Here is a 57,671-nt window from a genome sequence, read left to right as displayed (position 1 = left end):
GTATTTGCTCACAGTTTGGGGGTACGAATTAGAAATCGGCAATATGATTCTTAATCAACAAAATTTTCGGTTTAGCAGTATTGACGATAATGAGGTACTAACCAGTATCGTTGGAATTGCTGGTCTACTCTCGAAAGTGAAAACAAAACATGATTTTCACGATGTTGTTAGCATTGTTCCTGAGCCTGTTCAGTTTGTTTTAATCGACCAAATGCAGGATATGTTAGGGATTGATAATGAATAAAAATGGCCCTTAAAATGGGCCAATATCGTGGTTAGCAGTTATTTTTCTTGGCCTGTCCTGGTGGGCAGAAGGTTCCGTTAGATGAATGCCCTCCATCAGACACATTGACGTCAGTACCACCCACTTTTCCTTCAACTCGCGTTAGCTGGCAAGCTGATAGTACGATTGAGAAACTAAGAATTATCATCACTTTTAGCATTTTCTACTCACATTGTTTTTATAAAGTTCCCTTTTAGTTTAGTAAAAATTTTTACTCTCTATTTTAAGGTAATGTAAATTTATGTCAGTTTTGGCTCTTTTGGTTGACTGGTTCATTTTTGTTGTTATTATGAGCCTAATAACTAAATGAACCAAAAAGGTGTATTATGAGTAACGCTTATGCATATTTAAGAATGTCACCCAAAATTGAGGATGTAGACCGTCGCATCGAAGCCTTAAAACAGTCGTCTGATGACATTGAGCTTTTTGTTGAAAAGGGGATTAAAGGCCGAGTGCCATTGGACGAAAGGCCAGAATACGAAAAACTGAATGCTAAACTGGTCGCCGGAGATGAACTTTTCTTATGGTGGATTGATGAGCTAGGTATTGATTTTCTGACCAGCGTTAACAACGTGACTAGTCTTATCCAACGCGGTGTGACGATAAGAACAATTAATCAAAATCTCGAATTTAAACTCGATGATCAGATTACCGATGCGTTGATAAAAATGATGCATGGTTATGCTGAGTCAGATCGGCATAAACGCATGTTTGCGGCTGAGATGGGACGACGTGCTCTGAAATGTGATCCGGGTAAGTGGAAAGAAAAATTCCGTGGACGCCGTGGAAATGAGGAGATGCATCGTACGGTTGCGCAAAAGTTATTTGAAGGTAAGACACTACAGCAAGTCGCTGATGAAACCGAAGTGAGTCTTTCGACTGTAAAGCGCATCAAAGCGAAGCTCAAAGAGCACGACGAAATGGGACAGATGCGCGGTAGAGGACATCATCGTGAGCATCGAAAACATGGGCATATTAATGGCGAAAGGTCTGGAATGAGACACGGTAAGCGTCATGGGCGTTCTCAAGAATCCGAAGATCTGTAAATCCTGCAAAGGAATAAAATGAATACATCGCAAACACTGGAACAATCGTTTAACTGGCGTCCTGTATTGCTCGCCAGTTTAACCATAAGTGTCGGACAACTGAGTATTGGTCTAGTCTTTCCGTCACTTCCTTGGATAGCCCAAGACTTCAATATTTCAATAGACCAGACACAACTTCTTATCTCAGCATATTTACTTGGCTTTGGTCCGTCTCAGTTTTTTTATGGTCCTATATCAGACTCAATAGGTAGAAAAAAAGTGCTTCTTTTTGCTCTGGTATTAGCTTTTATTGGATTAACGACACTCGTACTGTTCAGTAGTAGTTTCACAGGCTTGGTGGCTGGTCGCTTTATCCAAGGATTGGGAACCGGATGCTGTGCAGTATTAGCTAGAGCGTCAACGAGAGACAGTTATTCTGGAGAACAGCTGCCTATTGCTCTTTCTTATGTCACTATGGTTGCATCGTTCACGCCCATTTTTGCTCCCGTTATCGGTGGTTTCATAAACCATTTATACGGATGGTTAGCTATATTTATAACACTTATGTGCTATGTCAGTTTCGTTTGGATACTGTTGTACTTCTTATTCGATGAAACGATGAACGATAAAAAGCCTCTACCGAAGGTGGGAGAGTCACTAAAACAATATAAGTCTCTACTCGACTCATCTTACTTTATTAGTTTTGGTACCATCGGTTGGTTGAATTTTACGCTTGTGACGACCTGTATTTCGTTGATGCCATTTCTTATGCAGGTTCAAATCGGGATGTCATCAGATGAGTATGCGCTATGGGCTCTTATCCCTGCAGTCGGTCTACTGTTAGGCAGTTTTTCTGTGACTCGGTTAAGACCAAAAATAGGGCTAAAACGTGTCTTTATAATAGCGCCATTGATGCAACTGTTATCAGCGATATGGTTTATCTCAACACCACTAAATCCGTTGATGCTCATGCTTGGTCAGTTTCTGATGGTCTTTGGTAATGGCATTGCTTTACCTTGCGCTCAAGCTCAGCTCATGATGCCTTATAAAAATAGGGCTGGGATGGTTGCCGCTTTGGCTGGTGGCGGGCAGATGATATTTGCGGCTGTGGTCAGTTTTATATTACTGCGATTAGGGATCAATCAGGCATGGCATTTAGGGATTGTGATTGGCTGTTTTGCTTTAATCACATTGGTCAACATTCACCGTGGTTTTAAAGCAAAAGTAGAGAGCGAGTGAATCGATCTCTACTCATTAGGTTATGGTCGATGAGAATCAATAAGTGTGTTCAAATCTGTTGCCGCTTTTTTCGGAGACTGGCTAGAACAGATAGCCGAGACAACTGCAATTCCATCTACACCGGTGTTCGCAATTAAAGGAATGGTATCCTCAGTAAGTCCACCAATCGCGACAATGGGAAATCTGGATTCTTGTAACGCCCAAGTTAGTCCTTCGACGCCCCATTCTGTAATCGTATTTGTTTTGGTGGCCGTCGAATAAATTGCACTTAACCCCACATAATCAATATCCATGGCTCTGGCTTCGTGAAGCTGTTCCTTGGTTTCAATTGAAAGCCCGATTATTTTTTCGGGGCCTAACAGCGCACGAGCAATATCGACTGGCATATCCGACTGGCCTAAATGAACACCATCCGCTTCAACCGCAAGCGCAATGTCTACCCGATCATTAATGATTAGTGGCACGCCGGTATAGGCCAATAGTTGCTTTAAGTGCTGAGCCTTTTCAAGGAAAAGGCGCGAGTTACTGCTTTTCTCCCGAAGTTGCACTAAAGTAACTCCGCCAGCGATGGCTTGTTTGACGATAGCTCCAAGTTTATCGACTGGTAAGCTATCGTCAGTAACGAGATAGAGTTTTAATATTGAACTGTCCATTCTTTTAGTCGTTCCAACCTTAATTAAGAAATTTGGCGGAGATTGAGACGTTTCTCTATATCGTCAACCGTGAGTGTATACAGTGTATCAAGTAAGTGCATCTGGAGACTTCCTGGGCCATGGCTGAGTTCTGCCGCTATTTCACCCGCGATACTCATTATAGCTGCGGCTGCTAATCCTGTTGTTTCTCCTGTTGCAGCGAACGCACCTGTTAACGCGCTCAGACTACAGCCTGTCCCCGTAACATACGGCATTAAGAACGAACCATTTGATAATGCGACGACGTGATTTTTGCTAACGACGTAGTCGGTTTCTCCAGAAATAACGACGTTCGCATCATATTTTTCAAGTAGCGCTTGAGCTGCGGATAGCGCGGCCTCGCTTGAATCTAAAGCATCAACGCCTTTTGTTTGTGAGTCTTGTCGTGCCATTGCAATGATTTCTGAAGCGTTACCGCGAATAATGAGTGAGTTGGCAAGAGATGCGATTTGTCGCGCAAGGTTGGTTCTGAGTTGAGTTGCGCCACATCCGACAGGGTCCAGAATCACCGGTTTATTAAAATGATTTGCTTGCTCGACAGCAAACAACATTCTAGGAATCCATACCGAGTCAAGCGTGCCGATATTAATCACCAAGGCTCCGGCAAAACTCATCATCTCTGTCATTTCTTCTTGAGAATGCGCCATGATTGGTGATGCGCCAATTGCCAGCAATGCGTTCGCCGTATTATTCATTACCACATAGTTAGTAATATTGACGATAAGTGGTCTTTGTTCGCGGACTTTGATTAGTGCTTCTTGTATGTAGTGTTTATCCATCATGATTATTTATCTCCATACGTCATCACGTACTCATTTTCTTTAGGTAAACGAGCGATGATTTTTTTCTCAAATAGAAAATGTCCATAGTCGTTATAGCGACCAAGGTCTGCTGCTTCAGGTCGCAGAGCAAAGCGAGGTAGGGTATCTTGCCACGCTAATTTATTGAGTTCGTTATCGAGTGTATCCGGAGCGTAGGCAACAAATGTTTTCCATGCCTGTTGGGGATGATTAACGATGTAGGTTGTTGCTTGTGCTAGCGCGTGGTTGAATGCTCTGATTTGTTTTAGCTTTTTTGTGTCTTTATTGGCAACAAATACGAGTTCATCATAAGAAGGAACGCCATTCTCTTCCGGATAAAAAGAACGAGCCTTGTAACCTTCAAGTGCCAATTGGTTGGTCTCAAAATTCCTTAGTCCACCCCAGATTGCATCTACTTTCCCAGAAGCAAGCGACGATGATAATGACCAACCCACATTGACGATATGTACGTCCGAGTATGCAACGCCCTCAGATGCCAACATAGTTCCCACATTTGCTTCTTCATTCCCCGCTAAAGCAATGCCAATTGTTTTTCCTTTTAGGTCTTTTAACGATTTAATTTTGCTTTTATCCAACACCATCAGAGTATTAAGTGGTGTTGCAATGAGTGTTGCGGTTCTTGTTAAAGGGAGCCCTTGAGCAACATCCATAGTTAAGTTTGGTTGATAGGTGATCGCTAAATCGACTTTGTTCGCCGCTGCGAGTTTTGGTGGTGTGGCCGGATCTGCAGGCTCTTGTATGTCAACCTCAATACCATTCTTTTCGAAGTAACCGAGTTGTTTCGCAACAATAATGGGTCCATGGTTGGGATTGACAAACCAATCCAGCATTAAAGTTAGCTTGTTATCTTCTGCATGCACCGCACACGCAATGAGTGATAAAAAACAGCCAATAAAAAATTTCATAATCGTCCTTATTATTACCAATAGATACATCGTTTAAGTAATTTGTCTGTAAGCTGATAGAGTAAAATTGACATACAAGACAAAAGAAAAAGGGCAGCAAACATATCGTCAACCATCATTCGAGCGTTTGCCTGTAACATGAGATAACCCAATCCCTCGCTAGAGCCGACCCATTCGCCTGCAATCGCACCTATGGGCGCGATGACTACAGAGATGCGAATGCCGGATGCGATCGCGGGTAGTGCCGCGGGCAATCGGATAAAGAGAAGTTGTTGCCATTTAGAGGCGCCGAGCGTTTTACTCAAATCCAGATAGTGGGTCGGTGTTGAGCTTATGCCGTCAAAACAGCATGATGTGATGGGAAAGAAAATAATAATTGCCGCCATCACCACCTTTGAGGCAATACCATACCCTAGCCAAAGCATCATGATAGGAGCGATGGCAAATACGGGGAGTGCCTGACTTATTATGATCAGAGGCAGTAACCAATTCCTTATCGATTTAAACCAAAGCATCTGAACAGAGAGTAGGAAACCTATGCCGAGTCCTAGACCAAGTCCAAGAAGCATTTCTTGTAACGTTACCCATGCGTGATAGATAAGAATGGGAAATCGCGAATACACTCTCGTAAAGACGTCAAAGGGCGAAGGTAAAATAAATTTTGGTAATGACAATACCTGTGTCGCTATTTGCCATAGGAAAATGCAGATAAGGAATCCGATGAGTCCCCGCATCAGACCTGACTGACGTTTTAAATAGGTCACTGTCGCTCTCCGGAAAGTAATTGCATAATTTGTTGGTGCAATAGAGCTGATTCAGTGTTTAGTTCGCGAATTGGCGAGGAAGTTGGTAAAGATAAACTTTGCATGAAGGCAGGTTTGCCCTTTAGCAGGAATAATTTCCTTGCTAGCTTTATCGCTTCTAATGGGTCATGAGTAATCAGTATGACGGCTTTGTTTGTCAGCAGCTCAAATGAGAGTTCTTGCAACCGGCTTCTCGTTACCGCATCTAATGCTGAGAATGGTTCATCCATTAATACCACGGGCTTGTCTTGAATTAATGTTCTGACTAAGGCGGCGCGTTGACGCATCCCGCCCGACAACGTTTTGGGGTGATCATACAAATGGTCTGCAAGTCCTACTTTGTCTAACAGCTCAATAGCTCGTTCTCTATTTTCTGATTTTGTCCCACAGGTTGAAAAACGAAATGGAAGCAGTACGTTATCCAAAATAGTAAGCCAAGGAAGCAGACTGTCGTGTTGTTCCATGTACGCGATGTTGTGATGAAGAGGTGAGGTAAACCCGTGGGTGATTTTGCCTGACATGCAAACGTGGTCGTGATTTAATCCTGCAAGAAAACGCAGTAGGGTAGTCTTGCCACATCCACTCGTACCAAGAATGCATGACCAACCTTCTGCGGGGAAAGTGACTGATACGCCATTAATAAGAGGCTTTTGACCTCTATACGCCAGCGAAAGATCATCTAGGGTTATATCTTGGGTTTGAATAGCCATCATAGACTTATTTATTCAACACATAGAAATGATGAACAGGCCCGTGACCACGACCAATATTGAGTTCATCCGCATGTCGAATGGCTTCGGTAATATAACGTTTTGCTTTATCAACTGCTTCAACTAGGGGATATCCCTGTGCCAGATATGAGGCAATTGCAGAAGACAACGTACATCCAGTCCCATGCGTATTATTTGTGTTGATTCGGGTTGATGAATACGGTTTTGCTGTGTGCTTTTGGACAAGTAGATCGACGCTATCCGTCGATTCATTTAGGTGACCACCTTTCAATAATGCAGCATTGATCGGAAGTTCTCGGATATCTTCGATCAAGTCATTCAAGTTACCATTAAATGCCTCTGGAGATTTATTTATCAGGGCTAATGCTTCTGGTACGTTAGGTGTAATTAGGGTTGCTAGAGGAAGTAAGTATTCAATCAAATCCTCGATCGCGTTGGATTTGAGGAGCAAATCACCGCTGGTAGCAACCATTACGGGATCAAGTACGATTTGTTTTGGTGAGTAATCGCGTAATTTTTCAGCAACGAGCTTTATAATGGCAGAATCGGCTAGCATACCGATTTTGACGACAGCAATATTGAGGTCAGTAAATACTGAGTCGAGCTGTGAAGCAATGTGCTCAAGAGGGATTGGACATATCGCTTGAACGCCTTGAGTATTCTGCGATGTTACTGCGGTAATCACCGAGCATGCATAAGACCCAGTTGCTGAAATTGCTTTAATATCGGCCTGGATTCCAGCACCACCACCACTATCGCTACCGGCAATAGTTAAGACAACGGGAATTACATTAGATTTGATCAGCGTCATAATCGTTCCTTGGATCGGTCGAAAGGAACAATTATGGAATCATCCGGCTAAGGTAGGAAAACTGAGCAGTTCAAGATGTCCAAATAGTTCCCTACGCCAGTACTAACTGTATCAGGTTCAACGGGTCTCGCTAGGCGATCTCAGCATTAAGCTCCCCGACTATTTGCAGCCAATATTACCAGTCGTAGCCTAAAACGAAAGTGATTTTAGGCAAGATTTCATACTTAAGTCAGATTGGTTTTTTATATTGCTCCTCACTGGCAATAGTTAGGTATCATTAACCTCATATTAACCATGGAGTTTTTACACTAAAATAAGATTGTATTTCACATTATTTATAGCGATTAAAGCCATGCGTAAAGTATTGATTGTTGAGGATGATATCGATTTAGCCACAGCGATTATTGATTATATGGAGTTAGAGGAAATCGATACTGACTACGCCGCTGATGGTCAGGTAGGACTCAATTTAATCGTGCAAAACGACTATGATGTTGTACTGCTTGACATTAATTTACCCAAGATTGAAGGGTTGGTTGTCTGTGAGCGTATTCGGGCTCAGGGTATTGAAACACCAGTATTGATGCTGACTGCAAGAGACACTTTGGATGATAAACTCATTGGTTTTTCCAAAGGTGCTGATGATTATTTAGTCAAACCTTTTGCCATGGAAGAGTTAATTGCTCGGGTCAAAGTATTATCCAAGCGTAAAAGCGGCGAAGCCACCAAGCTCAAAGTGAACGATCTAACATTTGATGTCCTCTCACGTGAAGTTAAGAGAGGGGAAAAGGTGTTAAAATTATCGCCAATAGCGACCAAAATATTAGAATTATTGATGAGAGAGTCGCCAAATGCGGTTTCGCGTGAGAAAATCATGCGTCACGTGTGGGGGGACGACATACCCGACAGTAACAGTCTAAAAGTACACATATTCAATTTGCGTAAGCAAATTGATGGTGAACAAACTCCCCACTTAGTTCACACCATCCCTAGTTACGGATTTGCAATAAAATAGCGCTGCTCATGAGAATACGTAAAAGCATGCATATATACCTGTCATGTACCATCATTTTGGTAGGTACACTGACCGTGGTGAGCTTTTCTACCATAGCGATGAACTACTTTATTAATGGTTTAGATATCGCGTTTCGCTACACAATGGAACTTATCGGTAAGGATGCGCAACCACCAGAGCATGGACATGCGACATTTCTCGATTTTGACGTGGCAGGCAGCTGGAATGGGGTTCCTTCCGTTATCAAAGAGACTCTCGATGAACCTAAGGGACACCTAGGATTTAGTAAGTATATTTTGCGCAAACATTGGTACGAGTCTCCAGAGATAGCTACTTTTGCAATGCGATATGTTCATTCAGATGGCACGGTTGTTTATGTGACAAGAGCATTCAGCCACATGGATGAAACTGATCCAAAGATCCCTTTTCTCACACGAATTATTGTTATCGGTTTTATTGGTGTTCTGATTTTTGGTTTTTGTATTCTCTTCTTGCTGTATCAGCTTAATAAGCCATTCGACCGGCTCATGGGGTGGACTCGGAAATTGAATACTGAAAATCTTACGCAGCCAGTACCAGATTTCCATTATCGTGAAATTAATGAGTTGGCGAATATTATCCAATCCAGTCTCTCGTCAGTTCAGCAGACGTTAGAGCGGGAAAGGAAATTTATTTCACACGCTAGCCACGAATTGCGTACGCCTATTTCGGTTGTTCGAAGTAATACCGAATTGTTGCTTAAACTGATGTCCAAGGAAGGTTCATCTGACAAGCAAAAACAGGTAGCTGAGCGAGTGTTGAGGGCCAGTATCTCGATGACTGAGCTTTGTGATACTTTACTATGGCTAAATCGTCGTGAGTATAAAAATCTATCTCGTAGTAGTGTTGATTTAGGAGCATTGATTGAGCAACTCACGTTTGAGCTTAATTATCTGATCAAAAATAAAGAGGTAACGCTGTCTATTAATGCCCAACACAGCAGCCATACTCTTTCCTGTATTCTGGCGAGAATAGTGTTAGGTAATCTTATCCGTAATGCGTTTCAGCATACCTATTCTGGAACGATACAAATAAATCATAAAAATGACTGGGTATTGATTCGCAACCAAAATAGCGAAGAATTTGAAGAAAAGGCCAGTTTAGGGTTCGGGCTGGGGCTTGAGCTAACGAAACAAATTATTAAACAATACGGTTGGCAATATAGGGTGAAAGAAATTCCTGGGGGACGCATTGTCTTCATTCGCTTCAGCTAACTTAATCTGACTCCTTCAAAATATTTGAACATCAGCGCCAATTCTCCTTAATTTTTTCAGGTCTTCTGTTTTCCTATAATAGTCTTGTCAGCAGTAAAGTGGAGGCAATTATGGGCAAATTAATAGAAGGTAAATGGCACGATATCTGGTACGACACCAAGTCAAGCGAAGGGCGTTTTGTGCGCGAAGACGCGGGATTTCGTGACTGGGTCTGTGCTAAACCCGGATCTAAATTTGCACCAGAGTCTGGCCGGTACCACTTATATGTGTCGTATGCTTGTCCCTGGGCGCATCGAGCTTTGATTTTCCGAGAGTTGAAACAACTACAAGATCATATTGATGTGACCGTTGTCTGCCCTGATATGATGTCTCATGGATGGCGTTTTGGTATTCCAGAGCCCTTGTACGGATTCACTAAAATGCATGAGATTTATACCAAGGCTAAACATGATTACACAGGCAGAGTAACGGTTCCCGTGCTCTGGGATAAGCAGTCTGAGACAATCGTGAGTAATGAATCTTCAGAAATTATTCGGATGTTTAATTCCGAGTTTAACGAGCTAACTGGCAACACTGATGACTATTATCCGCAGGAATTAAGAGCGACGATTGATCGCTGGAACGATTTTATTTATCCAAACATCAATAATGGCGTTTATCGATGTGGATTTGCGACATCACAGGAAGCTTATGAAGAGGCGTACGAATCTCTATTTTCTGCGCTTGATACCATTGAGGATCACTTAGCAACCAGTCGTTATCTAGCTGGTCATCGAATCACTGAAGCAGACTGGCGTTTATTCACGACCTTAGTGCGTTTTGATGCGGTTTACGTAGGGCATTTTAAATGCAATAAACGTAGAATCGCGGACTATCCGAATCTGCATGGATATCTTAAAGAGCTGTATCAAGTACCTGGTATTAAAGGTACGACTGAGTTTTATCACATCAAACGGCATTACTACTACAGTCATACAGGAATAAATCCAACACAGATTGTACCCGCTGGACCTGAACTTGATTTAGATTCTCCTCATGGGAGAGAATATATTGGGTTATAAAAAAATCCCCGGATTACTCCGGGGATTTTTATTTAAAACAGTAGGATGAAAATATTACTTTTCTTCCTGTGCTGCCTGAATTGCCGTTAAAGCGATTGTGTAAACAATGTCGTCTACTAGCGCGCCACGAGACAAATCGTTAACTGGTTTACGCATACCTTGGAGCATTGGACCGATAGATACTAGGTCAGCAGAACGTTGTACAGCTTTGTATGTTGTGTTACCAGTGTTTAGGTCTGGGAAGACAAATACAGTCGCTTTACCAGCAACAGGAGAGTTTGGCGCTTTTGAAGCGGCAACGTTTTCCATAATAGCTGCATCGTACTGAAGCGGACCATCGATAACGAGGTCTGGACGTTTTTCCTGAGCGATACGTGTTGCTTCGCGTACTTTGTCTACGTCAGCGCCTTTACCAGACGTACCTGTTGAGTACGAAATCATCGCAACGCGCGGGTCAATGCCGAATGCTGCTGCAGAATCTGCAGACTGGATAGCGATTTCAGCTAATTGTTCTGCAGTTGGATCTGGGTTAATCGCACAGTCACCGTATACTAATACTTGATCAGGCAATAGCATGAAGAAGATAGAAGATACGATAGACGCGTTAGGCGCTGTTTTGATGATTTGGAATGGTGGTACGATAGTGTTTGCTGTTGTATGAACTGCACCAGATACAAGACCGTCAACTTCACCCGCTTCAAGCATCATTGTGCCAAGGAATACTGAGTCTTGTAGTTTTTCTTGAGCAACAACTTCGGTCATACCTTTCTTAGAACGAAGTTCTACAAGACGAGCCACATAATTATCACGAACTTTGTCAGAATCGATAATCTGGATACCAGAACCTAGAGTCACGCCTTGTTGCTCAGCAACACGTTTGATCTCTGCAGGGTTACCCAAAAGCACACATTCCGCGATACCTTTTTCAGCACAAATTGCGGCAGCCTTAACAGTACGTGGTTCATCACCTTCAGGAAGAACGATACGTTTACCTGCACGACGAGCAAACTCTGTTAATTGATAACGGAATGCTGGTGGGCTTAAACGACGAATACCTTTAGTACCTTCGGTTAGAGAGTTAATCCAAGGTCCATCAATGTGGCCAGCAACGTGGTCATTTACAAATTCGATACGTGCTTTATCGTCAGCAGGAACTTCTAGGTTGAAACTTTGAAGATTCAATGAAGTCTGCCATGTATTACCAGGTGCACGGAAAATAGGTAGACCAGTGTCAAAGGCTGGTTTACATAGATCAAGAATTTCTTTTGGAATTTCGTAATCGCCAGTTAGTAGCAGAGCACCGATTTCGACACCATTCATTGCAGCAAGAGATGCCGCGATGATCACTTCTGGACGGTCTGCTGATGTAACCAAAAGGCATCCAGGTTTAAAGTGGCTTACCATGTTTGATAGAGAACGTGCGCAGAATGTGATGCTTTTGATACGGCGAGTATGAATATCACCTTCGTTAACCACAGTTGCATTCAAGTGTTTTGCCATATCGATTGCACGAGTTGCAATCAGTTCGATATGCCACGGTACACAGCCAAGAACACGAATTGGACTGGTGTTAAAGATCTGCATAACCTCGAGATTAGACTGCTTAGATAGCGCAGCATCATCAAAGATTTCAGAAAGGTCTGGACGAGTACGACCAGCTTCATCAACAGGCGCATTGAGCTTGTTGATAATAACACCAGAAATGCTTTTGTTTTTCGTTCCACCAAAGTTAGAACAAGCAACTTCAATGCGTTCTTTTAGTTGTGTCGGGTTATCAGTACCCGGAGTCGCTACTAGAACGATTTCAGCGCCAAGAGTCGCTGCGATTTCAGCATTTACCTGGTTGGCAAATGGATGCTTACGTGTTGGAACCAAACCTTCAATCAGAGTCACTTCTGAATCTGAATTTACTTGGTTGTAGCGTTCAACGATGGTTTCGAGTAACACGTCCATTTGCTCAGAACCAATTAGGTTCTCTGCATTAGACATTGGAAGTGGTTCACCGATTTTATGATCAGTGTTAGCACTTAGAATCGTAGTCGTCAGGTCTGGTTGATCACCACCAGATCTCGGCTGAGCGATTGGCTTGTAAAAAGAAACCTTAACCCCTTTGCGCTCCATCGCGCGGATTACACCCAAACTAACACTGGTAAGACCTACGCCAGCGCTAATAGGGACAAGCATAATAGTACGAGACATGAATAAGTACCTGTGCTGTCTATTAACAATCTAGTGAGACAAGATTGTAGAAAGGAACAAAGCTTAACTAATGAGAAAAGTTAAACCCCAGAATGAAACTGGCTAACCGAAGTTAGCCAGTAGAATATTAAAGTTCAGCGAGTTGAGCTGTATCTTCTGCAATCACTAATTCTTCGTTAGTTGAGATTACGATTGCAGGGATATTACTGTCGGCTGTTGTAATAACACCTTCACCGCCAAAACGAGCTTTAAGGTTTGCATCGCTATCAACTTTGATACCGAAAATGCTTAAGCGCTCAAGAACCATTTCACGGATTGGTGCAGAGTTTTCGCCGATACCCCCAGTGAAGACGATCGCGTCTAAACGACCTTCCATAGAAGCTGTGTAGCCAGCAACGTATTTAGCCAAACGATGGCAGAACACGTCCATAGCACGTGTGGCTTCTTCTTTTTCGCCGTAGTTGTCTTCAACAAAACGACAGTCAGAAGTCACTTCAGTCAGACCTAGCAGGCCAGACTCTTTTGTAAGCATAGTGTTGATTTGATCAACAGAGTAACCAAGAGCGTCATGCAAATGGAATACGATAGCGGGATCGATATCACCACTACGAGTACCCATTACTAGACCTTCAAGAGGCGTCAAGCCCATTGATGTGTCAACAGATTGGCCATTTTTTATCGCACATACTGAAGCGCCATTACCTAGGTGACAGTTGATGATGTTGAGTTCATCTTGCGATTTACCTAAACGCTCAGCTGCTTCGCGAGCGATAAAGCGGTGAGAGGTACCATGTGCGCCATAGCGACGAATACCGTGCTCTTTATACAATTTGTATGGTAGTGCATACAGATAGGCTTCTTCAGGCATTGACTGATGGAAAGCAGTATCAAAAACAGCAACGTTCTTTAAGCTAGGGAACGCTTTTTGAGCTGCTTTAATGCCGATGATGTGAGCTGGGTTATGAAGCGGAGCGAATGTTGCTGCGTCTTCGATTCCTTTTAGAACTTTTTCACAAATCAGGGCAGATTGTGTAAATTGCTCACCACCGTGTACGATACGATGACCAATTGCTGCAAGGTTATCAGCTAGCTCTGGTTTAGACGCTAAAATGGTTTCTACCATGAAAGCAAGTGCTTCTTCATGAGCAGCCCCATTACCTAATTGAGCTTCGTGTTTACTTCCGTCTAACTTCCATTTGATACGAGCTTCTGGAAGTTGTAGACATTCCGCTAAACCAGTAAGGTGCTCTGCACCGTTTTCAGCGTCTACGATTGCGAATTTCAAAGAAGAACTACCGCAGTTTAAAACTAAAACTAGCTTCGACATGAGTCACTACCTGTAATAATCAGTTTCGATAAACATCAGTGGCACCCTAAAACTTTATTCATATGTACGTGACATATATAAAGAGGGCGCGTATAAATAAAATAATCACAAGTGAGCAAGTAACCTTGATGGGCTTAATACTTTGCTCATAAAATATTGTGATTCTACATCCAAATGTTGCCATTGTATAAATTAACGGCAACAATGGTAGTAGAGGTCCGCAAAGAATAACGATAATGGGCCAATATAACAAAAAAAATTTGAAAAAATATTAACTTTAAACAATAAATTGTTATTTTAGTTTATAATTTCAACTAAATTTGAAGTAAAGTCGCCACTAAGTGAGAGAGACGCCTATGAGTCGCAACGTGGGAATTGTTCATAGCCTAAAAGATGGACAAAAGTACATAGACACTTGGCCTCTGAGAAAAGAGCTGTCCGCTATTTTCCCAGAACAGAGGATAATAAAAGCAACGAAGTTTGGCCTGAAAGTTATGCCTGCTGTCGCTGCTATTAGTGTTCTCACGCAGATGGTATTTCATAATGAAGGCGCTATGCCTCAAGCCATTGTGGTTGCTTTATTTGCCCTTAGCCTACCTCTTCAGGGGATGTGGTGGTTGGGTAATAGAGCGAATACCAAGTTACCGCCATCTCTTGCAACATGGTATCGAGAGTTGCATCAGAAGATAGTTGAAAGTGGATTCGCACTGGAGCCAGCACGTAAACAACCCAGATATAAAGAACTGGCATTCATTCTTAATAGAGCCTTCCGCCAGCTAGACAAATCTGTCTGGGAACGTTGGTTCTAGTTTTTCACATTCTTGCCCACCTTAACGAGACTTCGAAGCTCTGATTACGAACGCTGATCAGAGCTTTGTAATGTTTTTGTTCGCGTTCTGTAAAACTTTCTTCCCTTTCAAGTAAGTTATTGGTAATAATGGAGTGTACTACTCCAAGAGTACGCTATTAAATAATTACAAAACACAACATTCACAGAACATAGTCTCGAATCAAGGAGTGAAGATGAAAGCAAGTAAAATTCTTGCTGCAGCAGTGATTGCAGGTGCCGCGCTTCTATCATCGACCAGCATTATGGCGAAAACAGCCAAAATAGCTGTGTCTCAAATTGTTGAACATCCTGCATTGGATGCGACGCGCCAAGGATTGATAGACGGTTTAAAAGCAAAGGGTTATGAACAAGGTAAAAACTTAGATTTTGAATACAAAACAGCCCAAGGAAACCCAGCCATAGCAGTACAGATTGCTCGTCAATTTGTTGGAGAAAATCCTGATGTCCTAGTCGGTATAGCGACACCAACGGCCCAGGCTCTTGTTTCAGCCACTCGTAATATTCCAGTAGTTTTTACAGCCGTAACGGATCCAGTTGGTGCTAAACTTGTAAAAACATTAGAAAAACCAGGAAAGAACGTAACTGGTTTGTCAGACCTTTCCCCAGTAGAGCAGCATGTTGAACTTATCAAAGAGCTTCTGCCAAATGTTAAGACGATTGGTGTCGTTTACAACCCAGGTGAAGCTAACGCTGTTAGTCTAATGACGATCCTCAAAGAAAGTGCAAAGAAAAATGGTTTAACGCTTGCTGAAGCGACAGCACTTAAAAGTGCGGATGTTCAATCAGCTACTCAAACTATCGCTGAGAAATCAGACGTAATTTATGCTTTGATTGATAACACCGTTGCTAGCGCAATTGACGGTATGGTTGTTGCAGCCAATCAGGCTAAAACGCCTGTTTTTGGTGCTGCCACATCATATGTTGATCATGGCGCGTTCGCGAGTCTTGGTTTTGACTACTATCAAATTGGGGTACAAACTGCCGATTACGTGGTGGATATCCTAAAAGGAACACCTCCAGGTGATCTCGATGTTAAAGTAGCCAAGGGTTCGGATCTTGTTATCAATAAGACGGCTGCGGACAAGCTCGGTATCGAAATTCCTAAGTCAGTCTTAGACCGCGCTACATCTATTAAATAATTGTTTAGTTTAGCGGGACAAGCTTGTCCCGCTGTTATTTTGAAGCAGAAAGGAGCGGTTATGTCTGCTTTTGCATTTTTCGGGGCACTGGAAATAGGCCTTGTTTACGGACTTGTTGCGTTAGGTGTCTACCTTACCTTTCGTGTACTCGACTTCCCTGATCTAAGTGTAGATGGTAGTTTCCCAATGGGTGCGGCAGTAGCCGCTACGGCGATTGTTTCAGGAATCGACCCTTGGTTAGCGACATTTATGGCCATTATTGCTGGCGCTATGACTGGCTGGGTCACAGCGTTTCTGACAGTTAAATGTGGAATCCTGAATCTTTTAGCGTCGATACTGACCATGATTGCTGCGTTTTCAATCAATATTCGTATCATGGGACGTCCTAACGTTGCATTAATTGGCGAAGATACGATTCTGACCCCATTCGAGAATATGGGCGATCCAATGTATATTCGTCCTCTCGTTGTTGCGGTATTAGTTGTTATCTCGGCTATCCTCGTCATTCGTCTGCTTAATAGTGATTTTGGGCTTGGCCTTAGAGCGACAGGTGTTAATGCTCGGATGGTTGCAGCGCAAGGTGCGAGTACGGCATTTTATACCTATTTTGGTTTGGCTCTATCGAACGGATTTGTTGGCTTTGCGGGGGCACTATTTGCACAGACAAACAGTTTTGCCGATGTGACGTCAGGAGTCGGAACTATCGTCGTCGGTTTAGCTGCCGTTATCCTTGGTCAAACACTCATCCCGGGTAGAAAAATTTGGATTGCTGTCGTTGCTGTTATCGTTGGTTCTGTCTTATATCGTTTGGCTGTCGCTTTCGCTTTAAGCTCGGGTATGTTCGGTCTACAAGCCTCTGACCTCAATCTGGTGACTGCTGTGTTAGTTGCACTGGCATTGATTATGCCTAAATTGAAGAAAGGCAAGAAAAACGCTGGGGGTAAAGCATGATTCGTTTAGACAATATTCAGGTTACCTTCAATCCCGGAACAATACTGGAAAACCGAGCGCTAAAAGGCGTCGATTTAACGGTCCCTGAGCATCAGTTTTTGACTGTGATTGGGTCCAATGGGGCAGGGAAATCAACCTTACTTGGTGCTGTTACCGGTGAAACACCAATGGTGGGTGGGAAAGTCATGATCGATAATATTGATGTGACTAAGAAATCCGTTGATAAAAGAGCCAGTCTCTGCGCGCGTGTCTTTCAAGATCCTTTAGCTGGTACCTGTGGTGCGTTGACTATTGAAGAAAATATGGCTTTGGCTTATATGCGCGGGAAACGACGCAGTATAGCGTACGCGCTATCTTCTAAGCGGCGTAAACTCTTTCAGGAACGCATTAGCATTCTTGGCCTCGGTCTTGAAGATCGTTTGGGCGATAACATTGGTCTGCTTTCTGGTGGGCAACGTCAGGCTGTTAGTCTGGTCATGGCGACACTTTCTGAAAGTAAACTTCTTCTTTTGGATGAGCATACGGCCGCACTTGATCCCCGTATGGCTGCATTTATCATCGATTTGACCAAGAAGATTGTGACTGAGTTCAATCTGACAGTTATGATGGTGACTCACTCAATGAAAGATGCCCTTGCCTGTGGAGATAGGACGATCATGCTCCATCAAGGAAACATTGTTCTGGATGTAGAAGGGGAACAACGAGCGAATATGGATGTGCCAGATTTGCTCGATCTCTTTTCAAAAGTTCGTGGTGAAGAAATCACGGATGACAGCCTCCTGTTAAGTTAAGTCAACCGCTTCATTACTGCCACTGAATATCCCATTTCTGTGGCAGTAATTCACCATGTGATCCTTTCGCAATGCTACAATTACCTCACTAGCCTCGATTAACAACGGAAGACACTTTGAATTCAGTTAAAAAACTGACGATCCGAAAATCTGGGATTTTTGTAATCCCTTTTGTCGCCGCTATTATTCTCATTGTTATCTTGCTTGAAACTCATATAGCCATGTTGACTAACGATATTGACGAAGAATATGGGCGAATTGAGCGCTCCCTGGAGCGAGCATCTAAAGTGTTGTTTGCCCTTGACTATACATTGAACAACTACTCTAAAAAGAACATCAAAGTACTCAATCAGCACCAACGCAAGATCTATGACGGCCTTTGTGTATTATTTCCATCTGATGACTTAAAACAAAAGGAGTCTGCTTACTTACAGCCGAATATTATTAAAGAATCTTATGCAGTGATAGGAAAGAAAGACTTATGCAATTTTGATAGCGATTTGGCAAGTAATGTTGAAAGTCGGATAGTGATGGCTCCTATGCTTACACTGCTTCATAATTTAGACTCCCCGACAGTGGGTGTCCATTTCCTCCATACTGACGGTTATATTATCGTGTCCCCTCAAGCGTTTGCCAAAAGTATAACGGCTGAACTTATCGAGAAAGTACAAAATCCGGATTGGGATCTTTACGATAATCTCAACTCTACAACGATAAAAGTTAGGGGTCCTTATAAGCCAAAACGTCTCAATAATGGCGAGCCACTACTCACACTTATGCTGCCAGTATTCGAACATGCACAAGATGATGATAATCGAGATTTTTTCAAAGGTACCGTTGGCCTCGATATTGATGTAGCAAAATTACTCAGTCCCACTGAGCCGCTTACTAGTCCGATTGAGTTGGTAAGAGCAGGAGAAGCTGTTCCCAGTAATGCCTTTATGGTAGAGGCGGTAGATAAGATTGGTAGTATTAGAATGCATCATCAATTCTATTACGCAGTCAATTATAAAGATGAAGTCCTTCATTTTCTTGCGAAACGCAAGACGCTGCTAACCATTATTTTGATCCTATATTTGCTTGCTGTTCTGGTTCTGCTATTTATTAATTCTTATAAGGAAAAAGATTATTTTAAAGAACTTGCTGCAAGAGATCCCTTAACTGGGTTGAGAAATCGTCGTGGATTCGAAGCATTCATGCAGCAAAAGGTCCACTCGGAATTTGTTGCGATTGCATTAATTGATATTGATAACTTTAAGTCTATAAATGACACGTACGGTCATGACGTCGGTGATGATGTAATCACGTTTTTGGCTAATGAGCTAAAAAGCAACATTCGTGCATCTGATACGGTCGCCCGCTTTGGTGGCGAGGAATTCATCGTTTATCTGACAGGTAAAGAGCAAGATGGATTGAGCTCAACTCTGGAGCGTGTTCGAGAGAGAATTATTTCTGATAGTGGTAATGTTGTTGAACATGGTTTTACGGTGTCTGGCGGGATAGCTATCTATGACTCTAATAAACTGCCACCGTTTGAGGACATATTTAAAGTCATAGATAACAAGCTTTACTATGCCAAAAGACACGGTAAAAATCAGTTAATTCATTAATGAACGCTGGTATGAGTGCAAAGCTTGTATAATATCGTCGACTTGTGTTAACACTCTTATTGCTCTGAATAATTCCTTTGCCTCAGGGTAGGCTTGTCGCAGAAATGATAGCCACTGTTTTATTCTGTTGGGGAAATACTTTCCTTTATCTCCAATCACTTCATACTCGGTATACACTAACAATAATTTGACTACTTCAAACCACGGCATAGGTTCATGAGCATATTTGATGATGTTACCGAGGTTTGGAACGTTGAAAGCGCCTCGACACACCATAAGTGAGTCAATTCCAGTGGTAGCAATGCATGCTAGGGCATCCTCTCGGTTCCAGATTTCACCGTTTGCGATGATGGGTACAGTGGTTTTTTGGCGAATTTGGTCAATATATTCCCATTTGATTTCACTGGCTTTATATCCTCCAGCCTTTGTCCGAGCATGAACTGTCAGCTCGTTGGCACCACCTTGTTGGACTGCATCTACGATTTCAAAGCAGTCGTCTGGATTATCGAGCCCTAGGCGAATTTTAGCTGAAACTGGAATATCCGCAGCTACTGCTTCTCGACAGGCTTTCACTATTTGGTAGATGAGCTCGGGAAACTCAAGTAGAGCAGCGCCGCCTTTACTGCGGTTAACTGTTTTTGCGGGGCAGCCAAAATTAATATCGATGCCGTTAGCGCCAAGTTCAGCAGCGAAAACAGCATTTTCCGCCATCCATTCTGGTTCTTGCCCCAGCAACTGTACATTCACCGGTACCCCTGATTTTGTTCTAGAGCCGGTTTCCAATTCAGGGCAGAGACGATGAAACACATGTTTTGGAAGACGTTGATTGACTACGCGTACGAACTCAGTAACGCATAGGTCATAATCATTAATATCTGTCAGGATCTCTCTCATTAGATGATCCAGAACGCCTTCCATAGGGCCTAAAACGACTCTCATGTTGTTCTCTAATCTCGAAATGGGTCGCAGATTGTAGTGTGGGGTGCGAAAAAAGTCACGAGTTTACATGATTGTTATTGAGCCTTATGGTAATTTAGCGCGAGTTAACTTACCTAAGATTTCCCTCGTTATGAATTATCAGTCTGATGTACTACAAAAATTAAATGGCCCATTTTCATTTGCTTACGCAGAAGGTGTTCTGGTTGCGGCCAATTTGGCTTGTCAGCCAATCGAAAAAGCCCAATGGCAAGCATTGCTTACCGAGCTAGAACCGGAAATAGACGCTGCGTTAGTTGAGCAATTCCAATTACAATATCAGGCTCTTTTAAACAATGAATATCGGTTGACTGACATTATTGATGTTAATACAGATCAAATCACTGATTGGGCTGAAGGGTTTTTATCATGTTGGTCTATTGTCGAACCGACATGGCAAACCGTTTCGATTGATGATGGTACGGAACGCCTCGTTCAAGCGTTGATCACATTGTGTTATCTCATCGTTGACGAGGAGGAAACTCACAAGCAGATGAAGCAAGCAGGGATAGAAGAGGTTCCCACCGCAGAGATTCTGCTGGCTAATATTGATTCAATTCTCTATGAAACGACACAGTTCGCTGATTCACAACTGCTAAGACGTGGAGCACAAAAAGTAAACCCCTATAAAGAGGTTGGTCGAAACGATTCTTGTCCTTGTGGAAGCGGCAAGAAATTCAAGGCATGCTGCGGTAAATAGAACTTTTAGTCTTAATCGTTTTCAAACTGAATGCTGACAAATTGCATGGTAAGTTCGATAACATAGCCTTGAATAAAAATAATTGGAGTGATAATTGAATGAAGAAACTGGTTGCATTACTTTTTTGTAGTTTCTCTGTTTTAGCGAGCCCAAAGGAAGAATTGAGCCATCGTCTTGCATTAACTGATGGGTTCAGTGCACAGTTCAGTCAGGAAGTGATAAGTCCTGATGGCGATCCAATCAGTGACTCGAAAGGCAAAGTAGATATTACACGCCCGAGTCTGTTTCGTTGGGAAACCAAACAGCCAGACGAAAACTTATTAGTATCAAACGGCAAAACACTTTGGTACTACACGCCTCTGGTGGAACAGGTTACGATTTATGATGCGGAGAAAGCGTCAGAGCAGACACCATTCGTTTTGCTTACACGGAACAAAGAAAGTGATTGGGATAATTACTTCGTTTCCCAAGACAACGATAGCTTTACTTTAACGCCAACGAATATCGATTCAACACAAGGGCGCTTTACGATTAAAATTGATAAAAAAGGTACAGTGAAAGGTTTTGACGTCATCGAGCAAGATGGTCAGGAAACACACTTCACCTTTAATCACATGACATATAAGAAACCAGATAGTAGCTTATTTCATTTCGTCGTACCCAAAGGGGTCGAAGTGGACGACCAAAGATAGGATAAGAGAGTAAACTTTGGATAATTTTAGTCTCGATTTTTCAGGTGATGAGGATTTTAGGCCACTTGCAGCTCGCATGCGGCCAAACACTTTAGAGCAGTATATTGGCCAGGCACATATTCTTGCGCCGGGTAAACCACTGCGTAAAGCTATAGAGCATGGGCAGCTGCATTCCATGATTCTATGGGGTCCTCCGGGTACTGGTAAAACGACACTAGCAGAAGTTGCTGCTAACTACGCTAATGCCCGTGTGGAGCGGGTATCGGCAGTAACATCTGGTGTAAAAGAAATCCGCGTCGCTATCGAGAAGGCGAGAGAGAATAAATTAGCAGGGTTTAAAACTATCCTATTCGTTGACGAAGTTCATCGCTTTAATAAATCTCAACAAGACGCGTTTCTCCCGCATATTGAAGATGGGACCGTCACCTTTATTGGCGCTACGACTGAGAATCCTTCTTTTGAGCTCAATAATGCGATCTTATCTCGTGCAAGAGTGTATAAATTAACGGGCTTATCATCCGATGAAATTATGCAGGCACTGAAATTAGCAGTGCATGATTCAGAACGAGGCTTAGGTGCGCAACCGGCTCACTTTGAGGACGGAGTATTAGAACGGCTGTCAGAATTCGTTCAGGGTGACACTCGCCAGGCTCTCAATTATCTCGAGCTTCTATATGATATGGCCGACGAGAATGAGGGCGAGAAGCAACTTACTGTCGCAGCGCTTGCTGAGGTTCTTGGCGAAAAAGTCAGTCGCTTCGATAATAAGGGCGATATTTGGTACGACTTAATTTCTGCCGTTCACAAGTCGATCAGAGGCTCCGATCCTGATGCCGCACTTTATTGGATGGCAAGAATGATCGTGGCAGGCTGTGATCCCCTCTATGTTGCAAGACGGTTGTTGGCGATTGCTTCAGAAGATATCGGAAATGCAGACCCGAAAGCGATGCAGGTTGCCCTCGCTGCTTGGGATTGTTTTCATCGGGTTGGGGCATACGAAGGCGAGAGAGCGATTGCGCAGGCCGTTGTTTATCTTGCATGTGCACCTAAAAGTAACGCAGTCTATACGGCTTGGAAAAGTGCGTTAGATGATGCGCGTAATTCCCCGGAATATGAAGTACCCCATCATTTGAGAAACGCCCCGACCAAATTGATGAAAGAAATGGGATATGGCGAAGAATACCGGTATGCCCATAATGAGCCTGGTGCTTACGCTGCCGGAGAAATTTATTTTCCTCCAGAAATGGCAGGAACAAGATACTATCAACCTACTTCGCGTGGGTTTGAAATCAAGATTCGCGAAAAATTAGACTATTTGGCTGAATTAGACACAAAAAGCCAGCAAAAGCGCTATGAAAAATAGTGAGTTTTCGTTATCTTTGTCCCATAAAATTTTTCTAATGGGCTTTCGATGTCTTTTCGCTATTTAAAGCCCTCTCATTAACATATTAAAAGCATAGGATTAGCAATGCTGGATTCTAAATTACTTCGTGCAGAACTGGATGAAACAGCTGCAAAACTGGCACGTCGAGGTTTTATCCTTGACGTAGACGCAATTCGTCAACTTGAAGAACAACGTAAGTCCATTCAAGTCGAAGTTGAAAATTTACAATCCACGCGTAACTCGATCTCCAAGCAAATTGGCCAAAAAATGGCAGCTGGAGACAAAGAGGGTGCTGAAGAAATCAAAATGCAGATCGGTACGCTTGGTAGCGATTTGGATGCTAAAAAAGTCGAGCTGGTTGAAGTTCAGGCAAAATTGGAAGATATCGCACTTTCAGTGCCTAATCTTCCGGATGATAACGTTCCTGACGGTAAAGACGAAAATGATAACGTCGAAATCAGTCGTTGGGGAGAGCCTAAACATTATGACTTTGAAGTAAAAGACCATGTTGATTTAGGCGAAATGGGCGATGGACTAGATTTTGCGAGTGCAACAAAGATTACTGGCGCGCGTTTTATCGTAATGAAAGGGCAGTTTGCTCGTCTTCATCGTGCTATAGCGCAATTCATGTTGGATTTGCACACCGAACAGCACGGTTACTCAGAAATGTATGTTCCGTATCTAGTTAATGCGGATAGCTTATATGGCACTGGGCAATTACCAAAATTCGGTAAGGACCTTTATCACACAGAGCCGTTGGTCGAAAAAGTGGATGACGAAGAGTTACGCAAGCTTTCTCTTATTCCAACCGCAGAAGTTCCTCTAACCAACTTAGTTCGTGATGAAATTCTGGAAGAAGAAGCATTACCGTTGAAAATGACTGCACACACTCCATGTTTCCGTTCAGAAGCGGGCTCTTATGGTCGTGATACGCGCGGTCTGATTCGTATGCACCAGTTTGACAAAGTCGAGTTGGTTCAAGTCACCCGTCCTGAAGATTCGATGGCTGCCTTAGAAGAGCTTACGGGTCATGCAGAAAAAGTTCTGCAGTTACTGGGTTTGCCTTACCGTAAAGTTGTTTTATGTACTGGCGATATGGGCTTTGGTTCTCGTAAGACATACGATCTTGAAGTATGGGTTCCAGCTCAAAATACGTATAGAGAAATCTCATCATGCTCTAATATGTGGGATTTCCAGGCTCGTCGTATGCAGGCGCGTTTCCGTCGTAAAGGCGAGAAAAAACCTGAGCTTGTTCATACTCTTAATGGTTCTGGTCTGGCGGTTGGTCGTACTATGGTCGCTATCCTTGAAAACTACCAACAAGCAGACGGTAAGGTAGAAATACCTGAAGTATTAAGAAAGTACATGAACAACGCTACTCATATTGGTTAATAGAAAAGAGAAGTTGCATTCAATTAGTGAATTTGCACTCATATAATGCAGCGTTCTGCTGAGAAAATATCTCATGCCCATGAGCCGGTAAGGTTTATAACTGGTATGTCTTTTGCTTGATGATATCTGATTAAAGATAACTGATAGTGATAACAATACTAACACCGATGTTGGCATTAAAGACCTGGCTTTTTAGCTGGGTCTTTTTCTTTTTACGGCACACTTGATCTAACTCATACGACATATCTGGCTTTAGGGTATTTTGGGCTTATTACGTTATACAGAGAGTCGTACATATGAAATGTATTACTAACAATGATGATGAGACCTTTATATCTCATGAGCAGATGTATGTGACTCAAACTTATGATTCAGGCTTCTTTTCGTCGTCTTCAGTTAAAGGTGTTGTCTATCTCGTTGGCGCCGGTCCAGGCGACCCTGAACTACTTACTATTAAAGCACTCAAGTTAATAGAAAAAGCGGAAGTTATCGTCTTTGACCGGCTAGTAGGAAAAGAAATCCTAAATCTGTGTAATCCCGATGCTGAAATGATTTATGTTGGAAAGCGTTGTGGAAAAACGTCGATGAAGCAGGAAACAATATCTCAGTTGTTAGTTGACTTGGCGCTGTCGGGGAAAAATGTGGTTCGTCTAAAAGGAGGGGATCCCTTTATATTTGGACGTGGTGGTGAAGAGGCGTTATTACTTGCCGCAAATAATATCTCCTACGATGTCATTCCGGGTATAACAGCGGCGCTAGGGTGTTCAGCTAGTAGTCTGATACCGTTAACCCACCGAAAACTATCGAGAAGTGTTACGTTCGTTACGGGTCATGTGGTAGAAGGTGTGCTCCCCGCTTGGGCTGGTTTAGTCGAATGTGGGCAAACACTTGTATTCTACATGGGATTAGAACGTGCTGACAGTATTCAAAACGGCTTGCTTAGCGCAGGCCTGTCAGTTTGTACTCCTGTGGCTATTGTGGGAAAAGGCTGTAGCCCTGAACAGCAAGTCCATACCTTTGAACTGCAGCAATTGATCCCTATGTCTCAAGCGCTAGTCGGGCTCAGCCCTGCACTTATCATCGTGGGAGAGGTTGTTACTTTGCGTGAACAACTGATGGCGTCATTGGAAGAAGTCGCTACAATAGGGGCTGCATAGTGTATTCTTCGTTAGAGGGAATTAGATGAGTAGTATTCTGGATTGTATCAGAACGGTAGGAAGAGGCGAGCGAGGTAGAAAACCTCTTAGTTTCGAACAGGCATATCAGGTCATGGATGAGTATCTTGATGGTCACGTGGGTGATGACCAGATGGCGATGCTTTTAATGCTTATCCGTGTTCAGAATGAAACGAAAGCTGAAGTGGCGGGTTTTGTTAAAGCCTTTCAATCACGTATGCCTAACTTAGGTGCTGATATTGACTGGCCTTGCTATGCAGGCAAGCGAGAAGCTGCCGGGAAGCCATGGCACTTATTAGCTGCGAAAATTATGGCTGATAACGGGCATAGAATATTACTTCATGGATTCCACGAAGCCAAAGGCCGAGAGCATGCTGAGGACTATCTTAAGCGCGTAGAAATTAGTGAAGCTCATAGTATTAACGAGGTGGGTTCTCTGCTCGATACAAGTAACATTGCTTATTTAAAACTGAGTACGTTCGCTCCTCAAGCGGAAAGAATGATTGGTTGGAAAGCACGCTATGGATTGCGTACGCCTATCAATACTGTGGTTAGAGCTCTTAACCCAGGTGGCGCGAAAGTCGGCGTTCGAGGCAGTTTCCACCCAGGATTTCAGCAGCTGCATGCCGAAGTTGAAGATGAAATTGGACTGACCTCACACGCGGTAATTTCCTTTAAAGGTGTCTCGGGCGAATCTGAATATAATCCCAAAGTGAGCCAAACTGTTTGGTTGAGCAAAGAAACTGGGGTCGAGTCCCTTTACTGGCCTGAACAATATCTTTCTGAACTGCCTTTACCAAAAACATGCCCTCTGGGAACAGAAACGACCGATTTTCTGTTGATGGCAAATACCGTTATTGCAACCATGACTTCGGTACTATTTACTTTAGAGAGTGATAGGGAAAAGGCCATGAGCCGTGCTTATCAATATTGGGATAAGTATGTCGAGAATAGGTAATCGATAAATTTAGTGTCATAGTTTTTCTATGACACTGATGGGCATGGATATCAACTCATACGAAGAGTTCATCTATTTCTAGACAAGAACCGATTGTCGCGATTAGTTTCTCTAAATCTTCTCTTGGTGTAATAAACGGCGGCATAATGTAGATGAGTTTACCGAAAGGTCTTATCCATACACCATGATCAACAAAATATCGCTGTATGTTAGCCATATTTACTGACTGCGTTAGTTCAACCACACCTATAGCACCAAGAAAGCGAACTGCACTCACTCTTGAGTGCTCCTTTAGTGGCTCTAGGCCTTTCTGTATTGTCTGTTCAATACATTTAACGACGTTTGACCAATCATAACTCTGTAGTAGTTTGAGATTCGCTACAGCGATGCTACATGCAAGTGGATTCCCCATAAACGTTGGACCATGCATAAAACAGCCAGCTTCACCGCTACAAACCGTATCGGCAACGTGCTTAGTAGTCAGTGTTGCTGCGAGTGTCAGATACCCGCCAGTCAACGCTTTCCCGACGCACATGATATCGGGCTCAATACCAGCGTGTTCGCAGGCGAAGAGCTTACCAGTTCTACCAAATCCTGTTGCTATCTCATCAATGATTAAGAGTAATCCATATTCATCACACAGTTTTCTGACCGCTTTTAAATATTCTGGATGGTATATCCTCATTCCCCCAGCACCTTGTACGATTGGCTCCAAAATAACGGCAGCAACTTCTTCATGATGCCGATGAATACAATTGGCCATTGAAACGACATCATTGGGTTCCCATGTGTCCCAAAAGCCGATTTGAGGTGAGTCAACGAATAAATGCTGTGGCAGGAAACCTTTATATAATCGATGCATTGAATTATCTGGGTCAGTGACAGACATCGCTGCAAAGGTATCACCGTGATAGCCATGACGAAGGGAGATGAACTTTGTCTTTCTCTTGTTGAGACTGTGCCAATACTGAAGCGCCATTTTTAGCGCGACTTCAACCGAAACGGAACCAGAGTCGGCAAGAAACACCTGTTGAAGCGTGTCAGGCGTCAGTTCAATGAGATGCTTGGCCACTTCTATCGCTGGCCGATGGGTTAGGCCACCAAACATAACGTGGGACATTTTAGATAACTGTGATGAAGCTGCGGTATTCAACTCAGGATGATTGTACCCATGGCAAGCTGCCCACCACGATGACATGCCATCAATCAACTGTTCACCTGATTCAAGGTAAATATAGTTTTTGTCCGCATGGCTAGCCGGATAGCACGGAAGAGGGTGGATAGTAGATGTATAGGGATGCCAAATATGCTCCCTATCAAATTCGATGTCCATGAGATAAATACCTATACATGTAAACTTTTATTTAACCTTTAGGTTTACATAATAAACTCGGAATTCAAATAGTAAATAGGCAGGTATATTGATAAAGAATTACAAAACAAGCATGTAAATTATACAGATAAATCAGTTTGTTAATATAAATTGAGATTATTTTTATTTAAAATTCATGATGTTAGTTATTTGGCATGATATTGGCTACCTTTAAAGAAAACACAACCAGAGGATTTATCATGTTTAGATGGATGTTAATTTTTCTTGTCGTAGCGATTGTTTCAGCGCTATTGGGTTTCTCAGGGATCGCAGGTGTCGCTGCGGGAATGGCAAAAGTACTGTTTTACATATTTGTCGTTCTATTTGTTGTTTCTCTCGTTCTTGGCTTATTCAGAGGGTCTTCACCGAGATAGATTGATTGTAAATTGGTCAATTGTAAACCTTGATATCTTATAATTATTGACAAAGTCAGGCTCAAGCTTAGACTGTGTGAATAAACAAAATAAGACAAACAAGGATTACACGTGGAAACTCGTCATAATTGGACAGTGAATGAGGTCCGTGAATTGCTGCAAAAGCCGTTCATGGACCTTCTTTTTGAAGCACAGTCAGTACACCGACATCATCAACCTCACAATTATGTTCAGGTGAGCACGCTTCTTTCGATTAAAACTGGCGCTTGTCCTGAGGACTGTAAGTACTGTCCTCAAAGTGCTCGCTATTCGACAGGTGTAGAAAATGAAAGGTTAATGGAGGTTGAGCGAGTGCTTGATGCAGCCCAAAAAGCGAAACAAGCGGGGTCAACACGCTTTTGTATGGGGGCCGCTTGGAAAAATCCAAAGGCGCGCGATATGCCTATGCTTAAGGAGATGATATCTGGAGTCAAAGGGATGGGATTAGAGACCTGTATGACGCTAGGTATGCTTTCTCCCGAGCAAGCCAACGAACTGGCCGATGCTGGTCTAGATTATTACAACCATAATCTTGATACGTCGCCCGAGTTCTATGGAAACATCATTACTACCCGAACTTACCAAGACCGGTTGGATACCCTCGCTCATGTTAGAGACGCTGGGATGAAAATTTGCTCTGGCGGAATCATTGGAATGGGAGAAAATACCGACGATAGGGCTGGCCTATTGGTTGAACTTGCTAATTTGCCGACGCATCCAGAGAGTGTTCCCATTAACATGTTGGTTAAAGTAAAGGGAACACCATTAGAAAATGTTGATGATGTAGAGCCTTTCGATTTCATTCGTTTGATTGCGGTTGCGCGCATTCTGATGCCCAATTCAGCAGTTCGCTTATCGGCTGGACGAGAACAAATGAATGAACAAATGCAGGCATTATGCTTTATGGCTGGTGCTAATTCGATATTTTATGGCTGCAAGTTACTAACTACGCCAAATCCTGCCGAAGATTCTGATATGCGCTTATTTAAAAAGTTAGGTATCAATCATCAGCATACTTCGCAAAAACCCGATGAGTTTCAGGAAAACGAACTACTCGAACGCGTGGCAGAACGAGTGATTTCAAGACCGAAAGAAGGCGATCTTTTCTACGATGCAAGCGTTTAAACAGCGAATAACATCGGCTTTGGACAAACGCCGAAGTGGTGGGCTTGAACGGAAAATAATCGACGCTGAGAAAGGAAACTCGCTTGATATTCATGTCGATGGTAAATCCTATCGAAATTTTTCAAGTAATGACTATCTTGGCTTAGCTAACGATAGCGAGCTTGTTAGTGCTTGGCAAAGAGGTCTGAGCCTTTATGGTGCAGGCAGTGGTTCATCACCAATGGTTGTGGGTAATTGTTCAGCTCACAGTTACTTACGCGCTCAGCTTGCAGACTGGCTTGGATATGAAGACACCGTTTTGTTTAACTCGGGCTTTAGTGCTAACCAAGCACTTATTTTCGCTCTAATGCAAAAAAATGATCTGTTGATTCAAGACAGGCTTAACCATGCATCGCTTATCGAGGCTGGTAGCCTGTGCGATGCAACAATGAAACGCTTTCGACATAACGACACCAGACATTTGGCTACCTTATTGAGTAGTGGAAGCCAACCTACGCTAGTTCTAACCGAAGGTGTTTTTAGCATGGATGGTGATTTAGCACCACTAAGAGAGATTACCGAGACTATCAAAAATAAAGGACTATTAGCGGTAGATGATGCTCACGGTATCGGAGTGCTCGGCTGTGATGGTCGCGGTTCAATTGATAGAGCCGGAATAAAACCTGATATTCTTATCGCTACATTTGGAAAAGCGTTTGGTTTATCGGGTGCAGCAATTCTCTGCTCAAGGGAGATGGCTGATTATTTTAGTCAGTTTGCCCGTCATCACGTATACTCAACGGCTATGCCTCCTTCGCAAGCCTATGCATTATCTCATGCCATTAAGATGATTCAAACTCAGCAATGGCGACGTGATAAGCTGGCAGAATTATCGCTCGAATACCATCGTCATATGAGTGATTTTGAGTCTGAATGTTTACCTACCATTACAGCGATAAAACCCGTCGTCATTGGTAGCAGTAGTTTGACAGTCAGCGCAGCCAAAACGATGCAAGCTTCAGGTATCTGGACAACGGCAATTCGTCCACCTACGGTACCCAACGGGGCTGGCAGGCTTCGGATTACAATAACAGCAGGCCATGATTTAAATGATATAAACCTTCTTTGCTCATCCCTAAGTCGTGTTCTGGAGCATGTGGTGACTTATGAACGCGACTGATCACAATGCTACACTTGTTAAAGCCTGCATAGCCAATGCGTTCTCCAAAGCCGCGGAAAGCTACGATAAACACGCTCAATTCCAAAGGAATGTCTGCGACATTGTATTGAGCCGATTACCTGATCAACTAAATGGATACAGGATTTTAGATTTGGGGTGTGGTACGGGTTATCTTGCCAAGAATCTAAGTGCAAGAGGCGCTCAGGTGGTCTGTGTCGACTTGAGCGAGAAAATGCTGGCTAAAGCTAGAGAGCAGATTGATGTAGAAAATGCCGAGTTCATTTGCGCCGATGCAGAGTCACTTCCTCTTGGCGATAATCAATTTGACTATGTTGTTTCGAGTTTGGCGCTACAGTGGTGTGATGATATTGCAATCCCATTAAAAGAAGCCAAACGAGTTCTAAAAGTGGATGGTGAAGTTCACTTTACGACTTTAGTCGATGGTTCTTTAGAAGAATTACGGTGGTCGTGGGCTCAGGTTGACCAACATCAACATGTCAATACGTTCAAAAGTTTTAAAACCATAAAAGTTGCGTTAGCGCAATCTGCGATTGAAAACCATCAGTTAGACTTGCGGAAAATCGTGGTCTGGTATGAATCTGCTATTTCGCTTATGAAAGATTTAAAGGGTATTGGTGCAAACCATGTTCATAAACGAAGACGTGGACTAGCAAAACGTAATGCGTTGATGTCGGTAGAGAGTCAATATCAGAATTTTCTTGGTCCAGGAGGTTTTTTACCTGCGACCTATCTTGTGTGTATTGGGGTAATACGACGATGATAAATGCCTTTTTTGTTGCCGGTACGGATACCGATGTTGGTAAGACGGTTGCATCAAAAGCCATCTTACAAGCATTATCTGCGAAAGGAATAAAGACGCTGGGGTATAAACCCGTAGCCGCTGGCTGCGAAGAGACTCCTGAAGGAAGACGCAACTCAGATGCGTTACATTTAATTAAAGCATCTAATAGTGAAGCAGATTACGTTAATGTTAATCCTTATACGTTACTTTTGCCTGCGTCACCGCATATCGCTGCTAAGCATGATGGCGTTGAAATCGACTTTGATGTATTGAGTGATAATCTTGCAAAAAATAAGGATCAAGCCGATATCGTCCTCGTTGAAGGTGCTGGTGGTTGGCGTGTTCCTGTTTCTGACAATGAATACTTGTCATCTTGGGTAAAGAGAGAAAACTTACCTGTCGTGCTTGTGGTTGGAATAAAGTTAGGGTGTCTCAATCATGCTAAGCTTACTGCTGAAGCTATTCTGAATGATGGTCTGAACATTATTGGATGGGTTGCTAACCGAATTAATCCGGGAACCGAACATTACCATGAGATCATCACGATGTTAGAGCATGAGTTAGCCGTACCAAAACTGGGAGAAATACCTTATGTCCCCAGTGCGAAGCGCAGTGAGTTAGGCAAATATATCGATGTTAAACCGATTTTAGAAGCATAGCCTGTGATCAAAAAAGGAGCCTCAGGCTCCTTTTTCGTAGTAAGAAAACGTAGCGTTATGAGCGATTCTTGCTATCAGGTATGTGGCTGCTCTTAGGTAACGTGAGAGAATTCAATTTACCGTCTTTAATACCAAGTTGAGCCTTTGCTTGTTCTTCTGTCAATCCTAAGTGACATTTCAGCATATCAACAGCCATTTGATAATTTTCTAAATCTGCCATAACAGTTTCCTTAAGCCTAATTGTTTGAGTCCCATGCTGACTATAGGTGACCTATTCAACTTGTTCAATAATACTAAAGTCTAATGTTGTCGGGTTTCTTCCCACTTGTTGTCTGTATATTGAGCAATCAATGAAATCAAATGTTGCAATTTATCGCTTAACCTTGTTTTTGAAATCAACGACTATACATTGTAGATATAAGAATAAATTCGTAGTTCTGTATGAACTCGAAGATCAGTCGAATAGTATCCTCTAGTGGAGAGTGAGCAATGAAACGTGTGTTGTTATTTTTAGCAACCAACCTAGCCGTTATGCTGGTGTTAGGTATTGTGCTAAATATCGTATTTTCAGTAACAGGTATTAACCCGGGTGGAATTCCAGGTCTATTGGTTTTAGCTGCTGTCTTTGGCTTTGGTGGCTCATTGATTTCGCTCATGATGTCCAAATCAATGGCACTACGTTCTGTTGGCGGTATGGTTATCGAGAATCCTCGTAACGAAACAGAACATTGGTTACTTGAAACAGTAAGACGTCAAAGCCAGAAAGTCGGTGTTGGCATGCCAACAGTCGCGATTTACGATTCTCCAGATATCAATGCATTTGCGACTGGAGCAAAGAAAAATGACTCGTTGGTGGCGGTTTCAACTGGGCTTCTTCACAATATGACACGTGATGAGGCAGAAGCAGTTTTAGCGCACGAGATGAGTCACATTGCAAACGGTGACATGGTTACTATGACGCTGTTGCAAGGGGTTCTAAACACCTTCGTGATCTTTTTATCACGTTTGGTTGCGGGAATGGTTTCGTCAAGAGATTCTGACGAAGGAGAAAGCTCGAGTACTCTTGCTTATTTCGCTATTTCCATGGTGCTTGAGTTAGTCTTCGGGATTTTGGCTAGCTTCATTACAATGTGGTATAGCCGGGTTCGTGAATATCATGCAGATGCAGGTGCCGCAGAGTTAGTCGGCAAACAAAAAATGATCGCAGCATTGGAAAGATTAAAAATGAGTCACGAATCGCAGTTGGATGGTTCGATGATGGCATTTGGTATCAATGGTAAGCGAACTCTGAGCGAATTATTAATGAGCCACCCGCCGCTTGATAAACGTATCAATGCACTTAGAAACATGTAGTTACAAAAACATTTGAAATTAATCTCAGACAAAGAGCTTACGCAGGTGAGCTCTTTTTTTATACACAAACTTATACAAAATTAAATTTGTATAAGTTTTTTAATTGTACTATGTTTACAAGTAAATATTTTGTACAACTTTTGGATGTGTATGAATGTCGAACATTTCATCAAGGTTTATACTGAGCTCAATAGAGATAATCTGGATTTAGTCACTTCAATTTACCATCCAGATATAGAGTTTCAGGACCCCGCTCATAAATTGAATGGTCTCAGTGCGCTGCTGGGGTATTTTCGTGGGCTCTATTCGAACGTATCTAGCTGCCAATTTAATATCTTCAATGTCGATATTGTTGAAGACAAAGCCTATCTGATGTGGGAAATGACTTACTCACATCCAAAACTCAATCACAAAAAACCGATCACTGTTCAGGGTGCAAGTCTCATACGTTTTAAAGATGGCCTCGTAATATATCATCGTGACTTTTTAGACCTTGGAGCAATGCTTTATGAGCACATTCCACTCGTGGGTAACGTGATTAAAGCGCTGAAGAGGAGGATGGCATCATGAGTACAGTTTGGATAACAGGGGCGAGTTCAGGTATCGGTGCTCAACTCGCTATTGATTTTGCTGAGCGGGGATGGAATGTCATTGCTTGTGGGCGCAGTCAGGAAAAGTTGGAAAAACTCACCCAAAGCCACGAGCGAATCGTAGCCTCGACGTTTGATATTACGAATCCAGAAGAAGTCGAATTTGCAATAGAAGCGATTGATCAGAAGCCAGATTGTTGGGTGTTAAACGCGGGTGATTGTCTTTACATAGATGAAGGGGTAATCAATGTAGACACGTTTAAACACGTGATGGAAGTTAATTTTATGGGGACGATTAATTGCCTGCAAGCAATCCAAACTCGTTTAAGACCTGGTGACCATGTTGTGTTAACTGGCTCAATTGCTAGTGAGTTAGCTCTTCCTCGCGCAGAGGCATACGGAGCCTCTAAAGCGGCGCTCAACTATCTCTTTCGCTCATTACAGCATGATTGGAAGACGAAAAATATCGATATGTCCCTAGTCATGCCGGGATTTGTTGATACTCCACTTACTAAGAAAAACAACTTTCCCATGCCGATGTGTATTTCAGTAGAGCAGGCTAGCAAGGCGATGCTTACGGGCATTTTAGCCAAGAAACCCTATATTTATTTTCCGAGAAGATTTACCGGCATAATTCGATTTTTATCGATTTTACCTAAAGAAATTCAACGCAGATTAGTCGCACACTTAGTCAGATCGTGAGGAGATTAAAATGAAAATCGCTATTATTGGTAGTGGAATATCAGGGCTGACGGCCGCTCATTATCTTAGTGAAAAACACGACGTAACTGTGTATGAGTCTAACGATTATATTGGTGGTCATACAGCCACAGTTGATGTAGAAACGCCTCACGGCAAAGTGGCTATTGATACTGGCTTTATTGTGTATAACGATAAAACCTATCCGAACTTCATTCGTTTGTTAAACGAGCTTGGGGTGGAAAGCACACCAACGGAAATGAGTTTTAGCGTGCGAAATGATGATTGTGACCTAGAATACAACGGTCATACACTAGCGACGCTATTCGCTCAAAAGAGCAATTGGCTGCGGCCTTCTTTTTATGCTTTTTTATATGAAATTGTACGATTTAACAAAATAGCGAAAGAACAGTACAGGCACTCAACAGAACTAACGCTTAATCAAACATTAGGGGATTTTCTCAAGCAGCATAATTTTTCTGAGTATTTTTGTCAGAATTATATCTTACCAATGGGTGCCGCAATTTGGTCGTCGACCGTTGCCGATATGAGAGAGTTTCCACTTTTTTTCTTCCTACGATTTTTCGCAAACCACGGCTTACTCGATATCGTCAATCGCCCACAATGGTACGTAATCAAAGGTGGTTCCAGAGAATATATAAAGCCACTTATTGAACGATTTAAGGATTCTATACACCTTAAATCAAGAGTGATCGGTATCAAACGCACCCAATTTGGTGTCGAGGTTGAAACCCTAAAAGGAAGTGCGATATACGAGCACGTCATTTTAGCCTGTCATAGTGATCAGGCACTCGGAATGTTAAGTGATGCAACTGAAGCTGAGCGTTCTGTGCTAGGGCAAATTAAATATCAAGAGAATCAGGTAACGCTTCACCGTGACACGACACTATTGCCAAAGAGAAGTAAAGCGTGGGCTGCGTGGAATTATTGGATTTCCGATAAAGACGACAAGCAGAAAAATAGAAAACCGACTCTAACCTATAATATGAATATATTGCAGCGTCTGGAACTGCCGACAACTTATTGCGTCAGCCTCAATAGCGATAATGTTATTCATCCTCAAGACATTATCCGGCGGTTTAAGTATTACCATCCTATGTTCAATACGGACACCATCGTCGCTCAGGCTCGCAAGCATGAAATAAATGGTAAGGCTCGGACTTGGTTCTGCGGTGCTTATTGGTATAACGGTTTTCACGAAGATGGCGTCAGGAGCGCTTTGGATATCGTAAGACAAATTGAAATGTTGCAAGACTCTCAAGAACATCTTGAGGAAACTCAAGGAGCTGCGTAATGGATTTCTCCAGTCGTCTAATGATAGGAGAGATACGTCATAGACGGTTTTGTCCTAAAAATCACGAGCTTTCGTACTCGATATTCATGCCATGTATTAACCTCGATGATGTCGATGCCTTATCGAAAAGAGTGTTTTTGTTCGGCCAAAGAGCCTGGAACTGGGCTAGGTTTAAGAAAAGTGATTATTTCCATTGTCATGCGTCAACATTGAAAGGGGCGGTAATCAATAAGGTTAATGAGTTAAGTGGTCAGAGTCTATCGCAAGAATCAACTACGGTGATGGCACTTATTAATCTGCGCTACGCGGGCTTCTACTTTAGTCCGGTCAATTTCTACTATGTTTACGATGAGAACGATCAGTGGAACAGTTTAGTTGCGGAAGTCAGTAACACACCATGGAATGAGAGGCACTATTACATTTTAGATCCCAACGATGATGTTATTTCATTCAGTAAGAATTTTCATGTATCTCCGTTTAACCCGATAGACCAACTTTATAAATGGCGGGTTAAGCCACTTAGTAAAAAACTGATGATCCATATCGAATGCCATAGCGAAGAAAAACAATTTGATGCCACTTTGAGCCTCAAAGCCAAACCTTTTGACAACAAAGAGCTGTTCAAGTTACTGCTGAAAACACCCGTTCAGTCGATGAAAATGCTTATAGGAATTTATTGGCATGCTTTCTTACTTTGGAAAAAGGGAACACCAATATATGACCACCCCGATAGTAAGAAAAGTTCCAGCCATAGAAGTTAGGAGAGAAACGAATGTTGAAGTCAACTGCCATTAAAGTAACTCAACTATCGAGAGAGGCGCGTATTTCTCGCGGTATCGTGTTTAAATTTTTAGACTCATTGAGAAATGGTCGACTAATAGTTGAAGAAAAATTTGCAGACAGTGGACATGGTACGCAATTTCAATTTGGTGAAATAAGCGGTGAAGTAAGCGCTGAAGGAGTCATAACCATATTTGATGAAAGTGTGTATTCCAGAATTTTGAAAGGAGGCAGTATTGCAGCTGCCGAAGCCTATATAGAAGGCTTGTGGGATAGCCCCGATTTGACTCTGTTAACTCAGTTGATGGCAGCCAATGCCGATACACTAGATCGAATTGAGGCTAAGACATCCTGGCTAACCTCACTTTATTATCGTTTGGGACATTTTATGAAGCGGAACTCGCTGGTGAGAGCGAAAGAGAATATTCATGCTCATTACGATATCGGAAATAGCTTTTATCAATTGTTCTTAGACGAAAAGATGTTGTATTCAAGTGCATTATTTGAGGCTCAGAATGAATCGTTAGGCGAAGCACAAATAAATAAGCTAAAGCGGTTATGTGAACAGCTCGAGCTAAAACCAAGCGATCATGTAATTGAAATTGGTACCGGATGGGGCGCGATGGCTGTATATATGGCAGAACATTACGGATGTCGGGTTACTACGACGACCATTTCAGAAGAGCAATACCACTACGTAAAAAATCTAGTTGAAAGCAAAGGACTTGGAGAGCGCATTACCCTCCTAAATCAAGATTATCGAGAACTCAAAGGTAAGTACGATAAACTTGTGTCTATTGAGATGATAGAAGCTGTAGGCAAGCAATATCTTAACGGCTACATAGAGAAGTGTAACGAACTCCTCAATCCACGCGGTAAAATGGCTATTCAGGCGATTACTATTGCAGATCAGAGGTATGAAAGCTACTCACGTAACGTTGATTTTATTCAGAAGTATATTTTCCCCGGAGGTTTTCTGCCTTCAATCAATGCACTATTAAATTCGACATCATCCCATAGTGAGTTTAACCTTCGTTGCGTGAAGGATATTGGTCTAGATTATGCCCAAACACTTAAGTACTGGAGAGAGCGTTTTGAACAACAGATCGAAAAAGTGAGAGCACAAGGATACGATGAGCGATTTATTCGGATGTGGCGTTACTACCTCTGTTATTGCGAGGGGGGATTTTTAAGTAAATCGATAAGTACTGTTCAGCTGACGTTTGAAAAATAGCGAACAGATCCATGTTATGGCCTCTGTATCTGTCGATCCTGTTTCAATCTATTTGGTTTGTTCTAATTTTAGGAACCTCTGAAGTTGAATGGCCCGTTCTTCCTATTGTGGTGATTGTTTACATCGTTTCGTTTCTTCGCCATAAGCACATTACAACACGGGCACTTTTTATCGGTTGTATGGGATGCATGCTTGACATTGCTAATACGCAATTCGGTCTATTTCTATTTGATGAAAATGGGCTGTTGGTACCCCTGTGGCTAATAGAGCTTTGGTTCTGCTTTTCTATTTATATTTCATTCTTAATGGTGAAATTTATCTCGTGGAACCAATTTCTTTTGCTTTTAGCTGGCGGAATAGGTGGCATGCTTAGTTATTATGCGGCGTATCGGATTGGTGTGGTTGAGTTTACTCAATCACTGCATCTCACTCTCGTTATCCTATTTCTCGAATGGATGGCCGTTATGTTCCTCATCCGAAAATGCCATGCGGAGAACTAATATGCTTGTGAAGAAAGTGGGACTATCACTGTTTTTTTTTTTCTCGACTTCCGTGGGTGCGACTTCGGATTGGTATCAATGGTCTAAAGTGGGACAAGCAGATTTTTCGGTGTTTATTTGGGATATCTATGTTTCCCAGCTTCTCAGTGAAGAGGGAACGGTGAACATACAGAAACCCTTCGCCGAGCAAAATATTGCTCTGGTCATTCAATATAAGCGAGATATTACTGCGACTAAGTTGCTTGAAGCAACCGAAGATCAATGGCATGGGCTTGGTTATCCCGATGATGAGATTAAACACTGGAGTAAAAATTTAGCGCAGGTCTATCCCGATATAGAAGAAGGTGACTCATTGTCGTATGTCAGTCGCAGTGGGGCAGCATCATTTTACTTTAAGGCTGTTGGTGCTAATGAGTGGAATAAAGTATCGAATGATTTGTCTCCAGAGTTCACCAACGCCTTCTTATCAATTTGGTTATCAGATGACACGCAATATCCTCAGCAGAGACAAAAACTTTTAGGAGAGAATAAATGAAATATCTAAAACTACTTATCTTGCCAATTTCTCTTTTCTTAATGAGTTGTTCTGCTGATTTAGATGAGTATAAAGAGTCAACCCCTGATTTCGAGCTATTTTCATTTTTTGATGGTCAAACTCAGGCATGGGGGATGGTGCAGGATTATACTGGAAAACAAACTAGGCGTTTTCATGTGGATATCAAAGGACGTGTTAATGGTAATCAACTTACCCTTGATGAATCGTTTGTTTATCATGACGGAGAAACAGACAAGCGTGTTTGGACGATAATGAAGCAAAGCGACGGAACCTACACTGGTACAGCGGGCGATATTATTGGCACGGCAAAAGGACAGACATTAGGTAATGCTTTTCGCTGGCAATACGATTTCAACTTAAAGTTGGACGATGGTGATATTGATGTTTCGTTTGATGATTGGTTGTACCGACAGGATGAAAACCATCTTTTCAATGTATCGTACATCAAAAAGTTTGGAGTTACTGTTGGCAAAGTAACGTTATTTTTCCAAAAAAAATAGGGCATTAAGCCCTATTTTCTTGCATATCAGAGTAGTTACAGTTTGTCTGTTAACTCGATGGCTTGTCCGATGTAACTTGCCGGCGTCATTTGTTTAAGACGAACTTTTTCTTCTTCAGGAAGCTCAAGTCCATCAATAAAGCTACGCATTGCTTCGCCATCAACTCTCTTACCACGAGTCAGTTCTTTTAACTTCTCATATGGCTTCTCGATACCGTAACGGCGCATTACCGTTTGAATTGGCTCTGCGAGTACTTCCCAGTTTTTGTCTAACTCAGCAAGTAGAGCATCACGGTTCACTTCAAGTTTACTAATTCCTTTAAGCGTCGATGTGTATGCGATAATCGCGTAGCCAGCGCCAACGCCAAGGTTACGTAGTACAGTTGAGTCTGTTAGGTCGCGCTGCCAGCGAGAAATAGGCAGCTTTTGAGCTAGGTGGTTAAAAATTGCATTCGCCAGCCCAAGGTTACCTTCAGAGTTTTCGAAGTCAATTGGGTTAACTTTGTGCGGCATAGTTGAAGAACCAATTTCACCCGCAATCGTTTTCTGCTTGAAGTGACCTAAAGCGATATAGCCCCAGATGTCACGGTCAAAATCGATTAAGATCGTGTTAAAGCGCGCGATGGCATCAAACAGTTCAGCAATATAATCGTGTGGCTCGATCTGAGTTGTGTAAGGATTCCAAGTAACACCCAAAGACTCAGTTACAAACTCTTCGCTGAATTTATGCCAGTCAAGATCAGGATAAGCAGACAGGTGAGCGTTGTAGTTACCAACAGCACCGTTGATCTTAGCTAGAATTTCAACGTTCTCAATCTGCTTGTATTGACGCTCCATACGGTAGACTACGTTTGCCATTTCTTTACCCATCGTCGAAGGTGACGCAGGTTGACCGTGTGTCCGAGATAGTAAAGGAATGTCACGATATTCAACAGCTAGCTTTCTAATCGCATCAATAATATTACGAATTTCAGGGAGGATTACTTCTTCGCGAGCTTCTTTTAGCATTAATGCGTGAGATGTATTGTTAATATCCTCTGAAGTACATGCGAAATGGATGAACTCAGTTACCGCGTGTAACTCAGGAACACTGGCTACTTTCTCTTTTAGGAAGTACTCAACCGCTTTTACGTCATGGTTAGTAGTACGCTCGATTTCCTTGATGCGCTCAGCGTCATTTTCACTGAAATTAGCCGCAAGTTGGTCTAGGAAATCGTTTGCTTCTTTACTAAAAGAAGGAACTTCTGGGATTCCGGCTGTAGCTGAAAGCTTTTGTAACCAACGGATTTCAACGATAGCACGATACTTTAGGAGACCATACTCACTAAAAATACTGCGTAACGCAATCGTTTTACTTCCGTAACGGCCATCTACCGGTGAAACAGCAGTCAGTGCTGACAGTTCCATGTTTATCTCCTGAATATTGAGTTAAGTGAGAGAGAAGGGTGTCATTATGAATTTCTAATGAATTCTAGCAAGTAATATTCTCGCCTGTTCGACGATTTTTTTACGTCCAAAAATCAGATGGCGTCTCTTACCACCGACTTGGCGCCATAATACAGCACAGCGAATTCCGGATAATAGGAGTGCGCGGACCTTTTGCTGGTTTAACGTTTGCTGTAAAACAGATGGAGTACCTGAAATTTGAATACGTGGGCCAATAGGGCTAATTACGTCCAAATAAATACTCGCACAGTTGCTTATCATCTGTTCTTCTAAAATGGAAAAGTGCTCGGATTGTCTCACTAGCGTGTCGAGGCGATCGCCTAACTGAGACATGGCATCATTGCGAGCATTCAGCTTTCTTTCCAAAGCCATGATACTAATAATATAGCGGGTTAGCTCATTACCAGATGGAGAACTATCTAATTTGTTAGTTAAGTACTCGAGGCCCACTTTCAAATTTGATTCGTCGCCAAAAATATCTATCGTGCTATTGGGATTCAAGTTTAGGATAGCTTTTAAAGAAGCTTCAAAAGCATTCTCATCACAGCTACCGTCTCTCGCTACTTTTTGTACCAGAGCGGCCGCTTGGCAGAGCCCGGCAAATGCGATTGTACGGTCATAATTCGAATGAGACACTTTTAAGCTCCTTTTAATCAACTAAATGCGTTTTTCAATGATGCCGCCACCAAGGCAAACTTCATCCTTATAAAATACTGCAGATTGTCCCGGTGTAACAGCAACCTGAGGTTCGTCAAATATGACCTTGATATTATTGTCGTCAATTGGGATCACAGTGCAAGGAATATCAGCCTGTCTGTAACGAGTTTTTACAGAACATTTAAATGGTTCTTGAATAGTATCACGGTCTACCCAGTGTAGTTGAGACGCAATTAATCCCTCAGACTTGAGTAGGGGGTGGTCTGCGCCTTGCACTGCGATCAATACATTTCGCTTGAGGTCTTTATCCGCAACGTACCAAGGATCTTCGTGACCACCGCCGCCTTTTTGACCACCGATATGAAGGCCTTTTCGTTGCCCAAGTGTGTGGTACATAAGACCTTGGTGTTCACCAATAATTCTGCCTTCAGGAGTTTCAATATTACCAGGCTGAGCTGGTAGATAACGCGATAGAAACTCAGTAAATTTGCGTTCACCAATAAAGCAAATGCCTGTCGAGTCCTTTTTCTTTGCTGTTATCAGATTTTGTTCTTCAGCAATACGACGAACTTCGGGTTTCTCAAGTTCACCTACAGGGAATAGGCTTCGTGCCACTTGCTCATGACTTAATGTGTATAAAAAGTAGCTTTGGTCCTTGTTATTATCAAGCCCACGAAGCATTTGTGGGCGTTCGCCATTTTCTGGGAATGTACGTCTAACGTAATGGCCCATAGCGATGTAATCTGCGTCGAGTACTTCATCCGCAAATTCTAGAAATGCTTTGAATTTGATTTCTTTATTACAAAGAATATCAGGATTTGGCGTGCGTCCAGCTTTATATTCCGCTAAGAAATATTCGAATACGTTATCCCAATACTCTGCTGCAAAATTGATTTTATGCAGGTGTATACCAAGCTTGTCGCAAACCGCTTGAGCATCCGCAAGATCTTGAGCTGCAGTGCAGTATTCTTCACCATCATCCTCTTCCCAGTTTTTCATAAACAAGCCTTCTACTTGGTAGCCTTGTTGCTGAAGAAGATACGCAGATACAGAGGAATCAACTCCCCCTGACATGCCAACGATGACTTTCTTTTGGCTATTTGCGTCTGGATTTTTGGTCATAATCTTTACCACTTTAAAAACGTGGCGCAGATTTTATCAGAAAGAGTTAGAAGGGGACAGAGTTAGAATGCGCTAAGTGATGAATGACCAGAGTTGGTTGACTGTTATGTAAACAACTAAAGCGTCATGTGCTCAATATTCACCATATTATTCACTTTATTTTTAACGTAATCGATTGCATCTAGAAAGGTGAATTGCGCCATTCTTAGGTGCATTATAAAATTATATCAATCTTAAATGAGCTTTATTAAATCGCATGAAATTTCCTGGTCAGAGAAAATCTAAACATTATTTCCCCGTTAATGAGAGAGACCCACTCATAGTGCCCAATGCTCCAGAGCATGAGTTAACCTTTACTCACGTTATTGGCATCGATCAGGTTCTCGTTGATATTGAAGCAAAAGTACCCAACGAGATAATTGAGAAATATAATCTCAGTGTTGGCCACTCTTTGGTTATAGATGATGAGAGAGCCGAAGCTCTTTATTGCGAATTAGTTGAGCAAAATCTGATCACTGACCAATTTGCTGGTGGTACGATTGGAAATACTCTGCATAATTATTCCGTACTCGCTGACTCACGATCAACATTATTGGGTGTAATGAGTGAGAATATACGGATTGGTAGCTATGGATATCAATATTTATCAAATACTTCGAGTCGAGTTGATTTAAATTATCTGCAAGGTGTTGATGGACCAATAGGTCGATGTTTTGCATTAATTTCAGATAATGGGGAACGAACGTTTGCTATTAATGAAGGGAAAATGAATCGACTTTTCCCTGAAAGTATTCCTGAATCTATTTTTAAAAATGCTTCTGCACTAGTTTTAAGCGCTTATTTATTACGATGTAAAGATGGCGATCCTATGCCAGAATCAGCAATGAAGGCAATTGAATACGCGAAGAAATATGAAGTACCAATAGTATTAACTCTCGGTACTAAATATGTAATTGAAAACAATGTTTCTTTTTGGCAAACATTTATTCGAGATCATGTGACAGTGGTTGCGATGAATGAGGAAGAAGGCGAATCATTAACGGGAATTTCAGACCCGTTACTTGCGGCAAATAAAGTTTTGGATTGGGTTGACTTGGTATTGTGCACAGCCGGACCGATTGGTTTGTTTATGGCTGGATATACCGATGACTCTGCGAAAAGAGAGACAAATAGACCTTTATTGCCTGGTTCAATAGCTGAATTTAACCAATATGAATTTAGCCGTCCAATGCGTAAAAATAAATGTGATGACCCCATGAGAGTGTATTCTCATATTTCTCCTTATATGGGTGGTCCTGAAAAGATTAAAAATACCAATGGGGCTGGGGATGCCGCTCTAGCCGCTATTCTTCATGATATGGCCGCGAATGGTTTTCATAAAGTCAACGTTCCTAACTCTAGAAAACATGACTATGAATGTTTGACCTATTCCTCTTTTTCTCAGGTTTGTAAATATGCAAACCGAGCGAGTTTTGAAGTGTTATCTCAACATTCTCCTCGCTTATCTAGAGGGTTGCCAGAACGTGAAGATTGCTTAGAAGAATCTTATTGGGACAGATAAAAAAAGAGGCTCTTAAGAGCCTCTTTTTTAAATGCGTCATTTAGCATCGTTATTTAGATTGCAAAATCTTCAATACTTTTTCCTTCGTCCAGAGCTTTCTGGATTACTGAAGGAGTACGGCCTTGGCCAGTCCAAGTTTTTTCTTCGCCGTTATCATCGATATATTTATATTTCGCTGGGCGAGGTTTTCTTTTGCTTTTCGTTTTTGTTTTTACTTCACCAGATAAAGCAGAGATTAACGCGTCAACATCAATACCGTCTTTTGCTATTTGATTTGCAATTGCAGCAAGTTTTTCTTCTTGAGCTGCACGTTCTGCTTGCTCTTGTTCTTCAATTTCTTTTCTTTCTTCTACAACAAGAGTTAATTTTTCTAAAGCTTCTTCTAATTGTGGAAGAGTTAAGTCGCGCGCATAAGCACGTAGGCTACGAATGTTTAATAATGTTTTAGTTAGTTCAGACATCACAAGTTCCTACTAATAAGAATATAAATACGTTATAAGAATAAATCTGTACCGCATATATTACAATACAGAGCAAATAAATAATATATCAAAAACCAGAGAAAGGTTAATTATTGGTAAATATTTGTCACTAATTATAAATAGATTTAATGATTTCTCTTAAATAAGAGTAGTAAATGAATTTTTATTCACTCTATGTGATTTTAAATGGATTTTAATACTGATTAATGTAAATTTAGTGGTTAATAATGTTGAAAAAATGATTTTTGCCATTAAAATAGCGCGCTCCTAGCTTAGGTGTTGGTGTTTTCTATTAATATGAAATCATATTACTTGTTAACAGACACCTTATGTAGAGGTGCAATTTAAATGAGTAATTACAGGTAGGGTGATGCCGTTGATCTGTAAAGAAAGGTTATTTTGCCGAAGTAAACTGTATATCTAATGCAATTTGCTGGGGTTGTTTTCGAATAGGAACAACACTGCCATAGTCAAAATGTGAATAAAACTATGGAGCGCTACTGTGGGTTGGGTGGAGTGTTCACTTCCCTTTCACTTGGTTCAACAATTGCAAACAGCTTGAGTTGTAATGTTCTGCAGTAGATCTCTTCCCATATTTATAATTGGTGATTGAAGATCATGATTTTAATTGATTTAAGTTCCTCATTTGTTTCGGTAATACCGGCGGTAATTGCGCTCAGTATGGCAATTTTTACGCGCAAAGTATTATTATCTCTCGGGGTCGGTATTGTACTTGGTGCATTATTATTAACCGACTATTCTTTAATGAAAAGTGCCGTTTATATTAAAGATCAAGTAGTTGCGATTGTTATTGATGATGGCAGTATAAATAGCTGGAATATGAGTATTGTCGCTTTTCTTATACTGTTAGGCATGATGACAGCCGTTTTAACGCTATCAGGTGGCACAAGAGCATTCGCTGATTGGGCACAAAGTAAGGTTAAAGGTAAAGTTGGTTCACAACTTCTAGCGGCATTCCTTGGAGTATTCATTTTTGTAGATGACTATTTTAATAGTCTGGCTGTTGGCTCCATTGCTCGTCCTGTCACGGATCGTTTTGACGTTTCTCGTTCAAAACTTGCTTATATCCTAGATTCTACTGCTGCACCTATGTGCGTTATTATGCCAGCCTCAAGTTGGGGGGCATATATAATGACCATCGTTGGCGGAATATTGGTGTCTCATGGGATCACCGAATATAGCCCGCTTGGTGCTTACGTTCGTCTAATTCCTATGAATTTCTATGCGATATTTGCTCTATTGATGGTGTTTGCAGTTATAATTTTTAAACTCGATATTGGTGTGATGAGAAAACATGAAAATGACATGTCTCATCAAGATAGTGATAACTCAGCATCCGATCTGATGGATGAATTGGATATCCAAGAGAGCAGCACCGGACGAGTCTCTGATCTTATTCTACCTATCATTATTCTAATCATAGCGACCGTATGTTCTATGCTCTACACCGGAAACGAATCTCTATCGTCAGAAGGTAAGCCTTTTAGTGTACTTGGTGCGTTTGAGAATACGGATGTCGGTACATCTCTGATCTATGGTGGTATCGCGGGTGTAATTTCAGCACTTGTAGCTGTTTTCAGACAAGGTATATCCATTACACGTGCAAGTTCTGCATTGTGGCTTGGCGCTAGATCGATGTTTGGTGCGATTCTTATTTTAGTTTTTGCCTGGTCTATTGGTGCTGTGATTAAAGACATAAAGACCGGGGCTTATCTGGCTTCTTTAGTGCAGAGTAGTCATATTAACGTTCATTGGCTTCCGGTATTACTGTTTATACTATCTGGCCTTATGGCATTTGCTACTGGGACGTCATGGGGCACATTTGGTATAATGCTACCTATTGCAGGTGATATCGCGGGTTCTACAGACATCGCATTAATGTTGCCTATGCTGGGTGCTGTTTTGGCTGGGTCTGTGTTTGGTGATCACTGCTCGCCTATTTCTGATACAACTATCTTGTCATCAACTGGGGCTCGCTGCCATCACATTGACCATGTCTCGACACAGCTTCCCTATGCCATCGCCGTCGCTCTTGTATCGGCCGTTGGTTACATTGTCCTAGGTCTGACTGATTCGATACTTGTATCTTTCTCTGCTGCTTCAGTTGCGTTCGTCGTTGTTTGCTTTGCTATGTCAAAACTCGCAAAGAGCAAAGAACTGAGCATGGAAATTGCTTAATACACTGTAATTTAAGACGTTATAAGAGAGGCCATGCCTCTCTTTTTTATTTGTATTATACAAAATGACAAATGTTTAAAGAAAAAGTCATTTAAAGCTTGAAATCTAAGCACAGCTTGGTTAAGGTGACATCAACACAACGAATTGAGTAAAACCAGTATGCGCTTTTTTGAAACTAACCTTCATCATCACCATCATCCCTAATCGTCTTTCGGGGAGATGAGCGCGTACCCGGGAGACAGGATTCTCTCGGAGGTTAACATCTAAAGATTTTTGTTAAAACCCTCGGGAGCATACCTCCCGAGGGTTTTTTCTTTTTCGCCTAACAAAACGAAATAAGTTAAAGAATACAAGGAATAATGTAATGCAAGCACAACGACTAAGAATCGCAATTCAGAAAAAAGGTCGCCTAAGTAAAGAATGTATGGCTTTGCTCAAGCAATGTGGGGTTAAGTTCAATATTATGGGTGAACGTTTAGTTGTTCACTCAATGAATATGCCAATTGACCTGCTGCTTGTACGTGATGATGATATTCCAGGTCTCATCATGGATGGTGTTGTCGATTTAGGTTTTGTTGGTGAAAACGTATTAGAAGAAGAAAGACTAGACCGAGAAGCTGCAGGAGACCCATCCGCATTTGTTACGCTACGTCGCATGGATTTTGGTGGTTGTCGCTTATCTATCGCAATTAATAAAGACGAACAGTACAACGGCCCACAAGATTTAGTCGGCAAACGAATTGCCACTACTTATCCTCAATTACTCAAAGCGTACATGGATAGAAATGATATCCCATTTAGTACGTGTATGCTGACTGGTTCTGTAGAAGTTGCTCCACGTGCTGGATTAGCTGACGCGATTGCTGACCTTGTATCAACAGGTGCAACTCTTGAAGCGAATGGCTTAAAAGAAGCCGAAGTTATTTTTGAGTCCAAAGCGACTCTAATCCAACGTTCTGGTGAGTTTTCTTCAGACAAAGCGTCATTAATCGATCGTTTGCTAACTCGTATGAATGGTGTACAGCAAGCAAAAGAATCTAAATATATTATGCTGCACGCTCCAGTAGAAAAGTTGCAAGAAATCAAAGCACTGCTTCCTGGTGCAGAAGATCCAACTGTACTTCCATTATCAGCCGATAAATCCCGTATGGCTGTTCACTTGGTGAGCTCAGAGAATTTATTCTGGGAAACAATGGAACAACTTAAGGCACTAGGTGCGAGCTCCATTCTTGTTCTGCCAATTGAAAAAATGATGGAGTAAGATAATGAGAACTGTTGCATGGCAATCTTTGAGTAAAGAGCAGCAATCTTCCATATTAGAGCGTCCTGCCATCACGGAAGGTGCAAATATAAAAGCGGCTGTTTCGCAAGTCATAGAGCAAGTTCAAAACGGCGGCGATGAAGCGCTAAAAGAACTGACGGCTAAATTCGATAAAACGAGCCCTAAGTCTATTCGCGTTTCTAGTGACGATATCGATGCTGCCTGCGAGCGTCTTTCGGACAATATGAAAGCGGCATTGGAACAAGCTTACGCAAATATTAGTAAGTTTCACAAAGCACAAAAGCCACAACCGCTCAAAGTAGAAACAATGCCTGGGGTGGTTTGTGAACAAGTCACTCGTCCGATTAATACGGTCGGTCTGTATATTCCGGGCGGAAGTGCGCCGTTACCTTCAACTGTTTTGATGCTAGGTGTGCCAGCTCAAATTGCGGGCTGTCGCAAAGTTGTTCTTTGCTCGCCACCTCCTATAGCTGATGAAATCTTGTACGTTGCGAAATTGTGTAATATCGATGAAGTGTATAATGTCGGCGGTGGACAGGCTATTGCAGCAATGGCTTATGGCACGAAAACCGTATCTAAAGTAGACAAGATTTTCGGTCCTGGTAATGCATATGTAACCGAAGCAAAGCGTCAGGTAAGTAATGATTTTCGTGGTGCGGCTATCGATATGCCAGCGGGCCCGTCAGAAGTGATGGTGATTGCTGATGAGAGCGCAGAGCCTTCTTTTATCGCAGCTGATCTGCTAAGCCAGGCTGAGCATGGACCAGACTCTCAAGTTGTTTTAGTGACACCGTCACCAGTTCTTGCTGATCGAGTCACCGAAGAAGTGAAAACTCAGCTGAGTACGCTATCTCGTGCTGGTATCGCAGAAAAAGCGTTGTCTTCGAGTTTGATTATCGTCGCTGAGTCTCTTACACAGGCTGTTTCGATTTCTAATTACTATGGTCCTGAGCACTTAATCGTTCAAACCCGTAATCCTCGTGAGCTGCTGCCTTTACTCGATAATGCAGGTTCTATTTTCCTTGGAGATTGGTCACCAGAATCCGCAGGAGACTATGCGTCAGGTACAAACCACGTATTACCTACTTACGGTTACACCAGAACCTACTCGAGTTTGGGACTCGCTGACTTTAGTAAACGAATGACAGTACAGGAATTGAGTGCTGATGGGTTAAAAGCATTGGCTCCGACTGTAGTTACAATGGCTGAGGCAGAAGGCCTCGATGCACACAAACGAGCTGTTACGATTCGCGTTGAAAAACTGGCACAAGGAAAATAAGTCATGGAAAAACTAGCAAGAAAGCAAGTGCAGCAGCTTACTCCTTATCTTTCTGCGCGTCGTATCGGCGGTAAAGGCGATATTTGGTTGAATGCCAACGAGTCTCCTTATACTAACGAATATGCTTTAACACTGGACTCATTAAACCGTTATCCAGAATGTCAGCCTGAAGAACTCATTTCTGCGTATGCTTCATATGCCAATGTGCCTAGTGAGCAAGTTATTGCGACACGCGGTGCAGATGAAGGTATCGAACTATTGATTCGTGCTTACTGTGAGCCAGGTGAAGATGCAATTTTATATTGCCCTCCGACCTATGGAATGTACGCGATCAGTGCAGAAACGATTGGTGTTGAGCGTCGAACTGTTCCTCTGACCGCAGAATGGCAGTTGGATTTAGATTCGATAAAACAAAACTTAGACAACGTCAAAGTCGTTTTTGTCTGCAGTCCTAATAACCCTACGGGAAATTTAGTTGACCGTCAGGATATTGAAACGCTTCTTAAGTTAACTAAAGACAAAGCAATCGTGGTTCTCGATGAAGCTTATATCGATTTTTCGCCAGAGTCTTCAGTTGTTGATTTGATCGATACTTATCCAAATTTAGCCATATTGCGTACCTTGTCTAAAGCGTTTGCGTTAGCAGGACTTCGCTGTGGTTTTACTCTGGCAAATCCAGAGATCATTGGTGTGCTCATGAAAGTGATTGCGCCATACCCAATTCCAAAACCAGTCGCTGCTATTGCCTCTGATGCTCTTTCTCCAGCCGGACTTGCACGAGCAAAACGTCAGGTATTGGATATCAATGCGAATAAAGCATACCTACAAGCCGGGCTCTCTATGTTGAAGGATGTCACTGTCTTTGATGGATGGGGCAATTATCTTCTGGTTAAATTCCCTATGGGAGATGCAGCTTTCAAAGCCGCTTGGGACAACGGAATCATTTTGCGTAATTCGCCTATTGAAGATTGTATCCGCATCAGTATTGGTAGCCGAGAAGAGTGCGAAAAAACGCTGGCTTTTCTTCGTAATTACATCGAATCGTAACGACTCATTAAAAGGATTTGTTCCGTGAGCAAGCAACAGAAAATTTTATTTATAGACCGCGATGGTACGTTGATCGTTGAACCACCGATTGACTTTCAAGTTGACCGTCTTGATAAGCTTAAACTTGAACCTTTTGTTATTCCAAGTTTGTTAACTTTGCAAGATGCTGGATACCGACTGGTCATGGTCACGAACCAAGATGGTTTAGGTACGGATAGTTACCCACAAGACGATTTTGATGCACCTCATAATATGATGATGGAGATTTTTGAATCGCAGGGTGTGAAATTCGATGATGTTTTAATTTGTCCTCACTTCGAGAAAGATAATTGCACCTGTCGCAAGCCTAAGTTGGGTCTCGTAAAAGACTACCTTCAGCAGGGCAAAGTTGATTTCCAAAAATCAGCGGTAATCGGTGATAGAGCTACCGACATGCAGTTAGCCGAGAATATGGCCATACAAGGCATTCAATATAATCCTGAAACTTTATCTTGGCCTGCAATTGTTAAGTTGCTAACCACCACGCCACGTATAGCTAAGGTCGAACGTAAAACAAAAGAGACCGATATTTCTGTCGTTGTTAATCTCGATGAAACAGGTGGTAACTCGATTGAAACCGGTATTGGCTTCTTCGACCACATGTTAGACCAAATTGCGACTCATGGTGGGTTCCAGCTGATACTTTCGGTAAATGGGGATCTTCATATTGATGACCATCATACGGTTGAAGATACCGCTCTTGCTTTAGGTCAGGCAATTAAGGAAGCACTCGGAGATAAACGGGGTATCGGTCGATTTGGTTTTACCCTGCCAATGGATGAATGCTTAGCTCAGTGTGCGCTGGATATTTCAGGCAGACCTTATTTCAAGTTTGATGCTGAGTTTAGTCGTGCTGAAGTCGGAGAATTGTCTACTGAAATGGTTTACCACTTTTTCCGTTCTCTAACTGACACAATGGCATGCACGCTTCACTTGTCGTCAACTGGTGTTAATGATCACCACATCATTGAAAGCTTGTTTAAAGCCTTTGGCCGTACATTGCGTCAGGCGATTAAAGTTGAAGGCAATGAGTTACCAAGCAGTAAAGGAGTATTGTAATGACGTATCAAAAAGTCGTAATTATCGATACTGGTTGTGCGAATGTCTCTTCTGTTAAATTTGCTATCCAGCGCTTGGGTTATGATGTTGTGGTATCGAAAGAACCCGACGTGGTGCTTGGCGCTGATAAATTATTCTTACCGGGCGTTGGTACGGCCAGTGAAGCCATGAAGAACCTACGTGAGCGTAACCTGATTGAACTGGTCAAAAAGGTAGAGAAACCGTTACTCGGTATCTGTCTTGGTATGCAGCTTTTGGGTAAATTCTCGGAAGAGAAAGGGCAGAAAGCGAATGAATTAGTGGATTGTCTTGGTCTTTGTGATGGCGAAGTTCGTTTGATGAAAACGGGTGATTTACCATTGCCTCACATGGGGTGGAATACCGTATCCGCTGCTCCAGGAAACCCATTATTTAAAGGTATCGAAGAAGGCGAATACTTCTACTTTGTACATAGCTTTGCTATGCCTGTCGGTGATTACACTATCGCTCAATGTGATTATGGAAACCCGTTTACCGCAGCAGTGCAAAACGGCAATTATTTTGGTGTGCAGTTTCACCCAGAGCGCTCTAGTAAAGCCGGAGCTCAGTTAATCAAAAACTTCTTAGAGCTCTAAAACAAGGAACGTATTGTGATTATTCCAGCATTAGATCTTATTGATGGCCAAGTCGTTCGACTATTTCAAGGCGACTATGGGCAGGTAACCGAATATAAGGTTAACCCATCAGAACAATTTAATTTATACCATCAAGCAGGGGCTAACTGGCTACACTTGGTGGATCTGACTGGCGCAAAAGACACTAGCGCTAGGCAGCTATCATTGATTAAAACGTTATTAGATAGCACGCCTGCAAACATTCAGATTGGTGGCGGCGTTCGCACCGAAAAAGATGTCTCAGACCTCCTTGACGCTGGCGCTCAGCGTGTCGTCGTTGGCTCAACGGCCGTTAAAGATCCAGAACTAGTTAAAGGTTGGTTTAACAAGTTTGGTGCCGAACATATCGTTTTAGCACTGGACGTCAACATTGATGAGAGCGGTGTAAGAAAGGTGGCTGTATCTGGGTGGCAGGAAGATTCAGGTGTAACGATTGAAGCACTTATCGATGATTTTCTTACCGTTGGACTTAAGCACGTACTATGTACCGACATCTCCAGAGATGGCACGCTTGCGGGATCCAACGTCGACTTGTACGTAGACCTTTGTAAAGCCTATCCTCAGGTTGCATTTCAATCATCAGGTGGCATTGGCAGTCTCGATGATATCGCGGCCTTGAAAGGTTCTGGCGTCGCTGGCGTTATTGTGGGCCGAGCGCTATTGGACGGTAAGTTTACAGCAGAGGAGGCATTTGCATGTTGGCAAAGCGAATAATCCCGTGTCTTGATGTAAGAGATGGACAAGTAGTAAAAGGTGTTCAGTTTCGAAACCATGAAATCATTGGTGATATTGTTCCTTTAGCAAAACGCTATGCGGAAGAGGGGGCGGATGAACTCGTATTTTACGATATTACTGCTTCTAGTGACGGTCGGGTTGTCGACAAAAGTTGGGTGGCTAAAGTTGCTGAAGTCATCGATATCCCATTTTGCGTTGCTGGCGGAATTAAATCTGCAGAAGATGCAGCACGTATATTGGAGTTCGGTGCTGATAAAGTTTCAATCAATTCTCCTGCGTTAGCGAATCCTCAGTTGATTACAGATTTAGCCGATCGATTCGGTGTTCAATGTATTGTGGTTGGTATCGATTCATATTTTGATAAAGATACGGGCAAATATCAGGTGTATCAGTTTACAGGGGATGAAGCTCGTACTAAGGCAACGACCTGGGAAACTCGCGATTGGGTTCAGGAAGTTCAAAAACGTGGTGCTGGTGAAATCGTACTCAATATGATGAACCAGGATGGCGTACGTAATGGATACGATATTGAACAACTGAATATGGTGCGTGCGGTCTGTAAAGTACCACTAATCGCTTCAGGCGGTGCTGGCGCAATCGAACACTTTGCTGAGGCCTTTGAAGCTGCAAATGTGGATGGAGCATTAGCTGCATCTGTATTCCACAAACAAATTATTAATATAGGCGATTTAAAAACCTATTTAAGAGAGCAAGGAATTGAGGTAAGAAAATGAGTAATGTAGCACAACCCCTGGACACCCTGAGTAGCCGTATTGACTGGGAAAAAGTAGATGGGTTGGTTCCAGCGATTATCCAGGATTTCTCCTCAAGTCAGGTTCTGATGATGGGATATATGAATCCCGAAGCTTTAGCGAAAACGTTTGAAACTGAAAATGTGACGTTTTTCTCTCGTTCTAAGCAACGCTTGTGGACGAAAGGTGAAACGTCAGGCAACGTGCTTAAACTGAAAAATATTGCGCTTGATTGTGACCAGGATACTCTTTTAGTCAAAGTAAACCCTGTTGGACCTACTTGCCATACCGGAACAACCACGTGTTGGGATAACGATGGTCAGGAAGAGTCACAAATGGTTTGGCTTCATCAATTGGAAACATTGCTTGGCGAAAGAAAACAAGCGGATCCAGAAAGTTCCTACACAGCCAGTCTTTATGCACGCGGTACAAAACGTATCTCGCAAAAGGTTGGGGAAGAAGGTGTTGAAGTTGCGCTTGCGGCGACGTCTGGCGATAAAGCGGAATTGGTATGTGAATCCGCTGATTTGATTTATCACCTGTTAGTATTACTTAACGATCAAGATTTATCGATGAGTGATGTTATTAATAAACTGAAAGAGCGTCATAAATAACGCTCTGATTAGTTGCTATCAGCCTCTTAAGGGAGGCTGATTTCTTTCCATTCTCCAGGCTTAAGTCCGTCTAACTGGATACCGCCCATTGATGCTCTTATTAGGCGCAATGTTGGAAAACCAATATGTGCGGTCATTCGTCTAACTTGGCGATTTCGACCTTCAATAATCGTAATAGATAGCCACGTAGTCGGAATTGCAGCGCGAAAGCGTACTGGTGGAGTTCTCTCCCAAATATCGGGTTGCTCGATAATATTCACTTCAGCCGGTAAGGTCATGCCGTCTTTCAACTCAACACCTTCACGTAATTTTTCGAGATCGCTTTCGTCAGGGGTGCCTTCTACCTGTACCCAGTAGGTTTTTGGTGATTTTGATTCGGGTTGAGTCAGTTTAGCTTGAAGAATGCCATCGTTAGTTAAGACCATGAGACCTTCGCTGTCTCGATCGAGCCGACCGGCTGCATAAACATCTTTTATCGGAATAAAGTCTGCCAGTGTCTGCCGATTTTGGTCATCAGTGAACTGGCTCAATGTGTCGAAGGGCTTGTTAAATATGAGTACTTTTCTCTGTTCGAGATTGATGGCATTGTTTCTATTTGAACGACGGCGATTTGCACTTTGTTTTCGAATGCGAGCTTTCTGATTACGATTAGATCCGGAAAAATTTGTCTTACGAACTGTCTTTTTGCCAGGGCGGCTGGGCATGTTAACGTCCTTAGGAAAATATGAATGCAATATGTTAAAAAATTTTTCTATGTCGCTATATTAGTCTACAATCTCAACGTCTTCGAGTATGCATACGATGTAACGGAAACGACACCTCTGTCATGGTGGGTAAGTATACTGAATATCGTCAGGTCGAAGATAGTGGGAGTCTAATCATTTGGTTAATTTCGTGCCAAAAGGTGCAATTCAGTTATCCGTGTGATGATTTTCGTACGTAAAGCGCGTACACTTTGCGCCTGATCCCACACAAATTAAGTGTGAACATAAGTATCAATCATTATGCTAGAAATGATTGTGAGATAAAAATAGGGAAATTTCATGCCTACAAATAAGCCTACAATTATTTACACCATTACAGATGAGGCGCCAGCCTTAGCGACGTATTCATTCTTGCCGATTATTCAGTCTTTCACTAAGTCATCTGGTATCACCATTGAAACTCGTGACATATCATTGGCAGGACGTATTATCGCTAACTTCCCTGACTATTTGAAAGACGATCAGCGTATCGGTGATGCATTATCTGAGCTGGGTGAATTAGCTAAAACACCTGATGCGAACATCATAAAACTTCCTAATATTTCAGCGTCCGTACCTCAACTACGTGCTGCAATTAAAGAACTTCAAGCAAAAGGTTATGCGCTTCCTGATTATCCAGACGAGCCTAAAAACGATAAAGAAGCTGAAGTTAAAGCGATTTATGACAAAATTAAAGGTAGTGCTGTAAATCCAGTATTGCGTGAAGGTAACTCAGACCGTCGTGCCCCTGCATCTGTTAAGAACTATGCAAAGAAAAACCCACATTCAATGGGTGCGTGGAAGGGCGATTCTAAGTCTCATGTGTCTAGCATGACAGATCATGACTTCTTCGGTAGCGAGAAGTCAGTTACTGTACAAGGAGCAAAAAACGTAGCGATCGAATTCGTTGATGCTTCAGGAAACAAAAAGACTTTGAAACCATCAGTTAAGCTTATTGATAAAGAGATCATCGATACTTCCGTATTAAGTAAAGCGGCACTGATTGATTTTTATCGTCAGCAGATTGAAGATGCTAAAACACAAGACGTGCTACTTTCTCTTCATCTAAAAGCAACAATGATGAAGGTATCTGATCCGGTAATCTTTGGCTATGCGGTAAAAGAATACTACAAAGACGTATTTGCGAAACATGGTGCTCTTTTTGAATCACTAGGTGTCGATGCCAATAACGGTATTGGTGATGTGTACGCGAAGATAGAGTCTCTTCCTGAAGCTCAGAAAGCAGAAGTTGAAGCAGACTTAGCCGCGGTATATAAGGTCAATCCACCATTAGCAATGGTTGACTCGGATCGTGGCATTACTAACTTACATGTACCGAGCGATGTTATTGTCGATGCATCAATGCCTGCAATGATCCGTTCATCTGGTCAAATGTGGGGTCCAGATGGAAAGCAAAAAGATACCAAAGCAGTCATCCCTGATAGATGTTATGCAGGTGTTTATCAAGCCGTTATTGATTTTTGTAAAGAACACGGCGCGTTTGATCCAACCACTATGGGTAGCGTGCCAAACGTTGGTCTGATGGCTCAGAAAGCTGAAGAATACGGTTCACACGATAAAACATTTGTGATTTCAGGTGAAGGCCGTGTTCAGGTTGTTGACGTAGAATCTGGCGATGTATTACTTGAACAAGCGGTAAGCGACGGTGATATTTTCCGTATGTGTCAAGTTAAGGACGCTCCAATTCAAGACTGGGTGAAACTGGCTGTTACTCGTTCGCGCTTAAGCGATACGCCAGCAATATTCTGGTTGGATGAGAATCGTGCACACGATGCTGAACTTATTAAGAAAGTAAAAACATACTTACCTGAGCATGATACTAATGGTCTAGAAATTAAGATCCTGTCTTCAGTTGATGCAACGCTTTATTCGCTAGAGCGAATCAAAGCAGGTTTGGATACTATTTCAGTGACAGGTAACGTATTGCGTGATTATCTGACTGACTTATTCCCGATTTTAGAGTTAGGCACATCGGCAAAAATGCTGTCGATTGTTCCGTTAATGAATGGTGGTGGCTTGTTTGAAACAGGTGCGGGTGGTTCTGCGCCAAAACACGTTCAGCAAGTTCAGAAAGAAAATCACCTACGTTGGGATTCTTTAGGTGAGTTCTTGGCACTGTCGGCCTCGTTAGAACACTTGAGC

Annotated in this window: 58 protein-coding genes, 1 pseudogene, 2 riboswitches and 1 other annotated feature (2 of these 62 cut by a window edge); of the genes and pseudogenes, 42 read left to right on the top strand and 17 right to left on the bottom strand. The window is 42.3% G+C overall.

Translation table 11 applies throughout. The features are described 5' to 3' along the window. On the top strand, positions 1 to 244 hold the end of the coding sequence (locus EES38_RS16710) for an HDOD domain-containing protein (protein WP_166434297.1). 920 nt of this gene lie to the left of the window's left edge; only the last 244 of its 1,164 coding nucleotides appear in the window; its start codon lies beyond the left edge, outside the window; the stop codon is at positions 242 to 244. Positions 245 to 275: 31 nt separating this feature from the next. Here the strand turns inward: EES38_RS16710 and EES38_RS22220 are convergent, their stop codons facing one another. Next, the gene (locus EES38_RS22220) at positions 276 to 443 is read right to left on the bottom strand and encodes a hypothetical protein (RefSeq protein WP_166434296.1); all 168 of its coding nucleotides are present in this window, start codon (positions 441 to 443) and stop codon (positions 276 to 278) included. 166 nt (positions 444 to 609) lie between these two features. On the opposite strand from EES38_RS22220, the gene EES38_RS16705 reads away from it, so the two are divergent. Both EES38_RS16705 and EES38_RS16700 read left to right on the top strand, forming a co-directional pair. Continuing rightward, positions 610 to 1,329, top strand: a complete 720-nt coding sequence (locus tag EES38_RS16705) for a recombinase family protein (RefSeq protein ID WP_124938354.1) — start codon at positions 610 to 612, stop codon at positions 1,327 to 1,329. Between the two features lie 36 nt (positions 1,330 to 1,365). Then, on the top strand, positions 1,366 to 2,547 hold the full coding sequence (locus EES38_RS16700) for a multidrug effflux MFS transporter (RefSeq protein WP_208020472.1): 1,182 nt from the start codon (positions 1,366 to 1,368) through the stop codon (positions 2,545 to 2,547). Between the two features lie 20 nt (positions 2,548 to 2,567). On the opposite strand, the gene thiE is transcribed toward EES38_RS16700, so the two are convergent. The 6 genes from thiE to thiD are packed head-to-tail and all read right to left on the bottom strand — an operon-like array spanning position 2,568 to position 7,310. Beyond that, a complete protein-coding gene (gene thiE / locus EES38_RS16695) occupies positions 2,568 to 3,200 on the bottom strand; it encodes a thiamine phosphate synthase (RefSeq protein ID WP_124938352.1) in 633 nt (210 codons plus the stop codon). 23 nt (positions 3,201 to 3,223) lie between these two features. Further along, positions 3,224 to 4,018, bottom strand: a complete 795-nt coding sequence (gene thiM / locus EES38_RS16690; RefSeq protein ID WP_124938389.1) for a hydroxyethylthiazole kinase — start codon at positions 4,016 to 4,018, stop codon at positions 3,224 to 3,226. Between the two features lie 5 nt (positions 4,019 to 4,023). Continuing rightward, the gene (locus tag EES38_RS16685; protein ID WP_124938351.1) at positions 4,024 to 4,965 is read right to left on the bottom strand and encodes an ABC transporter substrate-binding protein; all 942 of its coding nucleotides are present in this window, start codon (positions 4,963 to 4,965) and stop codon (positions 4,024 to 4,026) included. A 14-nt stretch (positions 4,966 to 4,979) separates the two neighbouring features. Further along, on the bottom strand, positions 4,980 to 5,750 hold the full coding sequence (locus EES38_RS16680; protein WP_439333268.1) for an ABC transporter permease: 771 nt from the start codon (positions 5,748 to 5,750) through the stop codon (positions 4,980 to 4,982). Beyond that, a complete protein-coding gene (locus tag EES38_RS16675) occupies positions 5,726 to 6,478 on the bottom strand; it encodes an ABC transporter ATP-binding protein (RefSeq protein WP_124938387.1) in 753 nt (250 codons plus the stop codon). Before EES38_RS16675 ends, EES38_RS16680 begins: the two co-directional genes overlap by 25 nt. A gap of 7 nt (positions 6,479 to 6,485) precedes the next feature. Then, positions 6,486 to 7,310, bottom strand: coding sequence for a bifunctional hydroxymethylpyrimidine kinase/phosphomethylpyrimidine kinase (thiD, locus tag EES38_RS16670; protein WP_124938350.1), 825 nt, complete (start codon positions 7,308 to 7,310; stop codon positions 6,486 to 6,488). 71 nt (positions 7,311 to 7,381) lie between these two features. Then, positions 7,382 to 7,478: riboswitch (TPP riboswitch) on the bottom strand. Between the two features lie 184 nt (positions 7,479 to 7,662). On the opposite strand from thiD, the gene EES38_RS16665 reads away from it, so the two are divergent. The 3 genes from EES38_RS16665 to EES38_RS16655 all read left to right on the top strand — a co-directional run bounded on the left by EES38_RS16665 (position 7,663) and on the right by EES38_RS16655 (position 10,639). Then, positions 7,663 to 8,325: a response regulator transcription factor gene (locus tag EES38_RS16665; protein ID WP_124938349.1), complete on the top strand. Its 663-nt coding sequence runs from the start codon at positions 7,663 to 7,665 to the stop codon at positions 8,323 to 8,325. A gap of 8 nt (positions 8,326 to 8,333) precedes the next feature. Next, entirely contained in the window at positions 8,334 to 9,578 is a 1,245-nt protein-coding gene (locus tag EES38_RS16660; RefSeq protein ID WP_124938348.1) for a sensor histidine kinase, read from the top strand. A gap of 110 nt (positions 9,579 to 9,688) precedes the next feature. Continuing rightward, positions 9,689 to 10,639, top strand: coding sequence for a glutathione S-transferase family protein (locus tag EES38_RS16655; RefSeq protein WP_124938347.1), 951 nt, complete (start codon positions 9,689 to 9,691; stop codon positions 10,637 to 10,639). Positions 10,640 to 10,693: 54 nt separating this feature from the next. Here EES38_RS16655 and pta read toward each other — a convergent pair whose 3' ends face one another. Together pta and EES38_RS16645 are read right to left on the bottom strand one after the other, a co-directional pair. Beyond that, positions 10,694 to 12,838 carry a phosphate acetyltransferase gene (gene pta, locus EES38_RS16650; RefSeq protein WP_124938346.1) on the bottom strand — a complete coding sequence of 715 codons (2,145 nt, stop codon included), beginning with the start codon at positions 12,836 to 12,838 and terminating at the stop codon, positions 10,694 to 10,696. Positions 12,839 to 12,965: 127 nt separating this feature from the next. Next, complete coding sequence (locus tag EES38_RS16645; RefSeq protein WP_124938345.1) at positions 12,966 to 14,165, bottom strand: acetate kinase; 1,200 nt, start codon at positions 14,163 to 14,165, stop codon at positions 12,966 to 12,968. Positions 14,166 to 14,521: 356 nt separating this feature from the next. On the opposite strand from EES38_RS16645, the gene yfbV reads away from it, so the two are divergent. The 5 genes from yfbV (at position 14,522) to EES38_RS16620 (ending at position 19,506) form a co-directional block, all read left to right on the top strand. Next, complete coding sequence (gene yfbV / locus EES38_RS16640; RefSeq protein ID WP_124938344.1) at positions 14,522 to 14,974, top strand: terminus macrodomain insulation protein YfbV; 453 nt, start codon at positions 14,522 to 14,524, stop codon at positions 14,972 to 14,974. 214 nt (positions 14,975 to 15,188) lie between these two features. Then, positions 15,189 to 16,154, top strand: a complete 966-nt coding sequence (locus tag EES38_RS16635; protein ID WP_124938343.1) for an ABC transporter substrate-binding protein — start codon at positions 15,189 to 15,191, stop codon at positions 16,152 to 16,154. A gap of 60 nt (positions 16,155 to 16,214) precedes the next feature. Next, the gene (locus EES38_RS16630) at positions 16,215 to 17,105 is read left to right on the top strand and encodes an ABC transporter permease (RefSeq protein ID WP_124938342.1); all 891 of its coding nucleotides are present in this window, start codon (positions 16,215 to 16,217) and stop codon (positions 17,103 to 17,105) included. Next, positions 17,102 to 17,896 carry an ABC transporter ATP-binding protein gene (locus tag EES38_RS16625; protein WP_124938341.1) on the top strand — a complete coding sequence of 265 codons (795 nt, stop codon included), beginning with the start codon at positions 17,102 to 17,104 and terminating at the stop codon, positions 17,894 to 17,896. The genes EES38_RS16630 and EES38_RS16625 overlap by 4 nt, the downstream gene beginning before the upstream one ends. A 116-nt stretch (positions 17,897 to 18,012) precedes the next feature. After that, complete coding sequence (locus EES38_RS16620) at positions 18,013 to 19,506, top strand: GGDEF domain-containing protein (protein ID WP_124938340.1); 1,494 nt, start codon at positions 18,013 to 18,015, stop codon at positions 19,504 to 19,506. Here the strand turns inward: EES38_RS16620 and dusC are convergent. After that, on the bottom strand, positions 19,495 to 20,445 hold the full coding sequence (dusC, locus tag EES38_RS16615) for a tRNA dihydrouridine(16) synthase DusC (protein WP_124938339.1): 951 nt from the start codon (positions 20,443 to 20,445) through the stop codon (positions 19,495 to 19,497). The two genes, EES38_RS16620 and dusC, sit on opposite strands and share 12 nt — an antisense overlap. A 67-nt stretch (positions 20,446 to 20,512) precedes the next feature. Here dusC and EES38_RS16610 point away from each other — a divergent pair, with 67 nt between their 5' ends. From EES38_RS16610 to EES38_RS16585, 6 genes are all read left to right on the top strand, one after another. Next, a complete protein-coding gene (locus EES38_RS16610; protein WP_124938386.1) occupies positions 20,513 to 21,181 on the top strand; it encodes a YecA family protein in 669 nt (222 codons plus the stop codon). A gap of 98 nt (positions 21,182 to 21,279) precedes the next feature. Continuing rightward, positions 21,280 to 21,873, top strand: a complete 594-nt coding sequence (lolA, locus tag EES38_RS16605; protein ID WP_124938338.1) for an outer membrane lipoprotein periplasmic chaperone LolA — start codon at positions 21,280 to 21,282, stop codon at positions 21,871 to 21,873. A 16-nt stretch (positions 21,874 to 21,889) separates the two neighbouring features. Continuing rightward, positions 21,890 to 23,236 (top strand): replication-associated recombination protein A, encoded by a 1,347-nt coding sequence (locus EES38_RS16600; protein ID WP_124938337.1) that lies wholly within the window; start codon positions 21,890 to 21,892, stop codon positions 23,234 to 23,236. A gap of 105 nt (positions 23,237 to 23,341) precedes the next feature. Next, positions 23,342 to 24,649: a serine--tRNA ligase gene (gene serS / locus EES38_RS16595; protein ID WP_124938336.1), complete on the top strand. Its 1,308-nt coding sequence runs from the start codon at positions 23,342 to 23,344 to the stop codon at positions 24,647 to 24,649. 347 nt (positions 24,650 to 24,996) lie between these two features. Continuing rightward, a complete protein-coding gene (gene cobA / locus EES38_RS16590) occupies positions 24,997 to 25,806 on the top strand; it encodes a uroporphyrinogen-III C-methyltransferase (RefSeq protein ID WP_243694219.1) in 810 nt (269 codons plus the stop codon). Positions 25,807 to 25,831: 25 nt separating this feature from the next. Continuing rightward, on the top strand, positions 25,832 to 26,782 hold the full coding sequence (locus EES38_RS16585; RefSeq protein ID WP_124938334.1) for a glycosyl transferase family protein: 951 nt from the start codon (positions 25,832 to 25,834) through the stop codon (positions 26,780 to 26,782). 55 nt (positions 26,783 to 26,837) lie between these two features. Here EES38_RS16585 and bioA read toward each other — a convergent pair whose 3' ends face one another. After that, positions 26,838 to 28,115 (bottom strand): adenosylmethionine--8-amino-7-oxononanoate transaminase, encoded by a 1,278-nt coding sequence (bioA, locus tag EES38_RS16580; protein WP_124938333.1) that lies wholly within the window; start codon positions 28,113 to 28,115, stop codon positions 26,838 to 26,840. 239 nt (positions 28,116 to 28,354) lie between these two features. On the opposite strand from bioA, the gene EES38_RS16575 reads away from it, so the two are divergent. From EES38_RS16575 to bioD, 5 genes are all read left to right on the top strand, one after another. Further along, positions 28,355 to 28,528 carry a DUF1328 domain-containing protein gene (locus tag EES38_RS16575; RefSeq protein ID WP_124938332.1) on the top strand — a complete coding sequence of 58 codons (174 nt, stop codon included), beginning with the start codon at positions 28,355 to 28,357 and terminating at the stop codon, positions 28,526 to 28,528. 111 nt (positions 28,529 to 28,639) lie between these two features. Continuing rightward, the gene (bioB, locus tag EES38_RS16570) at positions 28,640 to 29,692 is read left to right on the top strand and encodes a biotin synthase BioB (protein ID WP_124938331.1); all 1,053 of its coding nucleotides are present in this window, start codon (positions 28,640 to 28,642) and stop codon (positions 29,690 to 29,692) included. Continuing rightward, positions 29,679 to 30,851, top strand: a complete 1,173-nt coding sequence (locus tag EES38_RS16565; protein ID WP_124938330.1) for an 8-amino-7-oxononanoate synthase — start codon at positions 29,679 to 29,681, stop codon at positions 30,849 to 30,851. The genes bioB and EES38_RS16565 overlap by 14 nt, the downstream gene beginning before the upstream one ends. After that, positions 30,838 to 31,632, top strand: coding sequence for a malonyl-ACP O-methyltransferase BioC (bioC, locus tag EES38_RS16560; protein ID WP_124938329.1), 795 nt, complete (start codon positions 30,838 to 30,840; stop codon positions 31,630 to 31,632). The genes EES38_RS16565 and bioC overlap by 14 nt, the downstream gene beginning before the upstream one ends. Beyond that, a complete protein-coding gene (bioD, locus tag EES38_RS16555; protein ID WP_124938328.1) occupies positions 31,629 to 32,312 on the top strand; it encodes a dethiobiotin synthase in 684 nt (227 codons plus the stop codon). Before bioC ends, bioD begins: the two co-directional genes overlap by 4 nt. A 55-nt stretch (positions 32,313 to 32,367) precedes the next feature. Here bioD and EES38_RS22215 read toward each other — a convergent pair whose 3' ends face one another. Beyond that, positions 32,368 to 32,532, bottom strand: coding sequence for a hypothetical protein (locus EES38_RS22215; protein WP_166434292.1), 165 nt, complete (start codon positions 32,530 to 32,532; stop codon positions 32,368 to 32,370). A 269-nt stretch (positions 32,533 to 32,801) separates the two neighbouring features. Between EES38_RS22215 and htpX the strand changes: the two genes are divergently transcribed. The 9 genes from htpX (at position 32,802) to EES38_RS16510 (ending at position 39,839) form a co-directional block, all read left to right on the top strand. Next, positions 32,802 to 33,665, top strand: a complete 864-nt coding sequence (htpX, locus tag EES38_RS16550) for a protease HtpX (RefSeq protein ID WP_124938327.1) — start codon at positions 32,802 to 32,804, stop codon at positions 33,663 to 33,665. 150 nt (positions 33,666 to 33,815) lie between these two features. Continuing rightward, entirely contained in the window at positions 33,816 to 34,235 is a 420-nt protein-coding gene (locus tag EES38_RS16545) for a nuclear transport factor 2 family protein (RefSeq protein WP_243694214.1), read from the top strand. After that, on the top strand, positions 34,229 to 34,957 hold the full coding sequence (locus EES38_RS16540; protein WP_208020471.1) for an SDR family NAD(P)-dependent oxidoreductase: 729 nt from the start codon (positions 34,229 to 34,231) through the stop codon (positions 34,955 to 34,957). Before EES38_RS16545 ends, EES38_RS16540 begins: the two co-directional genes overlap by 7 nt. Positions 34,958 to 34,967: 10 nt before the next feature. Further along, positions 34,968 to 36,269: an NAD(P)/FAD-dependent oxidoreductase gene (locus EES38_RS16535; RefSeq protein WP_124938325.1), complete on the top strand. Its 1,302-nt coding sequence runs from the start codon at positions 34,968 to 34,970 to the stop codon at positions 36,267 to 36,269. Then, complete coding sequence (locus EES38_RS16530; protein ID WP_124938324.1) at positions 36,269 to 37,030, top strand: DUF1365 domain-containing protein; 762 nt, start codon at positions 36,269 to 36,271, stop codon at positions 37,028 to 37,030. The genes EES38_RS16535 and EES38_RS16530 overlap by 1 nt, the downstream gene beginning before the upstream one ends. Positions 37,031 to 37,041: 11 nt before the next feature. Further along, positions 37,042 to 38,283 (top strand): SAM-dependent methyltransferase, encoded by a 1,242-nt coding sequence (locus EES38_RS16525; protein ID WP_124938323.1) that lies wholly within the window; start codon positions 37,042 to 37,044, stop codon positions 38,281 to 38,283. Positions 38,284 to 38,294: 11 nt separating this feature from the next. After that, positions 38,295 to 38,783 carry a DUF2878 domain-containing protein gene (locus EES38_RS16520; protein ID WP_124938322.1) on the top strand — a complete coding sequence of 163 codons (489 nt, stop codon included), beginning with the start codon at positions 38,295 to 38,297 and terminating at the stop codon, positions 38,781 to 38,783. A gap of 1 nt (position 38,784) precedes the next feature. After that, the gene (locus EES38_RS16515; RefSeq protein WP_124938321.1) at positions 38,785 to 39,318 is read left to right on the top strand and encodes a hypothetical protein; all 534 of its coding nucleotides are present in this window, start codon (positions 38,785 to 38,787) and stop codon (positions 39,316 to 39,318) included. Further along, positions 39,315 to 39,839, top strand: coding sequence for a DUF3833 domain-containing protein (locus EES38_RS16510; protein ID WP_124938320.1), 525 nt, complete (start codon positions 39,315 to 39,317; stop codon positions 39,837 to 39,839). Before EES38_RS16515 ends, EES38_RS16510 begins: the two co-directional genes overlap by 4 nt. Before the next feature lie 35 nt (positions 39,840 to 39,874). Here EES38_RS16510 and purB read toward each other — a convergent pair whose 3' ends face one another. From purB to mnmA, 3 genes are read right to left on the bottom strand one after another with little or no spacing between them, the layout of a single operon-like run. Next, positions 39,875 to 41,245 carry an adenylosuccinate lyase gene (gene purB / locus EES38_RS16505; RefSeq protein WP_124938319.1) on the bottom strand — a complete coding sequence of 457 codons (1,371 nt, stop codon included), beginning with the start codon at positions 41,243 to 41,245 and terminating at the stop codon, positions 39,875 to 39,877. Between the two features lie 54 nt (positions 41,246 to 41,299). Further along, positions 41,300 to 41,920, bottom strand: a complete 621-nt coding sequence (gene hflD / locus EES38_RS16500) for a high frequency lysogenization protein HflD (RefSeq protein WP_124938318.1) — start codon at positions 41,918 to 41,920, stop codon at positions 41,300 to 41,302. Between the two features lie 21 nt (positions 41,921 to 41,941). After that, positions 41,942 to 43,063 (bottom strand): tRNA 2-thiouridine(34) synthase MnmA, encoded by a 1,122-nt coding sequence (mnmA, locus tag EES38_RS16495; RefSeq protein WP_124938317.1) that lies wholly within the window; start codon positions 43,061 to 43,063, stop codon positions 41,942 to 41,944. Between the two features lie 256 nt (positions 43,064 to 43,319). Here mnmA and EES38_RS16490 point away from each other — a divergent pair, with 256 nt between their 5' ends. Then, the gene (locus EES38_RS16490) at positions 43,320 to 44,624 is read left to right on the top strand and encodes an inosine/guanosine kinase (RefSeq protein ID WP_124938316.1); all 1,305 of its coding nucleotides are present in this window, start codon (positions 43,320 to 43,322) and stop codon (positions 44,622 to 44,624) included. Positions 44,625 to 44,677: 53 nt separating this feature from the next. Here the strand turns inward: EES38_RS16490 and EES38_RS16485 are convergent, their stop codons facing one another. Then, a complete protein-coding gene (locus tag EES38_RS16485; protein ID WP_124938315.1) occupies positions 44,678 to 45,085 on the bottom strand; it encodes an H-NS family histone-like protein in 408 nt (135 codons plus the stop codon). Positions 45,086 to 45,430: 345 nt separating this feature from the next. Beyond that, a riboswitch (Lysine riboswitch) is annotated at positions 45,431 to 45,614 on the top strand. A gap of 110 nt (positions 45,615 to 45,724) precedes the next feature. Here EES38_RS16485 and EES38_RS16480 point away from each other — a divergent pair. From EES38_RS16480 to hisIE, 9 genes are all read left to right on the top strand, one after another. Further along, on the top strand, positions 45,725 to 47,305 hold the full coding sequence (locus EES38_RS16480; protein ID WP_124938314.1) for a Na+/H+ antiporter NhaC family protein: 1,581 nt from the start codon (positions 45,725 to 45,727) through the stop codon (positions 47,303 to 47,305). A gap of 182 nt (positions 47,306 to 47,487) precedes the next feature. Next, positions 47,488 to 47,621 (top strand) — a sequence feature (His leader region). Positions 47,622 to 47,669: 48 nt separating this feature from the next. Then, complete coding sequence (gene hisG / locus EES38_RS16475; RefSeq protein WP_124938313.1) at positions 47,670 to 48,566, top strand: ATP phosphoribosyltransferase; 897 nt, start codon at positions 47,670 to 47,672, stop codon at positions 48,564 to 48,566. A gap of 4 nt (positions 48,567 to 48,570) precedes the next feature. After that, positions 48,571 to 49,866 carry a histidinol dehydrogenase gene (hisD, locus tag EES38_RS16470; RefSeq protein ID WP_124938312.1) on the top strand — a complete coding sequence of 432 codons (1,296 nt, stop codon included), beginning with the start codon at positions 48,571 to 48,573 and terminating at the stop codon, positions 49,864 to 49,866. A 3-nt stretch (positions 49,867 to 49,869) separates the two neighbouring features. Beyond that, positions 49,870 to 50,913: a histidinol-phosphate transaminase gene (gene hisC / locus EES38_RS16465; protein WP_124938311.1), complete on the top strand. Its 1,044-nt coding sequence runs from the start codon at positions 49,870 to 49,872 to the stop codon at positions 50,911 to 50,913. Between the two features lie 24 nt (positions 50,914 to 50,937). Continuing rightward, positions 50,938 to 52,011, top strand: a complete 1,074-nt coding sequence (hisB, locus tag EES38_RS16460) for a bifunctional histidinol-phosphatase/imidazoleglycerol-phosphate dehydratase HisB (RefSeq protein ID WP_124938310.1) — start codon at positions 50,938 to 50,940, stop codon at positions 52,009 to 52,011. Then, on the top strand, positions 52,011 to 52,625 hold the full coding sequence (gene hisH / locus EES38_RS16455; RefSeq protein ID WP_124938309.1) for an imidazole glycerol phosphate synthase subunit HisH: 615 nt from the start codon (positions 52,011 to 52,013) through the stop codon (positions 52,623 to 52,625). The genes hisB and hisH overlap by 1 nt, the downstream gene beginning before the upstream one ends. 15 nt (positions 52,626 to 52,640) lie before the next feature. Further along, the gene (hisA, locus tag EES38_RS16450; protein ID WP_124938308.1) at positions 52,641 to 53,378 is read left to right on the top strand and encodes a 1-(5-phosphoribosyl)-5-[(5-phosphoribosylamino)methylideneamino]imidazole-4-carboxamide isomerase; all 738 of its coding nucleotides are present in this window, start codon (positions 52,641 to 52,643) and stop codon (positions 53,376 to 53,378) included. Further along, on the top strand, positions 53,360 to 54,133 hold the full coding sequence (hisF, locus tag EES38_RS16445; protein ID WP_124938307.1) for an imidazole glycerol phosphate synthase subunit HisF: 774 nt from the start codon (positions 53,360 to 53,362) through the stop codon (positions 54,131 to 54,133). Before hisA ends, hisF begins: the two co-directional genes overlap by 19 nt. Further along, positions 54,130 to 54,765 (top strand): bifunctional phosphoribosyl-AMP cyclohydrolase/phosphoribosyl-ATP diphosphatase HisIE, encoded by a 636-nt coding sequence (gene hisIE / locus EES38_RS16440; RefSeq protein ID WP_124938306.1) that lies wholly within the window; start codon positions 54,130 to 54,132, stop codon positions 54,763 to 54,765. The genes hisF and hisIE overlap by 4 nt, the downstream gene beginning before the upstream one ends. 26 nt (positions 54,766 to 54,791) lie before the next feature. Here the strand turns inward: hisIE and EES38_RS16435 are convergent. Next, positions 54,792 to 55,340: pseudogene (locus tag EES38_RS16435) on the bottom strand (pseudouridine synthase); the annotation flags it as partial. 468 nt (positions 55,341 to 55,808) lie between these two features. Between EES38_RS16435 and EES38_RS16430 the strand changes: the two are divergent. Continuing rightward, positions 55,809 to 57,671, top strand: partial view of an NADP-dependent isocitrate dehydrogenase gene (locus tag EES38_RS16430; protein ID WP_124938304.1) — the 5' portion only. The gene runs 366 nt beyond the window's last position; only the first 1,863 of its 2,229 coding nucleotides appear in the window; the start codon lies at positions 55,809 to 55,811; its stop codon lies off the right edge, out of view.

The organism is Vibrio viridaestus, assembly GCF_003856525.1.
GTDB lineage: Bacteria > Pseudomonadota > Gammaproteobacteria > Enterobacterales > Vibrionaceae > Vibrio > Vibrio viridaestus.
Note: the sequence above shows the minus strand (reverse complement) of the source record. Positions and strands in the feature narration are given on the sequence as shown.

Excerpts from the sequence above, each read along its gene's own strand:
- EES38_RS22220 (WP_166434296.1), bottom strand. The coding sequence starts at position 443 with ATGCTAAAAGTGATGATAATTCTTAGTTTCTCAATCGTACTATCAGCT.
- EES38_RS16705 (WP_124938354.1), top strand. The coding sequence starts at position 610 with ATGAGTAACGCTTATGCATATTTAAGAATGTCACCCAAAATTGAGGAT.
- thiE (WP_124938352.1), bottom strand. The coding sequence starts at position 3,200 with ATGGACAGTTCAATATTAAAACTCTATCTCGTTACTGACGATAGCTTA.
- thiM (WP_124938389.1), bottom strand. The coding sequence starts at position 4,018 with ATGGATAAACACTACATACAAGAAGCACTAATCAAAGTCCGCGAACAA.
- EES38_RS16685 (WP_124938351.1), bottom strand. The coding sequence starts at position 4,965 with ATGAAATTTTTTATTGGCTGTTTTTTATCACTCATTGCGTGTGCGGTG.
- EES38_RS16675 (WP_124938387.1), bottom strand. The coding sequence starts at position 6,478 with ATGGCTATTCAAACCCAAGATATAACCCTAGATGATCTTTCGCTGGCG.
- thiD (WP_124938350.1), bottom strand. The coding sequence starts at position 7,310 with ATGACGCTGATCAAATCTAATGTAATTCCCGTTGTCTTAACTATTGCC.
- EES38_RS16665 (WP_124938349.1), top strand. The coding sequence starts at position 7,663 with ATGCGTAAAGTATTGATTGTTGAGGATGATATCGATTTAGCCACAGCG.
- EES38_RS16660 (WP_124938348.1), top strand. The coding sequence starts at position 8,334 with ATGAGAATACGTAAAAGCATGCATATATACCTGTCATGTACCATCATT.
- EES38_RS16655 (WP_124938347.1), top strand. The coding sequence starts at position 9,689 with ATGGGCAAATTAATAGAAGGTAAATGGCACGATATCTGGTACGACACC.
- pta (WP_124938346.1), bottom strand. The coding sequence starts at position 12,838 with ATGTCTCGTACTATTATGCTTGTCCCTATTAGCGCTGGCGTAGGTCTT.
- EES38_RS16645 (WP_124938345.1), bottom strand. The coding sequence starts at position 14,165 with ATGTCGAAGCTAGTTTTAGTTTTAAACTGCGGTAGTTCTTCTTTGAAA.
- yfbV (WP_124938344.1), top strand. The coding sequence starts at position 14,522 with ATGAGTCGCAACGTGGGAATTGTTCATAGCCTAAAAGATGGACAAAAG.
- EES38_RS16635 (WP_124938343.1), top strand. The coding sequence starts at position 15,189 with ATGAAAGCAAGTAAAATTCTTGCTGCAGCAGTGATTGCAGGTGCCGCG.
- EES38_RS16630 (WP_124938342.1), top strand. The coding sequence starts at position 16,215 with ATGTCTGCTTTTGCATTTTTCGGGGCACTGGAAATAGGCCTTGTTTAC.
- EES38_RS16625 (WP_124938341.1), top strand. The coding sequence starts at position 17,102 with ATGATTCGTTTAGACAATATTCAGGTTACCTTCAATCCCGGAACAATA.
- dusC (WP_124938339.1), bottom strand. The coding sequence starts at position 20,445 with ATGAGAGTCGTTTTAGGCCCTATGGAAGGCGTTCTGGATCATCTAATG.
- EES38_RS16610 (WP_124938386.1), top strand. The coding sequence starts at position 20,513 with ATGATTGTTATTGAGCCTTATGGTAATTTAGCGCGAGTTAACTTACCT.
- lolA (WP_124938338.1), top strand. The coding sequence starts at position 21,280 with ATGAAGAAACTGGTTGCATTACTTTTTTGTAGTTTCTCTGTTTTAGCG.
- serS (WP_124938336.1), top strand. The coding sequence starts at position 23,342 with ATGCTGGATTCTAAATTACTTCGTGCAGAACTGGATGAAACAGCTGCA.
- cobA (WP_243694219.1), top strand. The coding sequence starts at position 24,997 with ATGTATGTGACTCAAACTTATGATTCAGGCTTCTTTTCGTCGTCTTCA.
- EES38_RS16585 (WP_124938334.1), top strand. The coding sequence starts at position 25,832 with ATGAGTAGTATTCTGGATTGTATCAGAACGGTAGGAAGAGGCGAGCGA.
- bioA (WP_124938333.1), bottom strand. The coding sequence starts at position 28,115 with ATGGACATCGAATTTGATAGGGAGCATATTTGGCATCCCTATACATCT.
- EES38_RS16575 (WP_124938332.1), top strand. The coding sequence starts at position 28,355 with ATGTTTAGATGGATGTTAATTTTTCTTGTCGTAGCGATTGTTTCAGCG.
- EES38_RS16565 (WP_124938330.1), top strand. The coding sequence starts at position 29,679 with ATGCAAGCGTTTAAACAGCGAATAACATCGGCTTTGGACAAACGCCGA.
- bioC (WP_124938329.1), top strand. The coding sequence starts at position 30,838 with ATGAACGCGACTGATCACAATGCTACACTTGTTAAAGCCTGCATAGCC.
- bioD (WP_124938328.1), top strand. The coding sequence starts at position 31,629 with ATGATAAATGCCTTTTTTGTTGCCGGTACGGATACCGATGTTGGTAAG.
- EES38_RS22215 (WP_166434292.1), bottom strand. The coding sequence starts at position 32,532 with ATGGCAGATTTAGAAAATTATCAAATGGCTGTTGATATGCTGAAATGT.
- htpX (WP_124938327.1), top strand. The coding sequence starts at position 32,802 with ATGAAACGTGTGTTGTTATTTTTAGCAACCAACCTAGCCGTTATGCTG.
- EES38_RS16545 (WP_243694214.1), top strand. The coding sequence starts at position 33,816 with ATGAATGTCGAACATTTCATCAAGGTTTATACTGAGCTCAATAGAGAT.
- EES38_RS16535 (WP_124938325.1), top strand. The coding sequence starts at position 34,968 with ATGAAAATCGCTATTATTGGTAGTGGAATATCAGGGCTGACGGCCGCT.
- EES38_RS16530 (WP_124938324.1), top strand. The coding sequence starts at position 36,269 with ATGGATTTCTCCAGTCGTCTAATGATAGGAGAGATACGTCATAGACGG.
- EES38_RS16525 (WP_124938323.1), top strand. The coding sequence starts at position 37,042 with ATGTTGAAGTCAACTGCCATTAAAGTAACTCAACTATCGAGAGAGGCG.
- EES38_RS16520 (WP_124938322.1), top strand. The coding sequence starts at position 38,295 with ATGTTATGGCCTCTGTATCTGTCGATCCTGTTTCAATCTATTTGGTTT.
- EES38_RS16515 (WP_124938321.1), top strand. The coding sequence starts at position 38,785 with ATGCTTGTGAAGAAAGTGGGACTATCACTGTTTTTTTTTTTCTCGACT.
- EES38_RS16510 (WP_124938320.1), top strand. The coding sequence starts at position 39,315 with ATGAAATATCTAAAACTACTTATCTTGCCAATTTCTCTTTTCTTAATG.
- purB (WP_124938319.1), bottom strand. The coding sequence starts at position 41,245 with ATGGAACTGTCAGCACTGACTGCTGTTTCACCGGTAGATGGCCGTTAC.
- mnmA (WP_124938317.1), bottom strand. The coding sequence starts at position 43,063 with ATGACCAAAAATCCAGACGCAAATAGCCAAAAGAAAGTCATCGTTGGC.
- EES38_RS16490 (WP_124938316.1), top strand. The coding sequence starts at position 43,320 with ATGAAATTTCCTGGTCAGAGAAAATCTAAACATTATTTCCCCGTTAAT.
- EES38_RS16485 (WP_124938315.1), bottom strand. The coding sequence starts at position 45,085 with ATGTCTGAACTAACTAAAACATTATTAAACATTCGTAGCCTACGTGCT.
- EES38_RS16480 (WP_124938314.1), top strand. The coding sequence starts at position 45,725 with ATGATTTTAATTGATTTAAGTTCCTCATTTGTTTCGGTAATACCGGCG.
- hisG (WP_124938313.1), top strand. The coding sequence starts at position 47,670 with ATGCAAGCACAACGACTAAGAATCGCAATTCAGAAAAAAGGTCGCCTA.
- hisD (WP_124938312.1), top strand. The coding sequence starts at position 48,571 with ATGAGAACTGTTGCATGGCAATCTTTGAGTAAAGAGCAGCAATCTTCC.
- hisC (WP_124938311.1), top strand. The coding sequence starts at position 49,870 with ATGGAAAAACTAGCAAGAAAGCAAGTGCAGCAGCTTACTCCTTATCTT.
- hisH (WP_124938309.1), top strand. The coding sequence starts at position 52,011 with ATGACGTATCAAAAAGTCGTAATTATCGATACTGGTTGTGCGAATGTC.
- hisF (WP_124938307.1), top strand. The coding sequence starts at position 53,360 with ATGTTGGCAAAGCGAATAATCCCGTGTCTTGATGTAAGAGATGGACAA.
- hisIE (WP_124938306.1), top strand. The coding sequence starts at position 54,130 with ATGAGTAATGTAGCACAACCCCTGGACACCCTGAGTAGCCGTATTGAC.